The 55618-nt window shown below is 45.5% G+C and carries 63 protein-coding genes, 5 pseudogenes and 2 riboswitches (1 of these 70 cut by a window edge); of the genes and pseudogenes, 48 read left to right on the forward strand and 20 right to left on the reverse strand.

What is annotated here, in order from left to right:
* Positions 1 to 556 (forward strand): cytochrome aa3 quinol oxidase subunit III (gene qoxC / locus MMY81_RS24830; protein ID WP_252314929.1); only part of this gene is annotated, 556 nt, incomplete at its 5' end.
* Complete coding sequence (qoxD, locus tag MMY81_RS24835; protein WP_252314930.1) at positions 557 to 910, forward strand: cytochrome aa3 quinol oxidase subunit IV; 354 nt, start codon at positions 557 to 559, stop codon at positions 908 to 910. It abuts the gene before it with no gap.
* A 125-nt stretch (positions 911 to 1035) separates the two neighbouring features.
* On the opposite strand, the gene MMY81_RS24840 is transcribed toward qoxD, so the two are convergent.
* Complete coding sequence (locus tag MMY81_RS24840; protein WP_120192816.1) at positions 1036 to 1338, reverse strand: hypothetical protein; 303 nt, start codon at positions 1336 to 1338, stop codon at positions 1036 to 1038.
* 296 nt (positions 1339 to 1634) lie between these two features.
* On the opposite strand from MMY81_RS24840, the pseudogene MMY81_RS24845 reads away from it, so the two are divergent.
* The 3 genes and pseudogenes from MMY81_RS24845 to MMY81_RS24855 all read left to right on the forward strand — a co-directional run bounded on the left by MMY81_RS24845 (position 1635) and on the right by MMY81_RS24855 (position 3092).
* Positions 1635 to 2257: pseudogene (locus MMY81_RS24845) on the forward strand (flavodoxin family protein).
* 215 nt (positions 2258 to 2472) lie between these two features.
* A complete protein-coding gene (locus MMY81_RS24850) occupies positions 2473 to 2751 on the forward strand; it encodes a hypothetical protein (protein WP_252314931.1) in 279 nt (92 codons plus the stop codon).
* A gap of 35 nt (positions 2752 to 2786) precedes the next feature.
* Complete coding sequence (locus tag MMY81_RS24855; RefSeq protein ID WP_252314932.1) at positions 2787 to 3092, forward strand: protein kinase family protein; 306 nt, start codon at positions 2787 to 2789, stop codon at positions 3090 to 3092.
* Between the two features lie 40 nt (positions 3093 to 3132).
* Here MMY81_RS24855 and rpsN read toward each other — a convergent pair whose 3' ends face one another.
* The gene (gene rpsN / locus MMY81_RS24860; RefSeq protein WP_252314933.1) at positions 3133 to 3402 is read right to left on the reverse strand and encodes a 30S ribosomal protein S14; all 270 of its coding nucleotides are present in this window, start codon (positions 3400 to 3402) and stop codon (positions 3133 to 3135) included.
* A 147-nt stretch (positions 3403 to 3549) separates the two neighbouring features.
* On the opposite strand from rpsN, the gene MMY81_RS24865 reads away from it, so the two are divergent.
* Together MMY81_RS24865 and MMY81_RS24870 are read left to right on the forward strand one after the other, a co-directional pair.
* Positions 3550 to 3987, forward strand: coding sequence for a cupin domain-containing protein (locus MMY81_RS24865; RefSeq protein WP_252314934.1), 438 nt, complete (start codon positions 3550 to 3552; stop codon positions 3985 to 3987).
* Between the two features lie 51 nt (positions 3988 to 4038).
* Complete coding sequence (locus tag MMY81_RS24870) at positions 4039 to 4311, forward strand: GNAT family N-acetyltransferase (protein WP_252314935.1); 273 nt, start codon at positions 4039 to 4041, stop codon at positions 4309 to 4311.
* Positions 4312 to 4366: 55 nt separating this feature from the next.
* On the opposite strand, the pseudogene MMY81_RS24875 reads toward MMY81_RS24870, so the two are convergent.
* From MMY81_RS24875 to MMY81_RS24885, 3 genes and pseudogenes are all read right to left on the reverse strand, one after another.
* Positions 4367 to 4974 (reverse strand): annotated as a pseudogene (locus MMY81_RS24875) (alpha/beta hydrolase).
* 47 nt (positions 4975 to 5021) lie between these two features.
* Positions 5022 to 5999, reverse strand: coding sequence for a ring-cleaving dioxygenase (locus tag MMY81_RS24880; protein ID WP_252314936.1), 978 nt, complete (start codon positions 5997 to 5999; stop codon positions 5022 to 5024).
* Positions 5996 to 6459 (reverse strand): annotated as a pseudogene (locus tag MMY81_RS24885) (MarR family winged helix-turn-helix transcriptional regulator). The gene MMY81_RS24880 and the pseudogene MMY81_RS24885 overlap by 4 nt, the downstream one beginning before the upstream one ends.
* Positions 6460 to 6583: 124 nt before the next feature.
* Here MMY81_RS24885 and MMY81_RS24890 point away from each other — a divergent pair.
* The 5 genes and pseudogenes from MMY81_RS24890 (at position 6584) to nasC (ending at position 12090) form a co-directional block, all read left to right on the forward strand.
* Positions 6584 to 6838, forward strand: a complete 255-nt coding sequence (locus MMY81_RS24890; protein ID WP_252314937.1) for an EamA family transporter — start codon at positions 6584 to 6586, stop codon at positions 6836 to 6838.
* Entirely contained in the window at positions 6769 to 7029 is a 261-nt protein-coding gene (locus MMY81_RS24895; RefSeq protein ID WP_252314938.1) for an EamA family transporter, read from the forward strand. Before MMY81_RS24890 ends, MMY81_RS24895 begins: the two co-directional genes overlap by 70 nt.
* Positions 7030 to 7045: 16 nt before the next feature.
* Positions 7046 to 7414, forward strand: coding sequence for a DMT family transporter (locus MMY81_RS24900; protein ID WP_252314939.1), 369 nt, complete (start codon positions 7046 to 7048; stop codon positions 7412 to 7414).
* Positions 7415 to 7598: 184 nt separating this feature from the next.
* Positions 7599 to 9959 (forward strand): nitrite reductase large subunit NirB, encoded by a 2361-nt coding sequence (gene nirB / locus MMY81_RS24905; protein WP_252314940.1) that lies wholly within the window; start codon positions 7599 to 7601, stop codon positions 9957 to 9959.
* Positions 9947 to 12090 (forward strand): annotated as a pseudogene (nasC, locus tag MMY81_RS24910) (assimilatory nitrate reductase catalytic subunit NasC). The gene nirB and the pseudogene nasC overlap by 13 nt, the downstream one beginning before the upstream one ends.
* 39 nt (positions 12091 to 12129) lie before the next feature.
* Here the strand turns inward: nasC and MMY81_RS34505 are convergent.
* The 4 genes from MMY81_RS34505 to MMY81_RS24925 all read right to left on the reverse strand — a co-directional run bounded on the left by MMY81_RS34505 (position 12130) and on the right by MMY81_RS24925 (position 14790).
* Positions 12130 to 12570 carry an acyl-CoA dehydrogenase family protein gene (locus tag MMY81_RS34505; RefSeq protein ID WP_308215472.1) on the reverse strand — a complete coding sequence of 147 codons (441 nt, stop codon included), beginning with the start codon at positions 12568 to 12570 and terminating at the stop codon, positions 12130 to 12132.
* A gap of 15 nt (positions 12571 to 12585) precedes the next feature.
* Positions 12586 to 13281, reverse strand: a complete 696-nt coding sequence (locus MMY81_RS34510; protein WP_308215468.1) for an acyl-CoA dehydrogenase family protein — start codon at positions 13279 to 13281, stop codon at positions 12586 to 12588.
* 131 nt (positions 13282 to 13412) lie between these two features.
* Positions 13413 to 14039: a class I SAM-dependent methyltransferase gene (locus MMY81_RS24920; RefSeq protein WP_252314941.1), complete on the reverse strand. Its 627-nt coding sequence runs from the start codon at positions 14037 to 14039 to the stop codon at positions 13413 to 13415.
* Positions 14040 to 14169: 130 nt separating this feature from the next.
* Positions 14170 to 14790: a PepSY domain-containing protein gene (locus MMY81_RS24925; protein WP_252314942.1), complete on the reverse strand. Its 621-nt coding sequence runs from the start codon at positions 14788 to 14790 to the stop codon at positions 14170 to 14172.
* A 102-nt stretch (positions 14791 to 14892) separates the two neighbouring features.
* Between MMY81_RS24925 and MMY81_RS24930 the strand changes: the two genes are divergently transcribed.
* On the forward strand, positions 14893 to 15369 hold the full coding sequence (locus MMY81_RS24930; RefSeq protein ID WP_252314943.1) for a GNAT family N-acetyltransferase: 477 nt from the start codon (positions 14893 to 14895) through the stop codon (positions 15367 to 15369).
* A 52-nt stretch (positions 15370 to 15421) separates the two neighbouring features.
* On the opposite strand, the gene MMY81_RS24935 is transcribed toward MMY81_RS24930, so the two are convergent.
* Both MMY81_RS24935 and MMY81_RS24940 read right to left on the reverse strand, forming a co-directional pair.
* On the reverse strand, positions 15422 to 15619 hold the full coding sequence (locus MMY81_RS24935; RefSeq protein WP_120192796.1) for a hypothetical protein: 198 nt from the start codon (positions 15617 to 15619) through the stop codon (positions 15422 to 15424).
* 106 nt (positions 15620 to 15725) lie between these two features.
* A complete protein-coding gene (locus tag MMY81_RS24940) occupies positions 15726 to 17177 on the reverse strand; it encodes an aldehyde dehydrogenase family protein (RefSeq protein ID WP_252314944.1) in 1452 nt (483 codons plus the stop codon).
* Positions 17178 to 17372: 195 nt separating this feature from the next.
* On the opposite strand from MMY81_RS24940, the gene MMY81_RS24945 reads away from it, so the two are divergent.
* Positions 17373 to 18311: a DMT family transporter gene (locus MMY81_RS24945; RefSeq protein ID WP_252314945.1), complete on the forward strand. Its 939-nt coding sequence runs from the start codon at positions 17373 to 17375 to the stop codon at positions 18309 to 18311.
* Between the two features lie 87 nt (positions 18312 to 18398).
* Positions 18399 to 19037 carry an SDR family oxidoreductase gene (locus MMY81_RS24950; protein WP_252314946.1) on the forward strand — a complete coding sequence of 213 codons (639 nt, stop codon included), beginning with the start codon at positions 18399 to 18401 and terminating at the stop codon, positions 19035 to 19037.
* Between the two features lie 111 nt (positions 19038 to 19148).
* Here MMY81_RS24950 and MMY81_RS24955 read toward each other — a convergent pair whose 3' ends face one another.
* The gene (locus tag MMY81_RS24955) at positions 19149 to 19571 is read right to left on the reverse strand and encodes a pyridoxamine 5'-phosphate oxidase family protein (RefSeq protein ID WP_252314947.1); all 423 of its coding nucleotides are present in this window, start codon (positions 19569 to 19571) and stop codon (positions 19149 to 19151) included.
* Positions 19572 to 19782: 211 nt separating this feature from the next.
* Between MMY81_RS24955 and MMY81_RS24960 the strand changes: the two genes are divergently transcribed.
* From MMY81_RS24960 to MMY81_RS24990, 7 genes and pseudogenes are all read left to right on the forward strand, one after another.
* The gene (locus MMY81_RS24960; protein WP_120192791.1) at positions 19783 to 20688 is read left to right on the forward strand and encodes a manganese catalase family protein; all 906 of its coding nucleotides are present in this window, start codon (positions 19783 to 19785) and stop codon (positions 20686 to 20688) included.
* Between the two features lie 134 nt (positions 20689 to 20822).
* On the forward strand, positions 20823 to 22499 hold the full coding sequence (locus MMY81_RS24965) for a hypothetical protein (protein WP_252314948.1): 1677 nt from the start codon (positions 20823 to 20825) through the stop codon (positions 22497 to 22499).
* An 8-nt stretch (positions 22500 to 22507) separates the two neighbouring features.
* A complete protein-coding gene (locus MMY81_RS24970; RefSeq protein WP_252314949.1) occupies positions 22508 to 22810 on the forward strand; it encodes a hypothetical protein in 303 nt (100 codons plus the stop codon).
* Positions 22811 to 23203: 393 nt separating this feature from the next.
* Positions 23204 to 24671: pseudogene (locus tag MMY81_RS24975) on the forward strand (catalase).
* A 169-nt stretch (positions 24672 to 24840) separates the two neighbouring features.
* Complete coding sequence (locus tag MMY81_RS24980; RefSeq protein WP_147419342.1) at positions 24841 to 25044, forward strand: hypothetical protein; 204 nt, start codon at positions 24841 to 24843, stop codon at positions 25042 to 25044.
* A gap of 58 nt (positions 25045 to 25102) precedes the next feature.
* Positions 25103 to 25345, forward strand: a complete 243-nt coding sequence (locus MMY81_RS24985) for a DUF2584 family protein (RefSeq protein ID WP_120192787.1) — start codon at positions 25103 to 25105, stop codon at positions 25343 to 25345.
* Positions 25346 to 25363: 18 nt separating this feature from the next.
* Positions 25364 to 25738 carry a PH domain-containing protein gene (locus MMY81_RS24990; RefSeq protein WP_252314950.1) on the forward strand — a complete coding sequence of 125 codons (375 nt, stop codon included), beginning with the start codon at positions 25364 to 25366 and terminating at the stop codon, positions 25736 to 25738.
* A 30-nt stretch (positions 25739 to 25768) separates the two neighbouring features.
* Here MMY81_RS24990 and MMY81_RS24995 read toward each other — a convergent pair whose 3' ends face one another.
* Entirely contained in the window at positions 25769 to 26575 is an 807-nt protein-coding gene (locus MMY81_RS24995; RefSeq protein ID WP_252314951.1) for a 2OG-Fe dioxygenase family protein, read from the reverse strand.
* A gap of 251 nt (positions 26576 to 26826) precedes the next feature.
* On the opposite strand from MMY81_RS24995, the gene MMY81_RS25000 reads away from it, so the two are divergent.
* The 8 genes from MMY81_RS25000 to MMY81_RS25025 all read left to right on the forward strand — a co-directional run bounded on the left by MMY81_RS25000 (position 26827) and on the right by MMY81_RS25025 (position 31836).
* Positions 26827 to 27936 carry an NADH:flavin oxidoreductase gene (locus MMY81_RS25000; protein WP_252314952.1) on the forward strand — a complete coding sequence of 370 codons (1110 nt, stop codon included), beginning with the start codon at positions 26827 to 26829 and terminating at the stop codon, positions 27934 to 27936.
* Between the two features lie 161 nt (positions 27937 to 28097).
* Entirely contained in the window at positions 28098 to 28316 is a 219-nt protein-coding gene (locus MMY81_RS34515; RefSeq protein WP_308215469.1) for a hypothetical protein, read from the forward strand.
* A complete protein-coding gene (locus MMY81_RS34520) occupies positions 28313 to 28642 on the forward strand; it encodes a toprim domain-containing protein (protein WP_308215470.1) in 330 nt (109 codons plus the stop codon). Before MMY81_RS34515 ends, MMY81_RS34520 begins: the two co-directional genes overlap by 4 nt.
* Entirely contained in the window at positions 28626 to 30263 is a 1638-nt protein-coding gene (locus MMY81_RS25005; protein WP_308215471.1) for a type IA DNA topoisomerase, read from the forward strand. Before MMY81_RS34520 ends, MMY81_RS25005 begins: the two co-directional genes overlap by 17 nt.
* Before the next feature lie 60 nt (positions 30264 to 30323).
* Positions 30324 to 30557 (forward strand): hypothetical protein, encoded by a 234-nt coding sequence (locus tag MMY81_RS25010; protein ID WP_252314953.1) that lies wholly within the window; start codon positions 30324 to 30326, stop codon positions 30555 to 30557.
* 30 nt (positions 30558 to 30587) lie between these two features.
* Positions 30588 to 30690, forward strand: a riboswitch (guanidine-I (ykkC/yxkD leader).
* A 59-nt stretch (positions 30691 to 30749) separates the two neighbouring features.
* A complete protein-coding gene (locus MMY81_RS25015) occupies positions 30750 to 31085 on the forward strand; it encodes a DMT family transporter (protein ID WP_252314954.1) in 336 nt (111 codons plus the stop codon).
* Positions 31085 to 31402, forward strand: coding sequence for a DMT family transporter (locus tag MMY81_RS25020; RefSeq protein ID WP_253076098.1), 318 nt, complete (start codon positions 31085 to 31087; stop codon positions 31400 to 31402). Before MMY81_RS25015 ends, MMY81_RS25020 begins: the two co-directional genes overlap by 1 nt.
* 107 nt (positions 31403 to 31509) lie before the next feature.
* Positions 31510 to 31836, forward strand: a complete 327-nt coding sequence (locus tag MMY81_RS25025) for a DUF1516 family protein (RefSeq protein ID WP_252314955.1) — start codon at positions 31510 to 31512, stop codon at positions 31834 to 31836.
* Between the two features lie 250 nt (positions 31837 to 32086).
* Here MMY81_RS25025 and MMY81_RS25030 read toward each other — a convergent pair whose 3' ends face one another.
* Both MMY81_RS25030 and thiW read right to left on the reverse strand, forming a co-directional pair.
* Positions 32087 to 33400, reverse strand: a complete 1314-nt coding sequence (locus MMY81_RS25030; RefSeq protein ID WP_252314956.1) for an NCS2 family permease — start codon at positions 33398 to 33400, stop codon at positions 32087 to 32089.
* A gap of 88 nt (positions 33401 to 33488) precedes the next feature.
* Entirely contained in the window at positions 33489 to 33983 is a 495-nt protein-coding gene (gene thiW, locus MMY81_RS25035) for an energy coupling factor transporter S component ThiW (RefSeq protein WP_252314957.1), read from the reverse strand.
* Between the two features lie 150 nt (positions 33984 to 34133).
* Between thiW and MMY81_RS25040 the strand changes: the two genes are divergently transcribed.
* The 4 genes from MMY81_RS25040 (at position 34134) to MMY81_RS25055 (ending at position 37623) form a co-directional block, all read left to right on the forward strand.
* Positions 34134 to 34682: a tyrosine-type recombinase/integrase gene (locus tag MMY81_RS25040; protein ID WP_252314958.1), complete on the forward strand. Its 549-nt coding sequence runs from the start codon at positions 34134 to 34136 to the stop codon at positions 34680 to 34682.
* A 15-nt stretch (positions 34683 to 34697) separates the two neighbouring features.
* Positions 34698 to 36176, forward strand: coding sequence for a potassium/proton antiporter (locus MMY81_RS25045; protein WP_252314959.1), 1479 nt, complete (start codon positions 34698 to 34700; stop codon positions 36174 to 36176).
* Positions 36177 to 36253: 77 nt separating this feature from the next.
* Positions 36254 to 37153, forward strand: coding sequence for an AEC family transporter (locus MMY81_RS25050; protein ID WP_252314960.1), 900 nt, complete (start codon positions 36254 to 36256; stop codon positions 37151 to 37153).
* Between the two features lie 71 nt (positions 37154 to 37224).
* Complete coding sequence (locus MMY81_RS25055; protein WP_252314961.1) at positions 37225 to 37623, forward strand: FixH family protein; 399 nt, start codon at positions 37225 to 37227, stop codon at positions 37621 to 37623.
* 57 nt (positions 37624 to 37680) lie between these two features.
* On the opposite strand, the gene MMY81_RS25060 is transcribed toward MMY81_RS25055, so the two are convergent.
* Positions 37681 to 37893 carry a tautomerase family protein gene (locus tag MMY81_RS25060; RefSeq protein ID WP_120192771.1) on the reverse strand — a complete coding sequence of 71 codons (213 nt, stop codon included), beginning with the start codon at positions 37891 to 37893 and terminating at the stop codon, positions 37681 to 37683.
* A 133-nt stretch (positions 37894 to 38026) separates the two neighbouring features.
* Positions 38027 to 38134: riboswitch (TPP riboswitch) on the forward strand.
* A gap of 52 nt (positions 38135 to 38186) precedes the next feature.
* Between MMY81_RS25060 and MMY81_RS25065 the strand changes: the two genes are divergently transcribed.
* The 9 genes from MMY81_RS25065 (at position 38187) to MMY81_RS25105 (ending at position 45440) form a co-directional block, all read left to right on the forward strand.
* A complete protein-coding gene (locus MMY81_RS25065) occupies positions 38187 to 38792 on the forward strand; it encodes a thiamine phosphate synthase (RefSeq protein ID WP_252314962.1) in 606 nt (201 codons plus the stop codon).
* On the forward strand, positions 38793 to 39935 hold the full coding sequence (thiO, locus tag MMY81_RS25070) for a glycine oxidase ThiO (RefSeq protein WP_252314963.1): 1143 nt from the start codon (positions 38793 to 38795) through the stop codon (positions 39933 to 39935).
* Positions 39919 to 40122 (forward strand): sulfur carrier protein ThiS, encoded by a 204-nt coding sequence (thiS, locus tag MMY81_RS25075; protein WP_252314964.1) that lies wholly within the window; start codon positions 39919 to 39921, stop codon positions 40120 to 40122. The genes thiO and thiS overlap by 17 nt, the downstream gene beginning before the upstream one ends.
* A gap of 3 nt (positions 40123 to 40125) precedes the next feature.
* A complete protein-coding gene (locus tag MMY81_RS25080; protein ID WP_252314965.1) occupies positions 40126 to 40893 on the forward strand; it encodes a thiazole synthase in 768 nt (255 codons plus the stop codon).
* A complete protein-coding gene (locus tag MMY81_RS25085; RefSeq protein ID WP_252314966.1) occupies positions 40890 to 41906 on the forward strand; it encodes a ThiF family adenylyltransferase in 1017 nt (338 codons plus the stop codon). Before MMY81_RS25080 ends, MMY81_RS25085 begins: the two co-directional genes overlap by 4 nt.
* A gap of 59 nt (positions 41907 to 41965) precedes the next feature.
* On the forward strand, positions 41966 to 42310 hold the full coding sequence (locus tag MMY81_RS25090; protein ID WP_252314967.1) for a YflT domain-containing protein: 345 nt from the start codon (positions 41966 to 41968) through the stop codon (positions 42308 to 42310).
* Between the two features lie 322 nt (positions 42311 to 42632).
* Positions 42633 to 43781, forward strand: a complete 1149-nt coding sequence (locus MMY81_RS25095; protein ID WP_120192764.1) for an NAD-dependent epimerase/dehydratase family protein — start codon at positions 42633 to 42635, stop codon at positions 43779 to 43781.
* A gap of 21 nt (positions 43782 to 43802) precedes the next feature.
* Positions 43803 to 44948, forward strand: a complete 1146-nt coding sequence (locus MMY81_RS25100) for a glycosyltransferase family 4 protein (RefSeq protein ID WP_252314968.1) — start codon at positions 43803 to 43805, stop codon at positions 44946 to 44948.
* A gap of 39 nt (positions 44949 to 44987) precedes the next feature.
* Positions 44988 to 45440 carry a GtrA family protein gene (locus MMY81_RS25105; RefSeq protein WP_252314969.1) on the forward strand — a complete coding sequence of 151 codons (453 nt, stop codon included), beginning with the start codon at positions 44988 to 44990 and terminating at the stop codon, positions 45438 to 45440.
* 32 nt (positions 45441 to 45472) lie between these two features.
* Here MMY81_RS25105 and MMY81_RS25110 read toward each other — a convergent pair whose 3' ends face one another.
* From MMY81_RS25110 to MMY81_RS25120, 3 genes are read right to left on the reverse strand one after another with little or no spacing between them, the layout of a single operon-like run.
* Positions 45473 to 46360, reverse strand: coding sequence for a metal ABC transporter permease (locus MMY81_RS25110; protein WP_252314970.1), 888 nt, complete (start codon positions 46358 to 46360; stop codon positions 45473 to 45475).
* Between the two features lie 22 nt (positions 46361 to 46382).
* Positions 46383 to 47696, reverse strand: coding sequence for an iron chelate uptake ABC transporter family permease subunit (locus tag MMY81_RS25115; RefSeq protein ID WP_252314971.1), 1314 nt, complete (start codon positions 47694 to 47696; stop codon positions 46383 to 46385).
* Positions 47697 to 47712: 16 nt separating this feature from the next.
* Positions 47713 to 48456 carry a metal ABC transporter ATP-binding protein gene (locus MMY81_RS25120; RefSeq protein ID WP_252314972.1) on the reverse strand — a complete coding sequence of 248 codons (744 nt, stop codon included), beginning with the start codon at positions 48454 to 48456 and terminating at the stop codon, positions 47713 to 47715.
* A 199-nt stretch (positions 48457 to 48655) separates the two neighbouring features.
* Between MMY81_RS25120 and MMY81_RS25125 the strand changes: the two genes are divergently transcribed.
* Positions 48656 to 49129 (forward strand): hypothetical protein, encoded by a 474-nt coding sequence (locus MMY81_RS25125; protein ID WP_120192758.1) that lies wholly within the window; start codon positions 48656 to 48658, stop codon positions 49127 to 49129.
* A gap of 136 nt (positions 49130 to 49265) precedes the next feature.
* A complete protein-coding gene (locus MMY81_RS25130) occupies positions 49266 to 50414 on the forward strand; it encodes a glycerate kinase (RefSeq protein ID WP_252314973.1) in 1149 nt (382 codons plus the stop codon).
* Positions 50415 to 50500: 86 nt separating this feature from the next.
* Here MMY81_RS25130 and cls read toward each other — a convergent pair whose 3' ends face one another.
* A complete protein-coding gene (gene cls, locus MMY81_RS25135) occupies positions 50501 to 51964 on the reverse strand; it encodes a cardiolipin synthase (protein WP_252314974.1) in 1464 nt (487 codons plus the stop codon).
* Between the two features lie 196 nt (positions 51965 to 52160).
* Here cls and coaW point away from each other — a divergent pair, with 196 nt between their 5' ends.
* The 3 genes from coaW to MMY81_RS25150 form a co-directional block, all read left to right on the forward strand.
* On the forward strand, positions 52161 to 53006 hold the full coding sequence (gene coaW / locus MMY81_RS25140; protein ID WP_170146870.1) for a type II pantothenate kinase: 846 nt from the start codon (positions 52161 to 52163) through the stop codon (positions 53004 to 53006).
* 25 nt (positions 53007 to 53031) lie between these two features.
* A complete protein-coding gene (locus MMY81_RS25145; protein WP_120192754.1) occupies positions 53032 to 53478 on the forward strand; it encodes a MarR family winged helix-turn-helix transcriptional regulator in 447 nt (148 codons plus the stop codon).
* 378 nt (positions 53479 to 53856) lie between these two features.
* A protein-coding gene (locus MMY81_RS25150; protein ID WP_252314975.1) for an efflux RND transporter permease subunit crosses the window boundary here: on the forward strand, positions 53857 to 55618 show its 5' portion. The gene runs 1370 nt beyond the window's last position; the window shows 1762 of its 3132 coding nt (coding positions 1-1762); its start codon is at positions 53857 to 53859; the stop codon falls past the right edge of the window.

Consider the following 55618-nt stretch of genomic DNA (forward strand, 5'->3'; position numbering starts at 1 on the left):
AGGACGTATGAATATCCTTGGATTTTGGATATTTCTAGGCGCAGAGATTGCATTATTTGCTACCATTTTTGCTACCTACGCTGTTATGATTGGAAGAACAGCAGATGCACCCTCTACCCAAGAGCTGTTCTCACTGCCTATTACTTTGTTAATGACGTTTCTTCTTCTAACAAGTAGTTTTACCTGTGGAATTGCAATCAATGAAATGCGCCGGGGTTCTAAGAACGGCCTTCTTCTCTGGATGGGAATGACACTTGTATTGGGTCTTGGATTTCTTGGTTTGGAAATTTATGAGTTTGAACACCTGGTTCACGAAGGAGCATCGATCAGTTCAGCAGCTTACTGGTCCGCATTCTTCACTTTAACCGGTACGCATGGACTTCACGTAACGGTTGGTCTGGGCTGGGGCATACTCTTATTAATTCAGCTGTACCAGAGAGGCATTACGCCGCGGACAGCGAGTAAATTCTTTATATTCGGCTTGTATTGGCACTTCTTGGACGTAGTGTGGATATTCGTATATACAGTCGTGTATTTATTAGGGATGGTGGGTTAAATGAGTTCACACAGTGAATCGCGTTTCCCTATAAAACATGTTATCGGATATATTTCCTCTATCGTGCTTACTGGTGCTGCGGCCTGGATTGCCCTTGGTACGGAACTTCCAATGGGATGGATCGTTACCGGCATTATGACGTTGGCTATTATCCAGGCCGGCATTCAGCTGTTTATGTTTATGCACATTACTGAAACAGACAGCGGAGGCATTCAGCTTGGTAACATGATTTATGCTTTTGGTATTGCAGGTATTATCGTATTAGGGTCTATCTGGGTTATGTCATTTGGTTATCATGACCACGGCACAGATGGCGGCGGTTCAGAAACAGAAGAACACGGCGGCGACCACTAAATCATATGAAAAGGAAGCTTATCAAAACGATAAGCTTCCTTTTTTGTTCTATCCTTAATTTTTGTATAAACAAAGCCGGAAACACTGCCAATAAGGGCAGTTTACCGGCTTTTTCTATGTCGTGGTTATTTAGAATTATTACTGACTTCTGAGCGTAGGAAAGGAACACGGCGTGAGCGCTCCAGCTGCTTGAAGTAGCTGATCATAATATAAATAATAGCAACGTTGGTTATAAGCAGGCTGCCATAGAAAGCAATGATCGAAGTAGGCGCATTAAGCACAGTAATTGGAGTGAAGTGGCTTAGGAAATAGTCCCACATGCCTAAAGCAAGAGCCGTTTGAAGAACAACGAGAAACCATTTTCTGCGGCGGGCAAAGAAAAACGGAACAAGTGTAGCAAAAACCATAAATACGAGCAATACATCCATTTTAAGCACCTCTTTTTATAATATTCAGATTAGTAAGCGTTTTCATTTATTCTGTAAATTTAGTATACCAAATTATTCACAAAAATGACATAAAAAAATGAAATAGTTTGAACTTTTTTTGAACGAACGATTTCATATATTGACATAAATGTAAAAAAAGTATATTGGTGAAGCTTCCTACAGATTTACAGACTTTATTCTAATCTACATCCTCCGTCCAAAAATTCAAACAGTACTGCTTACACTTATTAAAATAAGGGTAAATACTAACTAATCAGATAAAAAGGCGGGATAAAATGGCAGCACTTAAAGCATTAGTATTAAATGGCTCATTGAAAAAAACCGGAGATGAAGAGTCCAATACAGAAGCATTGACCAACGAAGTGTTAAAGCTTTTGGAAAAAGAGGGGTATCTACAGAAACGGTAAGGCTTGCTGATTATCATATCCCTTATGGCATCAGCGAAGATTTAGGAGAAGGGGATGGCTGGCCGGCTATTTTTGAAAAAGTAAAAGCAGCCGATATTCTTATTATTGGGACTCCAATATGGATAGGGGAGAAGAGCAGTCTGACCACGCTTGCTATGGAAAGGCTGTACGGCGGCACCGGAGTGACAAATGAAAAAGGACAGGCCATTTACTATAATAAAGTGGGCGGAGTAGTCGTAACCGGAAATGAAGACGGGGCGAAACATGCAGCAACCTCTGTGTTATATGGCCTCTCTCATATCGGATTTACAGTCCCTCCTAACGTAGACTGCTACTGGGTGGGAGAAGCTGGTCCCGGTCCATCATTCATTGAAGCAGATGGGATGAGTAATGAATTTACGAAAGGGCACGTAACAATGCTTGCTTATAACCTGCTTCACATGGCACGCATTTTAAAAGAAAACCCGATACCGGCAGAGGGCAATGTATAATAACACTTATGCCTTTAAATAATCGAATAAACAATGACTATTCGATCCGGCAGCAGATGACTTATAAAAATCATTTCAAAGAACGTTCCCTGTAGTGCAGAGGGAGCGTTCTTTCCGTTTTATCTGATGCTGCCTTTAAAAGAAAAGCCGGAAAAAGATAGAAATAAAAAAATCGTGATATAATAAAAGGTATTACAGAAGGAGGATTGAGCATTGTGAACACGTACCTTGCTCTTGCAGAAAGCGTCCGAATGATAAATAAAGGAACGCACTCGATCCTTATTGATTATGATGACACATTGGAATTTATAGGAAAAGGAAGAAGCGCCTATGTTTTCAAAATAGAAGAAACGGAAGTTGTGCTGAAAGTGTTCTTTCCGGATTTTGCTGCTGTAGCTAAAGAAGAAGCCCTCATTTACCAGGCTCTCGGGGGCTGGAATATTACCCGAACCTATATGAAGCAGGAGAAAATTATCTGGTCATCGACCACGTAAAAGGGAGCACTCTTTTTCAATGCCTGCAAAAAGGCATGCCGATAACAGAAAGTCATTTAAAAGAAGTAGACAGGGCTCTGCAGCTGGCCAGAAACAGAGGTCTGAATCCATCGGATATCCATCTGCGTAATATTTTAATTACAGATGCAGGTAATATAAAAATTATTGATGTTGCCCGCTACCGCCAGCAGAAAGACTGCACACAGTGGGACGATTTAAAAAATGCATTTTATGTATACTATACGAGAAAACATTTCCCTAAAAAACTTCCGGTTGTGTTATTAAATACAGTCGCTGCCTTATACAAAAGAAAAATGCTCCCTCACTACGGGGGGCATTAAGAAGCACCGGATCAGCATCAGCGATCCAGTGCTTTTATTTTTACCAGCTTGATTTTTGTACGCCGGGTATCTGACCTTTATGGGCAAGATCCCGAAAAGCGATACGGGACATATTGAACTTTCTCATATATCTGCGGGGACGTCCGGTTACTCCGCAGCGGCTGTTGGACCGGGTTGGAGAAGAATCTCTTGGAAGGCGGCGGAGCGCTTCGTAATCTCCCGTTTCTTTTAATTCACGGCGGATCTCAGCATACTGCGCAATAAGGGCTTCCCGTTTTTGCTGTTTGACGACTTTTGATTTCTTAGCCATTTTTCTCTCTCCTTTATAAAACGTAATGATTACGATTTATAAAATATATCACGTCTTTTTCTGCTTTGCAAGAATGCGGCTTGATTTATTTTTCAATGAAAGCGTTATATACTGCAGGAGAAACAGAAAATCAGAGGAGGGTCCAGCATGCCTGAAAAAAAAGAAGGAACAAATTATACGGCCGCATATCCAGGAAAATGGGAAGATCTAAAAGATTATAAAATTGAAGGAAGAGTTAAAACAAGAGGAAAGCTGTTTTTAAATGAACTTCTTGGACTTACCAGTATGGAAGCATCGCTCAGCTCTTTCCCGCCGCATACATCTATTCCGTTTCACCATAAGCACGTAGAGAACGAAGAGCTTTATATTTTCGTAAAAGGAAGCGGCCAGTTTCAGGTCGATGACGAAATATTTGATATTGAAGAGGGCACTGTTGTACGAGTAGCGCCGGAAGGAGCCCGTACTCTTCGTAACAATTCCGATGAAGTGTTGTATTATATCTGCGTGCAGGCTAAAGACCATTCATTAAATCAAAAAACGAATGATGACGGAGTTCTTGTAGAAAAGCCGGTGGAGTGGGAGTAATGTTTTAATTTCTCCGAAAAAAGGAAAAAAGCTACAAAGGAGAGATAAGATATGGATATTAAAACAGGTAACAACGAATTTTACGTAGAAGATCAGCAGGGAAATAAAGCGGCCCAGATTACTTTTTTTGAAGAAAAAGATGATGAAATAGTCATTGACCATACAGAAGTGGCTGAAGATTTAAGAGGGCAGAGCATTGGCTATCAGCTCGTTGAGCATGTGGTGGAAAAGGCCAGGGCAGAGAACAAAAAAATTATTCCCCAGTGTCCTTATGCAGAAAAGCAGCTGAAGGAAAATGATGAATTTCATGATATATTAGCATAAAATACTTCTGTTAATACAGCAAACCCCCGGAGACGGTCGTCTTCGGGGGTTTATTTTACTGTATTGCTTTTTGATACCAGGCTTTGGCTGCTTCCACTTCTTCAAGTGTAAGCTGGTGGCCGGCCTGGCTCCAGTATTCTTCTACTGTTACTCCTGCCTCGGAAAGAGTACGGCTGAGTTCTTTCGTTTCTTCCGGTGTACAGATGGGATCGTTTTCTCCTGCTCCGATAAATACAGAAGTACCGCTTAAATCGGGAAGGTCTACACCACGCCTTGGTACCATCGGGTGATGCAGAGAAGCTGCTTTAAGCGAATCATTGTAATGGTACAGAAGGCTGGCAGCGATATTTGCGCCGTTGGAGTAACCGACGGCAATTACGTTGCTGCGGTCAAATTCATATTTTTCCGCGCTTTCGTTAATAAACTCATGCAGCTCTCCGGTACGGAACAGCAGGTCTTCTTCATCAAATACACCTTCTGCCAGCCGACGGAAAAGCGGGGCATGCCGTTTTCGGACACATTGCCGCGTACGCTGAGGACAGAAGCCTCTTCATCAATTAGTTTAGCCACTTCAAGCAGGTCTTCTTCTGTGCCGCCTGTTCCGTGCAGCAAAAGTAGTACTGGTGCATTCTGTTTACTGGACTGCTTAAAAATGTGTTTCATAGTATAGACCACCTTTATATTGTATTAGTTCGTTCAAGTAAATATAATCAGGCTTCCGGTTTGTAATCGAGAGGCTTTATTTTCGCCTCGATTTCGGCACGCTTGGGCTCCAGGTAAGGAGGAAGAGCGAGCGTTTCACCGAGATGTTCAATGTCTTCGTCTCCATCAAATCCAGGACCATCTGTAGCAATTTCAAACAATATGCCATTTGGTTCTCTAAAATATAGAGAGCGGAAGTAATAACGCTCGACGAAGCCGGAGTTGGGGAGTCCGGCATCGGTGATGTGCTGGATCCATTTATCGAGTTCTTCTTTGTCTTCTACCCGAAAAGCGACGTGATGCACGCCGCCGCGTCCCTGTCTTTCAAAAGGAAGGTCGGGGCGTGGTTCCAGGTGAATTTCCGTGCCGCTGCCGCCTTCACCTGTTTCATATACTTCGATATCCGGCTGTCCTGCAGCTTCAGCGGGATAGCTGCCTTTGCGGCGGAAGCCCATAATGTCTGTAAGAACACCGGCTGTAGGCGCAGGATTTTTAACCGTTAACCGAATCGGACCAAGTCCTGTTACGCCATGTTCTACCCGGTACAGGTGCGCGGTTCCAGGGACGCCGCCGGCCACACCCTCATTGTTTTCATCAGAAACAAGAAACAGGCGCTGGCCTTCAGGGTCCTGAAAAGCAAGTGTGCGGCGTCCGGCACGCTCTACGATCTCATCATGACCAACTCCCATCTCATCAAAGCGGGTTTTCCAGAAATCGAGCGCTTTGTCGTCTGCCACGCGGAGAGAAGTGCCGGAAATACTGCTCGCGCCCGGTTGATTGGGAGCCGCCATAGGGATTTCAAAAAAGGTAAGCTCCGTCCCCGGATTTCCTTTTTCATCACCGTAAAAAAGATGATAAACGGAAGTATCGTCCTGATTTACCGTTTTTTTCACGAGACGGAGACCCATTACTTTTGTATAGAAATCAAGATTGTGTTCTGCGTTTGCGGTCAGAGCAGAGAGATGATGAATGCCTTTAATATTCATTGGTTTTCCTCCTTATAGGGAATGGATTGTTTTTGGATTTTTTTTAATAGATGCAGTAACTGCTGCTGTTCTTTTTCGGAAAGAACCTGAAACTGCATGGCCTGAAAATGTTCCTGATTGGGACGCTCTGTTTATATAGAACGTTTCCCGCCTCTGTTAGAGTGATCGTTTTCGTGCGCCACTTCTGTTCACGCTGGATGTATCCCATAGCCTCCATTTTCCGAAGCATATGCGTAATATTTCCTTTGGTCACAAAAAGCTTTTCGGCCAGCTCCTGCTGGGAAAGCGGCTGATGGGCGCCTACCTGGGCAAGTACATCAAACTGGGAAGTAGTTAAGCCGTAAGTTTTTAAGTAAGCATTGGAGCGCTGCACGCTTTCATTGTAAAATCGGGAAAGGCGGAACCAGAGCAGCAGTCCTAATTGTTTTTGTTTTTTCGTCAGTTTTTTCTTTATGCTCATTTTCAGGTTCTCCTTTCTTTACCCTTATCAGTTTAATATTAAACTGATAGAAAAGCAAGTTTTTAATTTGGCAGGCACCTATCGTCTGGCGTACACTGAAAAGGCATAAAGGCGGTGGATACATATGAAGGCTTATATCTTTTTAATCATTACGGTTATTATATTTACCGGCAATATTCTGGTCGGCAAAGCACTGGAAGAAATTCCGCCGTTTACGATCGCATTTCTCCGCGTAGGTATCGCACTGGCCGTCGTTCTTCCGATCGGCTGGAAACAGGCGGTCCGCCACCGGGAAGTATTCCGGTCGGAATGGAAGCCGCTGCTCGGGCTGGCTTTAACAGGAGTGGCTTTTTTAATGCTTTTATTTATTTGTCTTTAAAATATACGAGTGCATCCAACGTAGCGATTCTGGAATCTTCTATCCCGGTTGTAACGATCGCAGCCAGTTTCTTTTTGTTTCAGGAACGGTTTAAAAGGGTACCAATGGGCAGGCGTTGTTCTTTCGGTCGGAGGGGCTGTCTGGGTTATTACAGATGGATCAATGGAAGTAATCCGAAGCCTCTCTTTTAATAGGGGGGACGTTATTATGCTTGCGGCAGTGGCCGTCTGGGTGATTTATTCGTTTCTTGTGAAAATGCATATGTTCAAGTTTCCGGCATACGGCAGTCTGCTCGTTATGCTTGCGGCAGCCACCCTGGTCCTGCTGCCTTTTGCTGCAGTCGAAACTATGCTTTACGGACTGCCTCCGATTGCCGGGTATCAGGATGCTGCAGGGATTGCTTATCTGGGTATTTTCCCTTCAGTGATTGCGCTGCTGCTCTGGAATCGCTCGATTGCAGAAATCGGCGCTTCCCAGTCTTCGGTATTTCTAAATTTACTGCCGGTATTTACCATGACCGGTGCCTATATTTTCCTGGGCGATACATCACCTGGACACAGGCAGGAGGAGCTGTAGTTGTTATATCCGGTGTCATGCTTACTACCCGGAAATCGATCGGATTTCGCAATATAAAAAAGCATAATGAATAAAAGTCTGTGATATTTTCTGCCGCCCTTCTTGAAGGGCGGCTTTTCTTTTTAGACAATAGGACCATATGTATTTCGTATAATAGCAGGGCAATACGGGCTGGAGGCGTCTTATGAATAAAGAGAAAGTACTGCTGATCGGTAATGGTATGGCGGGACTCCGTTTTGTAGAAGAGCTACTCGAAACCGCTCCGAAAACTTTCGAGATAACGATTATTGGTGAAGAGACAGGACTTTCCTATAACCGGATGAAGCTGTCTTCCTATCTTCAGGGGGAAGCAGGCGGACCGGAATTATACATACATCCGCTGCAGTGGTATGAAGACCATCATATTGAACTCATTACGGGAACAAAAGCGTTATATGTGGACCAGGAAAACCGGGTGGTCCGCACAGAGGATGGAAGGGAAGTGGCGTTTGATAAAGTTGTGATTGCTACAGGTTCTAAAGCCTATATCCCTCCAGTACAGGGAGCAGATAAAGAAAACGTATTTGTTTTCCGGACAATGAAAGACTGCGAGAAAATTCTGGAGCAGGCAGACACTTTTCAAAAAGCGGCCGTTATTGGGGGAGGACTTCTCGGACTTGAAGCGGCCCGGGGTCTTTTAAACAGAGGCCTGGACGTTACGGTGATTCATCGTGGTCCATTTTTAATGAATCGTCAGCTGGATGAAATGGCAGCGGGGCTGCTGCAGGAAGAATTGGAAAAACAGGGGATGCATTTTTTATTTTCTGCTGAAACCAAAGCAATAAAGGGCTTAAGACAGGCAGATGAGCTGTTGTTTGAAGATGGCAGCTCTCTTGCGGTAGATGCTGTCGTAATGGCAGCGGGAATAAAGCCTCAAATAGAGCTGGCGGAGGCAAGCGGTATTCCGTTGAATAAGGGTATTATAGTTAACGACTGGATGGAAACAGAGGCAGAAGGTATTTATGCCCTCGGAGAATGTGCAGAGCATCGGGGCACTACATACGGCCTGGTTGCACCGTTGTATGAACAGGCCAAAGTGCTTGCGGCTTCTGTTTCAGGAAAAAAAGAACGGGATTATTCCGGCTCTGCTGTATATACAAGGCTGAAAATTCCAGGAGTGGAAGTATTTTCTGCCGGAAGCCTCGAAGAAGAGTCGGACAGCTATGTTCTACAGCTTTTCGATGAAAAAGAAAACCAGTACCGCAAGATTATTATGAAGGAAGATATGGTACAGGGAGCTGTGCTTTATGGCAGCACGAGCATGTCCGCTTCCCTGCAGCAGTGGATTAGAACCCGGAAGCCGCTCTCAGAAAAAGAAAAACAACAGCTGCTATCCGTCAATGACTCCACGAAGAGAAGAATCAAAACGCTCTCGTCTCATGCGGCTGTCTGTCACTGCAATAATGTATCCAAAGGTACCATCATAAAAGAAGTGCAGACACGCGGGCTTTGTACAGCAGAAGAAGTGAAAGCCTGTACCGGTGCTTCTTCTTCATGCGGGGGGTGCCGTCCGGTAGTGGAAGAGCTTCTGGACTATATGCAGAGCGATGAGTTTAACGAGCAAGTAGAAAAAATACCTTTCTGCGAATGCACGAACCTGGAAGAAGAAGAGGTCGTCAGCCTTCTTCAGGATCATATGCCATCTTCTTTGAAAGAGGCTTATCAAATGCCCGGCTGGAAAACTAATAAGGGGTGCGCGACGTGCAGAGAAGCCCTTCCCTACTACCTATATATGATCTCTCCTGCTTATTTTTCAGCAGAAACAGGGAAAGCCGATACGTATGAAAATATAATAGAACGCTCGGATGGAAGTCTGGCTGTCCATATTCCCGGAAAAGGAGGAGGGTTGTCCCTGTCCGAGTGGCAGAATGCGGCAGAAACGGCGTCCGCATGCGGCGTGGATTTCCTAAAGCCGCTTCCGGATGGATCGATTGAACTCTCCCCTGTGGCACCCGGATTTTTAGAAACAGCGGCTGAAAAACTGGGCTTACAGCGGACGGGACTGCCCGGAAATCGGTTTCCGGCTGTACAGATAAGAAGCCTGGAACAAGTAGAATGTACCTGTACAAAACAGCCGGAGCAGGAAATGGCGGAATGGCTCGAAAAAAGAATGGAACTGCTCCCATTTCCGACAAAGCCGTTTATCCGCATATCTTCCTGCAGCCACAACTGTGCGGACATTCAAAGTGGGCATGCCGGTATACTGTATCAAAATGAAAAGTGGGAGCTCCGTGTGACTGTAGAAGGAAAAAATCATATTCTTTTTTCTTTTGCTGAGCAGCAGACTGTGCTTTATATGCTTGAATCGGTTCTGTTATACTACCGTATTTCAGCGGGGCACGGCGAAACACTCTCCCGCTGGGTGGAAAGAGTAACCATGGTTCATATAAGGGAAGTTCTTTTTCAAGAAGATAATGCGGCGTTGCTTTTGGAACAGAAAGACGAAGAACAGCAGCGGATCAAAGAGCTGATGTTACAACAAGGAGGACACATATGTCAGAGCTGATGCTTAAATACTTCCGGGAAAAACAGCAGAAAGTAGAAACGGAAAAAGTATACAACGCGCAGTGTCCTTTCTGCAGTATGCAGTGCAAAAAGCAGGTGATTGAGCAGACAATTGTTACGAGAAAAAGATACCGTACCACGGGGTCGATAATCCAACGACAGGAGGCCGTCTCTGTGTAAAAGGCCTCAATGCCTATCAGCATGCGTTTCACGAAGACCGCCTGCGCTATCCTATGCAGAAAATAGACGGGGCTTTTCAGCCGATCAGCTGGGAAGCAGCATTGCAGCTCATTAAAGAAAAAATTCCGTCTCTGCAGAAAGAATACGGAAAAAACACAATCGGCGTATACGGCGGCGGCTCGCTTACGAATGAAACTTCTTATGTACTCGGTAAATTTGCAAGACTGGCCCTGGGAACGAAGTACATTGATTATAACGGGAGATTCTGCATGTCGGCAGCGGCTTCAGCCGGAAACAAAGCGCTGGGGATGGACCGGGGATTAACCAACCAGCTGGATGAAATTCCGGAAACGAAATGTATAATCCTGGCAGGAACCAATATTGCTGACTGCCAGCCGACGATTATGCCGTACTTTGAGGAAGCAAAGCGCAATGGTGCTTATATTATTGTTGTAGATCCACGGGAAACAGCGACTGCGCAGATGGCTGATCTGCATTTGAAGGTAAAGCCCGGATGCGACAATGCAGCAGCCAATGCGATACTTAAATGTATATATGACGAAGGCAAGGCCGATCTCGATTTTATAGAAAAGCGGACCGAAGGCGCTGAGGAGCTATTCGCCCATCTGCAGGGCTTAACGGTGGAAGCCTGTGCTGAAGAAGCCGGTATTCCTTATCAGGAACTGGAAAAAGCAGCGAGGGCATTTGCGAACGCAGAATCAGGGATGATTTTTACGGCCCGCGGAATTGAGCAGCAGGTCGACGGCTATCTGGCCGTCCGGAATTTTATCAACATACTGCTGATGACTGGGAAAATAGGAAAAAAAGGAAGTGGATATGGAGCTATTACCGGCCAGGGCAACGGTCAGGGAGGGAGAGAGCATGGACAAAAAGCAGACCAGCTTCCGGGCTACCGGTCTATTGACAATAAAGAAGACCGGCAGTATATAGCTGATGTATGGGGCATGAAGGAAAAAGACATGCCCGGAAAAGGTGTCTCCGCTTATGAAATGATGGAGCTGATCGGCAGAGGGGACATTAAAAGTTTATTTCTTGTCGGCTCTAATCCCATCGTCTCCAACCCTCATGCAACGATGGTAAAAGAAGCCATCCAGTCACTGGATTTTTTCGTAGCGGTGGATATGTTTATTTCGGAAACAGCAGAGTATGCCGACCTGGTTCTGCCGGCGGCTTCTTACATGGAAAATGCAGGAACGCTTACGAATCTGGAAGGTCGGGTTACCCTTCGGGAAGCAGATAAAAAAGCACCCGGTGAAAGCAGAAATGACTGGGAGATATTATCAATGATCGCTGGAATTCTGGGATACGGCACTAAATTTTCCTATCAATCGGCAGAAGAGATTTTTAACGAGCTGCGTTTGGCCTCAAAAGGAGGCATTGCCGATTATTTTGGAATAACGTATGAACGGATCCGTCAGGAAGAAGGGGTCTTCTGGCCATGCCGCAGTGAATCGGATCCGGGGACGAAGCGACTTTTTGAAGACCATTTCGCAAGAGACGGAGGCCGGGCCGAGCTGCTGGCGGTTCCTTTAAAAAATGAGGATCCTAAAGAAGAAGTCAGTCAGGAGTTTCCGCTGTATTTAACGACAGGCAGGGTGATGGCCCACTATTTAACCGGAGTTCAGACCCGGAAAAGCAGCAATTTAAATGCCCGTCTGTTTGAATCGTTCATTGAAATTCATCCTATAACCGCAGACCAATATGCTATTTCAGAAAACACGCTCGTTACTATTGAATCACCGCTCGGGAAAATCACCGTCAGAAGCAGGCTTTCTGAAAGTATCAGGGAAGATACGGTGTTTGTACCTTTTCACTGGGCAGAAAGCCAGAACGTCAACATGCTTGTAGAAGGTCGGCTTGATCCGGTCTGCCGGATGCCTGGTTTTAAGCGATCAGCGGTCCGGGTATCGCCTTATCAAGAGCAGCAGTAAAAAGCCGGACCCTAAGAGAGGGCCCGGCTTTTTACTTTATTAATGACGCTTAAGTGCTTCTTTCGCAAGCATAGTAATAGTCATATCGTCCATCGGGGGATTGTGAAGACCGGCCCGGACGTCGCGGTAATAGCGCTGAAGCGGGTTGGAAGCCGATAAGCTTCTTGCGCCTTCAATCCGCATGGCCAGGTCAACAATAGCAATGGCTTCATTGACGACGCTCCGCTTAACCGTTCCAAGCTCTGGCTTCATGGCATCCCGCTGTGCTGCAGACGACTCGTCCCACTGCCGGGCCACGCTGTGGAGAAAATGCCTGCTTTGTATAAGTTTGGCTTCCATCTCGCCGATTTTCTCCTGAACAGCTGGTATATCAGAGATGGTTCCTTCCATTGTGTTCGGCGAATATTCTTTAGCAAAAGCTGTGGCATGATTCGCAGCAGCCTGGGCAATGCCTAAATAACAGGCTGGAATATGAAGCAGCCACCCGGCTGCTTTTTAGTTTCCAGGGTTCAAAAAGGTGACGAGATGGTCCTCCGGCACTTTGGCCTGATCAAGTACAAGATCGTGGCTGCCTGTTCCCCGCATAGCGACAGAGTCCCAGGTTTCGTCAATGGAAACCCCGGGAGTGCCGCGTGGCACAAGAAAGTTAGCCGTGCGGTTATCTTCAGCCAGGCCGGCACTGACTACAAAATAATCCAGGGCAGGTGCAAGTGTCGTAAATGTTTTGCGGCCGGTCAGCACCCAGTCATTTCCGGAGCGGGAAGCTTCGGTCATAGGTTTTCCGCCCCTCGTCGGACTTCCGGTCGCAGCCTCCGTCGCCGTATTGTTCAGTAGAGCCTGATCGGAGGTGATGGCTTCACAAACGCGTTTAAATACAGATTCCGGCCACGGACGTGTTTCGGTCAGATCTTTTAAGATTCCGACGTGCCATCCGATGGCCAGGGCAGTGGAACCATCGGCTTCTGCAATGATTTCCTGTGACTCAATGAACTCCAGCAGGGAGATCTCCATCCCGCCGTATTCTATAGGGGCTGTTAGAGAAGGATATTTGATTTTTTTTAAATCTACTATATTTTGATGGGGAAAAACAGCTTCTTCGTTATGGCTCCATGCTCTTTCTGAAAAGGGAGCCGTCGTTTCTTTTAACAGTTGAAGCCGGCTGTCTTTTGTTGTTTCCTGAAGCACGTTCATTTTTCTTCACTCCTTTTTCATACTATTCATTTTAACGCAGCCGGAGACCGGCGCCCAGAAATGTGCTTTTACAGGACATCTTATGTAAAGAACCTCTGCCTGAAAAGACAGAGATCCCTGGATGAAGCTGTTTATTTTCTGCATACGGCAATTCCTAATGGATAGTGAACTTCTTCCCGGCGCGGTCGTTCAATTGCAACACCAAGCTGATAGAATAACTGGGCCTTCTGCCATTTCCATTTAGTGTCTGTAATCAGGCGGGCCCATTCGTTTTCGGTTAATTGATGAAAATGAAAAGGTTCATTGGAAGGGAAGCCTCTGCCCCGGCCGAAAGGGGTGGATATCACAAGAGTGCCGCCTGGTTTTAAAAGGCGGTGCAGTTGTTTTAGACATAAATAGTCGTCAGCTACATGTTCAATTGTTTCAAATGAAATGATGGTATCAAAGGTGCCAATTCTCCCGGGGAGTTCCGGATCAAGAAGATCTCCCTGCTCAAAGGAAAGCAGGGGATGATAATACTGCCTTTGGGCATATTCCACCGTTTTTGGATCTACATCTATTCCCAGAGAGGAATTAATGAAGTTTTTGCGTGTTTTCGTAATCATATGGGCGCCGTAGCCTGTTCCACAGGCAATATCAAGCACCTTCCCTGAAGCATAGGGACAGGCAAACGAATAACGTGCCATATGTTCGAGCAGCATTCGATTGGAAGCCTGCATCTGCTTTGGGATGATTCGTTCTCCCGTATCATCTAACATATTCACTCACCGCTGTCTGTTTGTTTCTATTAAGCATAGCGAAAACAGCGTTTATTGAAAAGCCTGATAATTATCAAATTACCATCTGATTTTTTGGGATAAATAGAAAATTCTGCAGAAACAGAGCATATTAGTCATAGGATATAACGATAATTTCTCCGGTGCGTGCATCTACATCTACATCTACTTCTCCCTGCGAAGATACGATTTCGAGTTCGTACAGCACTCTGCCGTCGTCGTCATCAAGTTCAATATCAGTAACAGAACCGCCTCCGACTTCTTCAAGCGCAACGGATTTAGCATCATCCATACTTATCGGAAGTTGATTTGACGAAGATCCTGTCTCGCGGGAAGGCTCTTCTTCAGCAGGAGGGGCTTCCTCAGAGCTGCTCTCTTCAGCAGCCGGTTCAGGCTCTGAGCCTGTATCTGCAGCGCTTTCCTCACTTGCCGCTGCTTCTTGAGAATCGGCGTTCGTTATTTCAGAAAGCTCAACGACGTCTCCGGAATCTGCGTTAAGTTTGAGACGGTAATCGTTATCATCTCCGTCAATTTCCATTGTATATATCTGCTCTCCGCTTTCATTGTTTAGTTCAATTACAGTAACTTCTCCGGGATAGCGGCTTGCAGCCAGCTCTTTTGCTTCCTCTGAATTGAGGGAAGGATCATCGGCAGAGGCTGAAAACATCTGCACCCCGACAGCGACAGCGCCAATAGCAATAATACAGAGGGTAATGATGATTAATTTTTTCATCTTTGCCCGCTCCTTTTCTTTTCTTATATACTATAGTATAGAATACATAAATGAAGAGATCATGATAAAAAAATGAGAATTTAATGAGAGGAAGAAAAATAGATGGTTGAAATAAAAAAAGCAGGAGTAGAGCAGGCAGGAATTATCAAAAAAGTAATGCATGAGTCATTTGAAGAGTACAATCATTTTGATCCGCCTTCCGGGGCAATGAAAGAAACAGAAGAATCTATTGCTCTTGCATTGAAAGCCGGGGAAGAGTGGGCGGCCGTGCTCTATGAAAACGGCATCCCTCTCGGAATGGTACGGGTAAAAGAGGAGGACACCCGGTTTTATTTTATGAGGCTTTCCGTTCTGCCGGAAGCAAGAGGGCGCGGGTATGCCAGAGCGTTAATCAGCTGGGTGGAGGCGGAAGCAGAAAAGGCCGGAAAAGCAGAAGTTTACTGCAAAGTCCGGTGTACTACAGAAGATAATATCAGGCGTTATGAAAAGCTGGGCTACCGGGTTTATCGTACAATAACGGTGACAAAACTCGGTACGCCTTTTGATATCGTGGCGATGTCCAAGCCGCTTTCCACATAAAAAAAGAAAGGCCCCCTTCGCAAAGAGAGCCTTTCTTTTTTATTTTATCGAATTAAGCGGAACGCTGTACTTCGTTCTTAAGCAGGATCACGCGGGGATGCGGGAACTCTTCCTCTTCGCCTGCAAAAGGATAACCGGAAAATTCTACACATACCGTACGGTCGTATTCAGCAATGACACGGCATTCTTTTCCTTGGTAGTACAAGACCTCGCCTTTTTCAAATAGCGGCTCTTCTTTTTCTTTTTCCATGTCGTTCGCCTCCTTTGTCTACTGTAAATGTAACGAAAAAACGGCTTGGAAGCAAGCCGTTTTCCCTGGAAGGTATGCAATCGGTCAAAATAATCGTGCTGTTATTTTAAAATGGAAACTTACGGTAACCGGATTGAACCCCGATGGTTTTAACTGTTGTAAATTTATCGATTACCCATTCACCGCCGAAACGGCCAAGTCCGGAATCTTTTTCGCCGCCAAATGCTACGTGGGCTTCATCGTTTACAGATTGATCATTAATGTGAACCATTCCTGTTTCGATCTGTTTTGCTACCTGAATGCCGCGGAAGCGGTCTTTAGTAAATACAGATCCGCTGAGGCCGTAAGGAGAAGCATTGGCAATATCAATAGCTTCCTGCTCTGAACTTACTTTAATAATAGGGGCAACCGGGCCGAATATTTCGTTTTCAGCAATAGGCATATCGTTTGTTACGCCGGTGAGCACGACAGGCTCGAGAAGATTGCCGTTTGTTTTACCGTCAAGCGCGATATGAGCGCCCTGCTTAACACTTTCATCAAGATCTTTTTGAATGCGGTCCAGCTGATCTTTATTAATAAGCGGACCAATTATGGTTTTCTGATCTGATGGATCACCAGCCTGCAGTGATTTTGTTTTGGCAATGAATTTCTCTGCAAATTCATCGTGAATGCTTTCGTGAACAACGATGCGGTTAAGCGCCATGCATATTTGTCCCTGGTGCAGGAATTTACCAAATGCTGCAGCTTCTACAGCCTGATCAACGTCTGCATCCTCAAGCACGAGCATAACGTTGTTTCCGCCTAGTTCCAATGCCGTTTCTTTTAAGTGCTTTCCGGCAAGTTCTGCGATGTGGCTTCCGACTTCAGTTGAGCCGGTAAAGGAAATCACTTTTGGCACGGGGTGCGTCACAAAGCTGTCCCCAATTTCCGAGCCGCGTCCAACTAACACATTAACCGTGCCTTTAGGAAATCCTGCTTTTTCAAAAACGTGGGCAAGCATTAAGCCTGAAGTAACCGGTGTGTCGGAAGCCGGCTTTATTACTACAGTATTGCCTGTAGCAAGGGCCGGGGCAATGGATCTCATAGATAAATGAAACGGGAAGTTCCATGGTCCGATAACGCCGACCACGCCTTTAGGCATACGGTACACATAATTTTCTTTACCAGGATTGTTGGAAGGAAGAATTTTTCCATCCATTCTTGTTGGGAAAGAAGCGGATTCACGAACGATACCGAGTGCTGCCTGAAATTCGGCTTCTGCTTTAGCGGCAGTGCTTCCAGCTTCTTTTACAAGCCATTCTTTAATAAATTCTTTTTCTTCCTGCATTGTATCTGCAAGCTGATATAAATGAGCCTGCCGTTCGGCGGGAACGAGCGCAGCCCATTCTTTCTGCGCGGTGGCGGCTGCGTTATAGGCTGCATCCAGATCCTGTTCGTTTGCGGACGTAATCGTGCCCAGAGCCTCCTGGGTAAATGGATTTGCATTTTCTATTGTTTTGGCACTGGAGCCTTCTGTCCAGCTTCCATTGATATACTGCTTCGTAAATGATTGTGTCACTTTCTATTCCTCCTGTAAGTTATTAATTGTAACTAATTAGTATTATACCCAACCTGCTGAGTATGATAAACCTAAAAGTTTTAAAGGTCAAATTTAGTCAAAACTATTCTGCTAAAATAATGAAATAGTATAGGCAAAAGGGGGAAGGGGTGAGAAGATAGGTGCAGTTCGAAACAGCAAAGGCAGGGATAGTGTATGGAAAAGGGCAGAGCTTATGCGATGACAATTGCCGGTGCTTCTTTTTGGGGTATGACCGGCTTATTCGTACAGAAACTATACACATTTGGCTTTACTCCGCTTGAAGTGGTTACGGTCCGTATGACGTTATCTGCTTTTCTTTTGTTCGCGGTGCTCCTGGCCATCCGTTCCTACCAGCTTCACATTTATTTTCGTGATATTCCTCACTTTATAGGTCTCGGTGTAGTCAGTATCGCCCTGTTTAACTGGTGTTATTTCACCGTTATGGATGAGGCATCTCTTTCCATTGCTGTCGTCCTTCTATATACTAGCCCCGTATTTGTGGCACTCATGTCACGGTTTATTTTTAAAGAACCGCTGACAAAAAACAAGCTGATTGCTATCAGCTTAACGCTCGCAGGATGTGCATTTGTAGCAGGACTCCTGCCGGGAGGAGCTGCTGCTGTAGAGCCGGGAATTCTAATGCTGGGTCTTGCCTCTGGTTTTTTCTGCGGTATTTACAGCGTGATCGGCAAATTTGTCAGCCGGAAATACAGCTCGATTACCATTACGGCATATTCCATGCTCTGCGGCAGTCTCGTTCTTCTTCCTATGAGCGGCCTGCATACGAGGCTGTATCTGTTTCAGGAATGGGAAGTATGGATCTGGGCGCTCGGCAGCGTTCTTGTTTCCACGATTCTGGCATATATTTTATATACTGCCGGCTTGAAACACATCGAGGCCGGGAAAGCTGCTATTCTTTCCACAGTAGAGCCGATCGTCGCCATTCTCGTAGGGGTCCTTATCTTCCGGGACGTATTAACCGGATGGCAGCTGCTTGGAATTATTTTGGTGCTTTCTTCCGTTCTGCTTGCTATTTTTTCAAAAAGAAGAAAATTCTCAAGAACTCCAAAAGCCGTCCCTGCAGAATTTACGCCAGTCTCTTATAAAAAGTAAGTGACAGACGTTTAAGGTTCTGCAGAAAGGGAACAGCATATACTGTATCCAACAGCTGGAAGAAAAAATCAAGGAGGCACCAATACAATGAATATTTTAGTAGCAGGCGCAAACGGCCATACAGGAAGACTATTAGTAGAAAAGCTTGGAAAATCAAACGAACATGACGTATTTGCTATGATTAGAAAGCCGGAACAGGCTGACGAGCTTAAAAATCTTGGAGCAAAAGACGCCGTCATTTCCGATTTGGAAGGCGACGTATCAGATGCACCGAAAGGCATGGATGTTGTGATCTTCGCAGCGGGATCCGGTTCAAAAACCGGTCCGGAAAAAACAGTGTCTGTAGACGAAGAAGGCAATAACAAGCTTGTGGATGCTTCCAAAGCTCATGGCGTAAAGCACTATATTATTCTAAGCGCGATTGGCGTGGAAAACCCAGGCGGCAAAATCAAGCATTATGCCGAAGCAAAGAAAAATGCAGATGAGCATTTGAAAGCAAGCGGTCTGACGTATACCGTTGTAAGACCAGGCGGATTGACGTTTGATAAAGGAACCGGCAAAGTGGAAGCAAAAGAAAAGCTCGAAGATCCGGGCAGCCGTGATATTCCAAGAGAAGACGTAGCGGACGTAATGATAGCTTCCATCACAGAAGAAAATGCTAAAAATAAAACATTTGAACTTCTCTCCGGTAACGATACAATTGAAGATGCATTAAAAGCACTGTAAAATATAACAGCAAAGCCGGTCTCCGCAAGGAGCCGGCTTTTTTTGTACAGTAAAATAAACTGCTGCAGAGACACAAAAAAAGCGAACCCGGACGGGTACGCTTTTTTTATATTAAAGATCCAAATCTAATGGAGGGTTACCTTCGCTGTTCATCAAACGGATGTGATCCGGCTTGATTTCAAGCACCACATACTCTGGATCCTTTGGTCCGTCCAGCCATTTGCCCATACGCTCATTCCAAAGCTCTTCTTTAAGATTTTGGTCATCACGAATGGTAACTTTTCCGGAGATTTCAACGAATTCATCGTTTAATCCTTCACCCTGGTAGCCGAGGAGGATGTGCACATTTGGATTTTCCTCTACTTCTTCGGCTTTATGCGTTTCTTTATTTGTTGGAGTGTAGAGAGTTAAATTATCATTAAAGAACGTCATGTAGCGGGAATGAGGCTTATTACCTTTAACAGTAGCAAGAATTCCTACCTTATTTTCATCAATAACCTGAACGATTTTTTCTTTAAGCTGCTGTTGATTCATAATATATACGCTCCTTTATTTATCTATTGTTACACATTGATGTCTATTCCTGATTTTCCCTGTGTCTAAACAATCAATTCAAAAGTAAATTGTTTGTTACAGAAAGATTAAATTATTTACAAATTGGGAATTTTCTGTTTTCGGCACGAGGATTCGGGGTAAGTGAATAGAGTCCGGAAATATAAATTTCAGGAAACGAAGGAGGAGTAATATGTTTAAAAGAGTAGATAGGCTCCAAATTGAACTCCCTCGCCCCACTAACCCAGACCCGGAAGCAGCGACGACCGTACAGGAACTTATGGGTGGACGTTTCGGTGAAATGTCGACACTAAACAATTATATGTATCAATCGTTTAATTTCCGAAGCAAGAAAAAGCTTAGACCCTTCTATGAACTTGTAGCAAGTATCACAGCCGAAGAATTTGGACACGTGGAACTTGTCGCCAATACAATCAATCTATGTATCGACGGTTCTGTCGGAAACGGCAGCACAAATCCGGACGATACACCGCTCGAGCCGGTACTGCCGCTTGGTAACAAAGCAAACTTTATCATGGGCGGACAAAATGCCCTGCCGATGGATTCAGGCGGAAAGCCGTGGTCCGGCGATAACGTTTTTTCCAGCGGTACACTCGTAACGGATCTTCTTCATAACTTTTATCTAGAATGCGGGGCACGTACCCATAAGATGCGAGTATATGAAATGACGGATAATGAAACAGCAAGAGAACTCTGCGGTTATCTGCTGGTACGAGGAGGAGTGCACGTTGTAGCATATGCCAAAGCGCTTGAAAAAGCGACAGGCGTTGATATGACGAAAATGCTTCCAGTACCAAATCTCGATAACTCCAAGTTCGACCATGCGAAGAAATTTGAAGATCAGGGACTCCACAGAAAGCTTTACCGCTTCAGTGATGATGATTATAAACTTCTTGACCGTATCTGGGAAGGGCCTACTCCAGTCGGACCTCCGGGTGAATTGGAAGTAGTCGATGGTATTCCGGAAGGTGCGGAAATACCGGATCTGGAAAACATTCCAGAGGAATTCGCCCCGGGCTTTGACGAGCAGAGCTTCAGAGAGCTGTCTGAGCGTTTAAAGTACGATGCTGGATTGTAATAAAATAGTGAAGTACAGGCTTCCCTTTATGGGAGGCCTGTTTTTTTTATTATTAGACCAAATGTATGATTTTTAATTCCAATTTAAGGAGAATAATAGTACTATAGGTGCAGGTGAAGAGGGGGAGAATAAAAATGAAAAAACCTTGGATATGGATGATTCTGGGGGGATTGGCGCTGGCAGCAGGAGTTTATTTTTTGGTTTTTAATACATATCAGCCGGCTGTGCTGGAAGAAGACGGAATAGAATACCATTCCCGGATTGCCGGAGAAAATTTTGAAGTGTGGGACGGCGAATCCTGGCAGGAAAAGAAAATTCACGGCGTCAACCTTGGAATGGGAAAGCCCGGCGCTTTTCCGGGAGAAGCGGCGATAACAAAAGAAGAGTACAAAGACTGGCTGGAAGACATAGCAGACATGAACGGGAATACTATAAGAATTTATACGATTCATCCGCCGGCCTTTTATGAGGCGCTGAAAGAACATAACGAAAAAACAGAAGATCCAATCTACTTATTTCACGGCGCCTGGGTGAATGAAGAACCTTTGGAAGAAACCCTTGATGCGTTTGATGAAGGAAATACGGAAGACTTTCAACAGGAAATGAGAAGTATTGTCGATGTCGTGCACGGCAGTGCTTCTATTGAAGAGGAGCGCGGGCATGCTTACGGAGAATATACAGCAGACATTTCCCCTTATGTTTTAGGGTGGATTGTCGGTATTGAATGGTATCCATTTATGGTAGATGAAACGAATAAAAAACATGAAAATACCGGAGAGTACGAAGGAGAGCTTATTTATACAGAAAACGCAGAGCCGTTTGAACACTGGCTTGCAGAACAGATGGATACAATGGCGGTATATGAGAAAGAGGAATACAGCTGGACGAGACCAATGAGCTTCACAAACTGGGTGAGCACCGATCATCTCGATCATCCGGCAGAACCGCTGGAGCAGGAAGATATGGCTTCTGTTAATCCAAATCACATAAAACTAAAAGGATCATCTGAAATAACCGGACAATTTGCCTCATATCATGTGTATCCTTATTATCCTGACTTTTTGAATGTAGAAGAAGACTACACGGAATTTATAGACCACCGCGGAGAAAAAAATAACTATGCGGGCTATTTAAAGGATTTACATGAAGCCAATGACCTGCCGGTGTTAATTGCGGAGTTTGGCATTCCTGCCTCACGGGGAAAAACGCATGAAAATCCTTTCGGCTATAATCAAGGATTTATATCTGAACAGCAGCAGGGGGAAATGCTGTCGAGCCTGTATGAAGATATTGAGGAAGAAGGCATGCTCGGCGGGCTTGTGTTTACATGGCAGGATGAGTGGTTTAAGCGAACGTGGAATACGATGGAGTATGATAATCCTGATAGACGTCCTTACTGGTCAAACGCACAGACAAATGAACAACAGTTTGGGCTGTTGAGCTTTGACCGGGATAAAATAAAAGTAGACGGATCTTTTGATGACTGGAAAGACGTTGATCCTCTCTATGAAACAGAAACAGAAGCTTTATGGATGGATCACGATGAAAAATTCGTCTATTTCCGTATAGACCGTCAAAAAGATGAGACGCCTGTCCTGGCGCTGGATGTGAATCCAGACCAGGGGAACAAAGAAGCTGAGCACATAGAAGGCGTCAGCTTTGAAGAAGGCATCGACTTTATGATTGAGCTGCCTGATAAAGAAAATGCCCGTATTACGGTAGATGCCTATTACGATGTCTTTCATCTGGATTACCGGAGGACCTGGAAGAGGAGGAAGCGGGCGCAGATAGTGGGGTTTTTCATCCGATGAGGCTTGCTTTGAACCGGGAACTGGAAAGGCCGGACACTGGAGAAATACTGCCGTTCAGCTATTATGAAACGGGGAAGCTTCGCCATGGAAATGCTGATCCGGAAAGCGATTCATATGACTCGCTTGCAGACTATATGATAGATGACGAAACAGGAGCAATCGAAATGCGTATCCCATGGCAGCTTTTGAATATTACAGCTCCAGGTACAAAAGAGATCATGGGGGATATCCAGCAGGAAGAGGGTTTAACTGCCCGTGAAGAAACGGAAGGGATCAAAGCATCTCTTCTGTTAGAGAGAAAAACAGGATGATGTGTATGAGATTAACAAGACACTTCCGGCCCAGGAGGATGGTACAGTGCCGGCAGGTAAATGAAGCAGTATACGTGGGAAGAATGGGACCTTCCGGAATATGAGCCGCGCAAAAAGAGTCCTACTATATTCTGCAGGAAACATTTGCTGATTGAAAACATAAACTGTAGAAGAGCTGCTGGAAGTAAATATAATAAAGAAGCATAGAAAATAACTAAAAAGGGTATATTATATATCTGGACATTTCTAGTAATAGTAATAACAAAAAGATAATCATTATCAGATTAAAATTAATACAAAGTATTGGAATTTTCTACACAGAATAAGGTAAAATACGAATCAGGTTATTTTTTAACCAGGAATTTAATTAAAGAATGGGAGGATTTTTTTTTTATGGCTGATCACAACAAATTAACGACGAACCAGGGAGTCCCTATTGGCGACAACCAGAACTCCCGTACCGCCGGACGCCGCGGTCCTGCACTACTCGAAGACTACCAGCTGGTAGAAAAACTAGCCCATTTTGACAGAGAAAGAATCCCTGAGCGTGTTGTTCATGCCAGAGGAGCAGGTGCTCATGGCGTGTTTAAAGTAAAAAACAGCATGAAGCGCTATACGAAAGCAGATTTTCTTCAGGAAGGTAAAGAAACGCCGGTATTTGCCCGTCTTTCTACGGTTATTCATGGCGGTCACTCTCCGGAGACACTCCGCGACCCGCGCGGCTTTTCTGTGAAATTCTATACCGAAGAAGGAAACTATGATTTTGTAGGAAACAACCTTCCGGTATTCTTTATCCGTGATGCCATTAAATTCCCGGACGTTATTCATTCGCTTAAGCCGGACCCGAAAACAAATAAACAGGACCCGGATCGTTACTGGGATTTCATGTCCTTAACACCGGAATCCACAAACATGATGATTCATTTGTTCACAGACGAGGGAATCCCGGCGAGCTTCCGCAATATCCGCGGTTCGAGTGTGCACGCATTCAAATGGATTAATGAATATGGCAATACCGTTTACGTGAAAAAGCGCTGGGTGCCGAAAGAAGGCATTAAAAACCTTTCCGCTGATCAGGCTACAGAAATCCAGGCTACAGAATTTCAGCATGCAACCGATGACTTGTACAATGCGATTGAAGAAGGAAACTTCCCGGAGTGGGATCTGTATGTACAGATTCTTGATCCAGCGGACATCGACAATTTTGATTTTGATCCGCTTGATGCCACGAAAGACTGGCTTGAGGAAGACATCCCTTATATCCACGTAGGAACGATGACGTTAAATAAAAACGTGGATAACTATTTTGCAGAAACAGAGCAGGTCAGCTTTAATCCTGGTGTTCTGGTACCTGGAATTCAGGCTTCTGAAGACAAAATGCTGCAGGGACGTATTTTCTCCTACTCTGATACGCAGCGTTACCGCGTAGGGGCGAACTATCTTTGATCTTCCAATCAACTGTCCGTTTGCCCAGAAAAATAACAACACTCGTGATGGTGCAATGCCGTTTGCGCAGCAGACGAGCCGTATCAACTACGAGCCGAACCGTTACGAAGAGGAGCCGGCAGAAGATCCAGCTTATATTGATTCTGAACAGCCTCTTCCTGGCGACAGCGCAGGCCGCAAGAAAATCGAAAAAGCGGACGACTTTGGACAGGCCGGCCGTATTTACAGAAGCTACGATCAGGAAACCAAAGATGCTCTATTGAGAAATTTAACAGATGATCTTGGTGACGTAGCGGAGGAAACTGTTCTTCGTATGGTATGCAACTTCTACCGTGCGGACGCAGATCTCGGACAGAAACTTGCCGATAAGTTAAATGTCGATATTTCTCCCTATGTCGGCCACTTGAATAAATAAGCGTAAGAAGCACCGCATTTGTCTGCGGTGCTTTTTTATTTGTGCCAAAAGAAAGGGATTGTGTTATTTAGCTGTTCTATGTGAAGATAATAAGGACAACTAGTAACGAAAAGGGGGAAAGGCGGCCCGGGATGCATCTGCTGATGCACAAGAGACGCCGCTGTTTATCATGAAGCAAATACTATCAATGTTTAATGCATGGGACTGGCTGTTTTTTGTCGTGGCTGCTTATATCCTAATTACGATGGATTACGGCAATCTGACATCGTTTAATATTATGATGCTGACGCTGATTGCTATTTCACTTACGCTCACGATCTCCACCAAATGGGCGCTCTGGAAAAATGGAGAAAAAGAAAATTCTTCTAAATAAGCGATTTGTTAAAAAATAAAATGATGCAAAAGAGCCGGATCAAAGGAGAAGAATAGATATGGGATTTAAAATGGAAATGAACTGGGAAATAATTACCCATAAGCAGGCCGAACGTTTGGATGAACGCAAGTTTGAGCTGATCAAAGACGGGTATCAAATGTACCCTATGGATACTGCGCTGCCGATTCATACGTACGAAGATAAAGAAGCTTTCGGGAAAGCGGTCATTGTAAAAGTGGAGTGGGGAAGCGGACGGACAACGATGTACTATGAACTGGTGTCGCTGACTTCCGTGAATTAAAGAAAAAGGAGGGTTATCATGGGATTATTTGACTCTTTAATGGGAAATGCGTCAGAAACCGATGTGCTGAAAGTAGAGCGTGAGCTGAGCGATTGGCTGATTAAAGGAGAACAGGTGGAGTATGCCTTCAAGCTCTACCGCGATATGATTATTTTCACAAACCGCCGTTTGATTCTGCTCGATAAGCAGGGGGTGACGGGGAAAAAAACGGAATATCATACGGTTCCCTATAAAAGCGTTTCGCACTACAGTGTAGAAACCGCCGGTACATTCGAGTTCGACAGTGAGCTGAAAATATGGATCAAAGGGCGCACAGAGCCTATTGAAAAGAGTTTCCGGAAAGATGACAATATATTTAAAGTACAGCTTGTACTGAGCTATTACGTGTTATAAAAAAACTGCCTCCAGGGGCAGTTTTTTTGTTTATACAAATATCATCTGATCAGTCAGGCCTTTCATGCTGCTTGTCTGCTCCGAATCTGAGACAACCGTTGGCTGAAAGTCTATAAGAATAGCAGAACGTTCTCCAGGCATATTCCGGTCCCCTTTTTCTACGGTTCCTACATAATGCGTCACAAGCGGATCATAGATACCGTAGGATTCAAGCGGATTCTCCAGATAAAAGGAAGTTGTTAATTCCCCGGGAGCGAGATTATCAGGCATTTGGCCGCGGTTGGCCGGAGTGGAAATAGCATTCATTGCTCCTTTCACATTGCGGCGGCGTATTAAATGGGCAAACGTGAACGGCTCACCATCCTGATGAAGGTTGTTGGGCGAAGATACGGCTGTTTCTCCTGCTTCATTGACGCATAGTTTCACAAAATGAATGCCGGCATGAACGGGCATTAATGCGTCTTCTTTCATCCAGAAGGTCTGCTTGAAATCAAAACGAATAATGTCTTCGAGCAGTGCATTGTACATCATTTCTTCAGGTAGAGCGGGAAAACGCCTGTATTCATCTGTATATTCCGGGTTAAAGCTTCCTTGAAAGTACTCGTAGTAGGAGTTGTCGTCAATTATTGTTTTTGGCAGCCATTCCAGCCGATGGGAGCCCGGCATAATAATAGCGCGGGCATACCGGCGGTACCGGTTAAGATGCGGGGCGTATTCATCCCGGGGAAGCTCATCGAAAACGGAAGTGATGGCTTCCAGATCCTGTTTATAATATGTTTTTGCTTTAAGTTCATCTAATGTATAGTATTCAAAGCCATTGTCTTTTAAGCGGCTCATAGTAGTTCATCCTCCATACCTCGGTTTAGCGATACAATCACGTTTTTTAGTCTACCATGTTTAAGCTTTTACGATAAGCAGGAGACATCATTTTCAGGAAGAAACCAAAACTGCTTCTCGGTCTGAAGCAGTGCATGCAAAACAGTGTACTTCCGAAAAACAGAAGCGTACAATACAATCTGTGCAATGACAGGCTTATTTACTTTATCCTGTAGGAATTTTTTTAATCAGAAAGGAATGTGGCATCACATATGAGCAGTCAAATGACAGAATCTAAATCAATAAACGCTTTATTCCAGCCATGGAGTATAAAAGATCTTCACATGAAAAACCGGACCGTGATGGCTCCGATGACGAGAAACTTTTCTCCGGAAGGTGTTCCAGACGAAAATGTTGTGTCCTATTACCGCCGCCGCGCAGAGAGTGAAGTAGGACTGATCGTAACGGAGGGAACCGGGATCAGTCATCCGGCCAGCCTCGATAACGAGAATATTCCCCGTTTTTACGGAGAAGATGCGCTGAACGGATGGAAAAAAGTCGTAGAAGCCGTACATGAAGCAGGCGGTAAAATCGTGCCGCAGCTATGGCATGTAGGAATGACGAGACCGTTGGATGACAGCAGCAAATCTGTGCCGCCGGTAGGACCTTCCGGCTTGAATCTTCACGGGGAAAGTGTCGTAGATCCGCTCTCTGACGATGAAATCGAATTAATTATCCAGGCTTATGCAGAAGCTGCTAAAGCGGCTAAAGATATTGGCTTTGATGGTATTGAAATCCACGGGGCCCACGGCTACCTGATTGATCAATTTTTCTGGGATGTAACGAACAAAAGAACAGATCAGTACGGAGGTAATGCTGTAGAGCGTACCCGTTTTGCTGCAGAAGTCATCAAAGCCTGCCGCAAAGCAGTAGGCGAGGACTTTCCTATTATCTTCCGCTTTTCCCAGTGGAAAATGACAGATTTTGAAGCAAAGCTGGCACAGACGCCGGATGAGCTTCGTGAATTTCTTGCACCGCTTACGGAAGCAGGCGTAGATGTATACCATTGTTCAACAAGAAGGTTCTGGGAGCCGGAATTTGAAGGTTCTTCATTAAATCTCGCCGGCTGGACGAAAGAACTGACAGGTCTTCCGGTCATAACCGTTGGTTCCATTGGCCTGAATGATGCCTTTACGGAAAGAACACATGCGGAAATGACAAGTATTGACCAGCTCGTAGAACGGCTCGAAGAGAACGAATTCGACCTGGTAGCGATTGGACGGCCGCTCTTGTCAGATCCAGCCTGGGTTCAAAAAGTAAAAGAAAATAATGCAGAAGCGATTGTTCCTTTTTCCAAAGAAGCGCTTAAAGAACTGTATTAATAAAAATAAAAGCCCGCTTGCTCCAGTAAGGAGACAGCGGGCTTTACTTATGGGGAAAATTAATAGCTGCTTTGCAGTCCGTGTCCGGTCGTCGTATAATGGAAAGAACATTTGTTCCGCAGCCAGTAAAGAAATTCTAACATAAAGGGGTAGACAGACTCATGCCAGTCATATTAGCAGAAAAACCGAGTCAGGCCAAAGCCTATGCCGAAGCTTTTCCAAAGGGTGGCAAAGGAGAAGGGTATATAAATATAGGAGCATGTGAGCAGTTTCCTAAAGGAGCCGTGCTTACCTGGGGCGTAGGGCATCTCGTTGAGCTCAAATCCCGGCAGAGTATGAACCGGCATGGAAACGCTGGAGCCTCGTGCAGCTTCCAATGATTCCAGAGAGGTTTGAATGGAAAACAGCTGCGAAAACGAGAAAACAGTTTCAAATCGTGCGTAAATTTCTGCAGACAGCTGATGAAATAATCATTGCTACCGACTGTGACCGCGAAGGAGAAAATATCGCACGCAGTATTATTGAAAAAGCAGGGGCGGCCCACAAACCTGCCAAACGACTTTGGATTAACAGCCTGGAAAAAAATGAAGTCATTAAGGGATTTCAGCAGCTCCGGGCAGGGGACGCTTATACGGCTCTTTATCAGGAAGCGCAGGCACGCCAGGTATCGGATTGGATGGTCGGCATGAATGCAAGCCGTCTGTAATACGCTGCTGCTTCAGCGGAAAGGCATTAAGTCCGTATTCAGCGTCGGTCGTGTGCAGACGCCCACATTAAAGCTGATCTATGACAGGCATATGGAAATTAAACGCTTTAAGCCGGAACCTTATTTTGATGTGGAGGGCACATTCAAAGCATCAACCGGAACGTACAAAGGAAAAGCGAAAGTCCGTCACAAAAAGGCGGCGGAAGCAGAAGCGCTTTTAAAAAAGCATGGAATTGGAAAAGAAGAAATAGGTGAAGTGACAGAAGTAAAAGTAAGCCGTAAAAAAATTAAGCCGCCGCTTCTCCATTCTTTATCAAGCCTGCAGACGACTATGAATAAAAAATATAAGCTCAGTCCGTCCCGTACGCTCGAAATTGCCCAGTCTCTCTACGATCAGCCGTTAAAGCTGATTACTTATCCGCGGACGGATTCCCATCATATTACAAACAATGAGTTTGCCTACATTAAAAGCAATTTAACCAAATACCAGGCGACCGCCGGGAAAGTATTTGAACCGGCGACTGATTATCCGGGCCGCCGGTTTGTGGACGGCAGTAAAGTAAAAGAACACTATGCGATTATTCCGACTAAAAAAATCCCGACTGAAGCGGCGCTGCAGAAGCTGACGGCGGATCAGCGCAAGGTGTACATGGAAATTGTCCAAAGCGCGATCGCCATGTTCCATCATGACTACGAATATGATGAAACAACGGTAACAACAAATGTAAAAGATCTTCTGTTTACGAGCAAAGGCAAAGTGGAGCGGGTGAAAGGCTGGAAGGAATGCTTTTCAGCAAAAGCTGCTCCTGCTAAAAAAGATCCGAACGCTCCTCCTGTCCTCCCTCCTTTAGAGAAGGGAATGGCGGTTGATGCAGCTGTTTCTGTTGAAGAAGGTACCACCAAGCCGCCTTCGCCGTACACGGAAGGTCAGCTGATCAACATGATGAAGACGTGCGGAAAGTGGATCGAAGAGGATGAAGAAGCTAAAACGGCGCTTCAGGAAGTGGAAGGGCTCGGCACAGAGGCAACCCGTAGCGGTATTATCAAAACATTGATCCGCCAGGAGTACATCAGCGTGCAGAAAAATATTGTGCACGTTACCCGCAAAGGCGAACTGCTTTGTGAGGCGGTGGAAGGCACGCTTCTGTCCAAGCCGGAGATGACGGCTAAATGGGAATTATTTTTGAAAAAAATTGGGGAAGGGGAGGCGCAGAAAGAGGCGTTTATCGAACAGACATCGGCATTTACGAGAGACCTCGTGGAAAAAGTGCCTCAGGCTGTAGATGCGCTTGCCGTGTCGGAAGCCGATAAAGAAGAGGGAAAAGGAAAAAAAGCGGCCAAATCCGAACCTATTGTGCTCTGTCCAACCTGTAAAGAAGGCTATATTATGAACCGGCGCAATTTTTATGGATGCACCAATTATTCTAATGGCTGCAAGCAGACGTTTCCAAAAACACTGCTCCGCAAAACGATTTCTCCGGCCCAGATTAAAAAACTATGCCAGTCCGGGGAGACGAACCTGATCAAAGGTTTTAAAGGGAAAACGCCGTTTGACGCGAAGCTGAAGCTCAACGAAGGCAAGGTAGAATTTGTATTTCCCGCAAAAGCAGATAAATCGTGAAACAAGGATTTCTCTCTTCGTATAGTAAGATAAGCAGTATGAGGAAGAGGAGGGATGAAAATGGGATTTGTTATCGCATCTATTCTGGTGGGAGCATTTATTTACGGCCTGTTTTATACGATCCGAAAGGGAAGCCTGCCTTCCTCTTCTAACGACTTTACTCCGTATGACGACATAACGATGGGCAGGAAACGTTCAGTGAATGACCATATTCAGGTGACGGAAGAAGATACGCGGCACCGTCCGGCCTACATGGAAAGCCTGCCGGATGACAGAAAAAGAGAAGACACTTGATTTTGAAGAATTTGTAAGCTATACTGGCATCAAATTGTTTTCTAGGGTTCCGCGGCACCGTGCCGGCCTGGTCCAAGAGAAAACACAGTATGTATATAGCATGCTGACACGGAGGGAAAAAAGCCCGGGAGATCTTCTAAACAGAAGATTAGCGCCCTGGGCTTTTTGTATGCGCGGAAAAGGAGGTTTCTTATGAATAAAGACTGGATCAAAATTGTGACGGCCGCCTTGTTTGAAATAGGGTGGGTCATTGGATTAAAGCATGCCTCCGGGTTCGTGGAGTGGGGTGCTACGATTCTGGCAATTGCAGCAAGCTTTTATCTGCTCGTGACAGGAAGCCGTTATCTACCCGTCGGCACGGCGTATGCTGTGTTTGTCGGGCTTGGAACGACTGGGACGGTTATTGCCGAAATTGTATTATTCGGGGAGCCGTTTTTATGGAGTAAAATTATCTTCATTCTGCTTCTGCTATCTGGTGTGGTTGGTTTGAAGCTGGTGACAGATGAGAAAAAGGAGGCGGAAGCATAATGGCCTGGGTGGCTCTTATTTTTGCCGGTCTTTTTGAAATGCTTGGAGTAACAATGATTAATAAGCTGCATCATGACCGGTCGGTGCCGGCCTTTCTCGGTATTGTCGGAGGGTTTGGCGTTAGTTTTATTTTATTGAGCGTGGCGATGCAGACTCTTCCGATGGGGACGGCCTATGCTGTCTGGACAGGAATCGGTGCTGCCGGAGGAGCTGTGATGGGGATGCTGTTTTATAAAGAATCGGCGGACTGGAAACGAATCATCTGTATCGGCGTTATTATTGCCTCTGCTGTTGGATTAAAGCTCGTGCAGGGATAAAGTTATAGAATTTCCGGACCGGATGTTGCACTGGCGCCGCCGCTTCTTTATATTGAAAGGAGTGCGGTATGTGCAAACCGCGAATCTGCACGTAAGGAGTGAGAGATATGTTATATATTCTTTATCAGGCACACGCAGGAGCATGGGCATTCTTGTTCATATTCTTCCTGTTAAGCTACTTTCTGCCAAAGCTGAAGGCTATGATGATGATCGAGCGGCTTTTCGTTGTCATTATGCTGGTTTCCGGTATAGGAATGGTCATCGGCTATGGTTTCCCGCTGCTCTACATTTTCAAAGGTGTTCTTGCGATTGCCTTGATTGCCGTAATGGAGATTCTTATAGGGCGCAGAAAGCGCGGACAGTCGCAGGGTGTGTTTTGGATCGCCTGTATTCTGTTATCAGCAGCTGTTCTTATTATGGGATTTGTGTATTAATCAAAAAGAAAGCAGCCCGGATAATGTTCCGGTCTGCTTTTTTTATAGTTGAAAAAGATTATTATTTCAGCGGAAGCGGGCTTCCTTGCAGCCTTTCCAGAATACAACACAGGTGGCAGGAGACCTCGCTTTTCTTTGTCCAGGTTGAGCCGCCTATTCCTCGAGCGTTCTTTCCTTTCGTCAGCGGAAGCGGGCTTCCTTGCAGCCTTTCCAGAATATAACGCAGGTGGCAGGAGACCTCGCTTTTCTTTTAATGCGGGAGGTAGATCAGCTGGAAAATAAATAGAACAGCAAAGATATACACGAGTGGGTGTACCGTTTTTCCTTTTCCGCGTACTACTTTCAGCAGCGGGTGGGAAATAAAGCCAAACGCTATGCCTGTGGCGATACTTGAAGTAAGCGGCATACTTAATATAACAAGAAAAGCTGGAAACGCTTCGTCAAACTCATCCCACTTAATATGAGCGACGCTTCCAAGCATCAGGCTCCCTACAATAATAAGGACAGGCGAAGTGATGGCTGGAATGCCGGATACGGCATTCACAACAGGAGCCAGAAACATCGTCAGGATAAACAAAAGAGCTACTGCAACCGTTGTAAGGCCGGTCCTTCCGCCGGCCGCTACCCCGGAGGACGATTCAATATAGGCGCTGGTCGGGCTTGTACCGAAAATGGACCCGACTGTTTTGGCAACGGCATCTGACAGCAGTGCCTGGCGAACGCGGGGCATTTTATTATTTTTAATCAGGCCAGCCTGTTCCGCTACGCCGATCATTGTACCGGTCGTATCGAAAATGGTGACTAACAGAAAAGAAAACACTACGGCATAGAGGCCGTAGCTGATTACATCAGCAAAAGCATCCAAAGGGGAGCCGAAAATAAACCATTCCGGACTTGGCGGAGCAGCAGCCACGCCTCCTTCAAAAGATAACGCTCCCGTGAAGTAGGCAATGATGCCGGTAACAACCATTCCGATAAACAAGGCGCTGTTTATTCTAAGCGCCATCAGCGTAATCATAACAGCGAGCCCGGTCAGGGTCAGCAGTACAGGCGCCGACTGAAGATCTCCCAGGGCGACGAGGTTTTCCGGGTGAGCAACGATAATGCCGCTCATGCGAAAACCGATAAAGGCGATGAACAGGCCGATACCAGCTGTAATTCCATATTTTAAGTTAGAAGGAATCGCTTCAATTAATTTTTCCCGAAAAGGCGTGAGCGATAGAATAATGAAAATAATCCCCGAAACAAACACCGCACCGAACGCTACTTCATAGCCTATCTGATCATTACCTCCCACTACGGAATAGGCAAAATACGCATTGAGTCCCATTCCCGGGGCTACCGCGATCGGGTAGTTGGCAAAAACAGCCATCCAGAGCGTGCCGACTACTGTAGCAATAATAGTAGCCATAAACACAGCTTCAAACGGAACGCCGGCATCTGCCAGAATGACGGGATTTACAACCACAATATAGGCCATAGTCAAAAAAGTCGTGATGCCTGCCAGCAGTTCGGTTCTTATATTGGTATTGTGCTCACTGAGCTTAAACCATCGATTAAGCATGAAAAAACCACCTTATATACGAAATATGTAACATTCCCTGTTATATATTATTCGTATATGAGGTGATTTGCAACTATAGAATCTATTCTTATTTCTGAAACCGTTCAAGCACTTTCCGGCGCTCAAAAGCCCGCAGAAGCAGATAAGCCAGCGCCCCTCCAACCAGGGCACTGAGGATAAACGAAGGAACAAAAGCAAATAAGGCAGTTGCTTCGCCAAACACCAGCCGAGCAAGCGGATATGTGAGCAGGGCGCCGATTAGACCGGTGCCGATTACTTCTGCCCCGGCAGTGAATGAAAGTTTTTTCGTGCGCTGATAGACGATACCGGCAAGAAAAGCTCCGATCATGCTGCCGGGAAAGGCAAAAACGGAGCCGGTCCCGAAAATATTCCGCAGAAAAGAAGTACCAAATGCCTGGGCCAGAGCATACCAGGGTCCAAGCAGTACAGCGCTTATCACATTAATAAAATGCTGCACCGGAAAAATTCGTGCAAATCCAATCGGGATCGAAACAAAAGGGCTGGTTACCGTGCCGACAGCAATTAACACAGCGGTATATGTAAGTTTCTTTGTTTTATTCATCCAGGTACCTCCTTTCTTTTTATTTTACATCGTTTAGCGGAAAAAGTAGAAGCCAAGGCTGATTTTTTTTATTTTACATACATTATGATAAGGTGTAAGTAACATAATAATAATCTTGATGGTGGTTATGACACATAAAAGAGGTGAATCGTGGAATTTGTTAAGCCTATTGTCAGCATTGAAACCATAGAGGCCTTGAAAGCTGCCTTAAAAAAACATTCGGCCCGTGACTATCTGCTTTTTGTATTTGCTATTAATACAGGACTCCGGATAAGCGAAATGCTGAAAATTGAAGTAAGCGATATAGTGGAAAATGGGAACACACCAATACGTTTTCTGTCTATCGGCAAAGAAGAAATATTCATAAATGACAGCATCCACCATGCGCTTCATTATTATTTTTCCACATCCGGTACAACCGGAAATCAGACGTATTTGTTTCAATCCTCCCGTCTGGAAAAACCAATCACAAGACAGCAGACGTACCGTATTCTGACACAGGCGGCAAAAGAAGCCGGGGTGGAGGGGACAATTGGTCCGCATACCCTGCGGAAAACATTCGGCTATCACGCTTATCATAAAGGAATTGCGGTTTCTCTTATTCAAAAACGATTCCACCATGCAAGTCCGGCTGAAACAAGAAAATATATAGGTATTGAAAAAAATGAAGTAATTCCTAAAGTGGATGTCAATTTATAAAAAAGGAGACCATCTATGATTTCAGCAAGCTTTAGCACAGACAGTTTTATACTGCTGGGGGCGCTGCTTCTTATTATTGGGGTGGTAGTTACCAAATTCTCATCTAAATTGGGTATGCCTTCCCTGATTTTATTTATTCTAGTCGGTATGGTTATGGGAAGTGACGGTCTCGGCATTATTTTCTTCGACAATGTGGAATACGCGCAGCTGATCGGTATCATTGCACTTGTTATTATTCTGTTTGAGGGCGGATCGCAGACGGAGTGGCCTACTATAAAGAAAGTTCTCGGGCCCTCGTTGTCGCTCGCTACTGCAGGTGTGATCCTGACCTCGGCTATCGTCGGCGTAGCTGCCAAGCTGATAGTCGATCTTTCCTGGACAGAGGCATTTCTGCTTGGTTCCATTGTTGGATCTACCGATGCGGCTGCTGTTTTTGCTGCATTAAAAGAACGCAACATCAAAACCAAAATAGGAGCGACGCTTGAAGCGGAATCGGGAACGAACGATCCGATGGCTGTTTTTTTAACCGTAGCCTTTATTGAATTGGTCGTCCTCGAAGAGCCAAGCTATCTGCTTTTGATAGGATCATTTTTCTGGCAGATGGGCCTGGGCCTTGTTATTGGATTAGTACTAGGAAAAATAGCGTCGCTTTCGATTAACCGTATTAACCTGGATTCGAGTGGACTTTATCCGATTTTTGCTATTTCTTTTGCCCTGCTTACATACGGTCTGGCCGCATTTGCAGGAGCCAGCGGCCTTCTTGCGGTTTACGTGGCTGCCTTAATCGTGGGTAATTCCGAACTGACCTACCGTCATTCTATTTTCCGGTTTAATGAAGGAATGGCCTGGATGGCGCAGATTACGATGTTTATTATCCTGGGACTGCTTGCCTTTCCGGAACAGCTTTTAAGTCCTCCTATTGTTATTGCCGGCCTGCTTCTTTCCGCCACGCTTATGCTGGTGGCAAGACCTGCAGCGACCTTTATTTCGACTATCGGCACGTCGTATAGTTTTAAAGAAAAGATATTTATCTCCTGGGCGGGGCTGCGCGGGGCGGTTCCAATCGTACTTGCTACGTTTCCGATCGTGGCCGGTGTGGAATCCGGCGGCCTGCTGTTTAATATTGTTTTCTTTATTGTGCTTACGTCCGCCTTGATTCAAGGATCGAGTATTTCGTATTTAGCCAAAAAGCTGAACCTTTCCGGTCCTAAAAAAGAAGTGCCGTCCCATTCGATTGAGCTGATATCGATTGGCAAGGCCAACGCGGAAATTATTGAGTTCCAGACGGATCAGAATACCCCTATTTTAGGGAAAACCCTGCAGGAAATTACCTTTCCGGACAGCGTTTTGATCAGTGCGATCGTACGCAATGAAGATCTGGTTACGCCTTATGGGGAAACGGTGATCCAGGAAGAGGATTTTCTTTATATTCTTGTCTCCCGTTCTGAGAAAAAGCAGCTTAAGCAGATGTTAAAAGGAAAGCCGAATCGATAAGAATAAAATATGATAAACTAATAAAGCGGGGCCTGCACAGGTCCCGCTTTACTTGTTATTTTAGAAAGGATGAGTATATGGGCGTTTTAATCAGTACGCTTATTCCTATAGGATTAATTTTTCTTTCAGGATTTCTGCTGCAGAAAAAACAGCTGCTCGATGTCCGTTCTGTATCAGGTGTGGCTTTATACATATTGACGCCTGCTCTGGTATTCCGGACATTTTATACGACAGAGCCTGACTATGATGTATTTCTGATTGTGTTGTTTGCTGTGATTTTTTTAATTGTAATGCTTTTATTAAATAAGCTGCTGACCTGGGTATTGCGCTGGGATGCTCCCACAGAAAGCGGAATGACCCTGTCCACCTCGTTTATGAATGCCGGAAACTATGGAGCGCCGCTTATATTGTTTGCTTTTGGAGAGCAGGCATTTGCCTACGCTGTTATCTTTATGGTGATTCAGTCCTTTTTTATGAGCACGATAGGAGTGTATATTGCAAACCGGAGCAATATGACAGGAGCGGACGCTCTTCGCGTCGTATTAAAAATGCCTGCTTTTTTTGCCCTGCTTTTAGGTATTTTGTTTCAATGGCTTCAGGTAACGATCCCTCCGACTTATTTTGACAGCATCAGCATGCTTGGAGAAGCCTCGATTCCCGTTGTTATGGTGGTACTTGGGATGCAACTGGCTAAAATTTCACTGGCTTCGCTCGAATGGAAGCTTATCAGCATTGGCACCGCCGTAAGGCTTGTAGTTTCACCGGTCATTGCCTGGGGACTAACCGAACTGCTGCAGACAAATGATCTTTTAAGTACCGTACTGATAGTGGCAGTGGCAATGCCGACCGCGGCCACAATTGCGATGATTTCGGTAGAGTTTCATTCGAGCCCCGATCTGGTTTCGAGTATTACGCTGCTCACTACGATTCTAAGCGTTCCTTCCCTCTGGATACTGTTATTAATAATTGGTACTTGAGGGGGTAACAAAGAAAGCGCACTCACGATATAATGAAAGATGCAGAGCGAAAAAGAGAAGGGAGCTTTTTTATGAAAAAATGGGCAGCAGGAAGCACAGCTTTTATGCTTCTTTTGTTAAGTGCATGCGGCGGTTCCGGGGAATCAGAAGCCGAAAGCGAACCTCCAAGCACCGAACCTATTGAAGTAGCCATACATACGGATGAAACAGTGGAGGCTGGAGAAACGGTTCAGGTTGAAGCTCAGGTAGAGCAGGAAGGAGAAGCGGTAGAGGATGCGAACGAGGTTTTATTTGAAATATGGAGAGAAGGGGAGCAGGAAACGGGAGAGCAGATAGAAGGAGAGCACAAAAGCAGCGGAGAATACACGCAGGAGTATACGTTCGAAGAAAGCGGCACTTATTTTATTACAGCACACGTGACAGCCCGTAATATGCACAGCATGCCGACAGAGGAACTCGAAGTAGAGTAAAGAAATGGGAGGGCAGCAGACGCCCTCCCTGTTTTTAAATTAGTTATGCTGTTTGAATTAGAGCGTGTCTTTCTTGCGGATTTCCGAAACGGATTTAGCTCCAATGCCCCAGTTATCGGTTTCCACTTCATCAATCACAACGACGGTCGTCTGCGGATTTTTTCCGAGAACATCCTGAAGCAGTTTTGTCGCGCCTTCAATAAGCTGCTGCTTTTGTTCCGGCGTAGCGGGCTTTTGTTCCTTCGTAATTTTAATATTTACAAATGGCATGATGTATCTCTCCTTTTAATTAACGTATGCATTTAGTATAAAGCTTTCTTCGAGTTTAAACAGTAGTTACTTTATGTTGATTGACAATTCAAACAATGATAGCTTACGATAAACACTAGAACCAATTTAATAGTGTTACCACTAGGGGTGCCTTTTAAAAGGGCTGAGATTGAAGTGATACTTCGGGACTCTTTGAACCTGATCTGGATATACCAGCGGAGGGAAGTGGCTTGTCCTGCTTCTCTCAGCAGAAACCAACAGCCGTCTTCCCTCAGGGGAAGGCGGCTTTTTTAATGAATATACAACGAAACGAACTGCATGCGGTGTCGACAGGCCGGCAGACATTGGAAGAGTGGATGCACATTTCTAAAAAAATCAAAAAATACACGGATTGTTTTCACGTTCGGGAGCCCCTCTGGTCTCTTGAAGAGTTACGAACCGCCATTGAATTTCTGCAGAAAGAAGGGGTGCCGCCGGAGCAGATCCGCTTGAATATACCCGAAGAAAAAAGAAGCTGTTTCAGCGGAACCGGTTTTCATTTGAAAGAAGCTGCTGCACAAAAGCCGGAACAAAGCCTCATGACCGGCTGGTCTGTTCACAGCATAGAAGCTGCCCGTGAAAAAGAAAAGGCCGGCGCGGACTATTTGTTTTTTGGGCATGTATTTTCAACAGGTAGTAAACAAGGCCTTCAACCGCGGGGGCTTCAGCAGCTTTCGATTATCGCCCGAGAGTCACAGCTGCCGGTAATAGCCATCGGCGGAATTACGCCTGAACAGGTGAAAGACTGCATTCGCTCCGGTGCTGCAGGGGTTGCAATGCTGTCGGGTCTTTATGAAGCAGCAGATCCGGAGCGGCAGGCCTGCGCCTATTTTACGAAACTCAACAAGGAGGGAAAATAAATGATTTCCTATCATACCGTAGTGATCGGCGGCGGTATTAATGGCTGTTCAACTGCCTTTCATCTCGCAGAAAAAGGAAAACGGGTGCTTCTTTTGGAACGAAACACGATCGGCAGCGAGGCCTCCAGCGCCGCTGCCGGTATGCTCGGTGCCCAGGTGGAGATTAATAGTAAAGGTGCTTTTTTTGATTTTGCAAGAGCGAGCCGTGCGATGTACGACGAGCTGGTACCTAAACTGGAATCCTATTCGAATGTACAGGTGGACTATATCAAAAACGGAATGCTTAAAACGGCTCATACGGATGAAGAAACAACCCACCTGCTTGAGGTGCTCTCGTTTCAGCAGAAAGCAGGCGAAAAAGTCAGCTGGCTGACCCGGGAGGACCTGCAGAAAAAAGAACCAGACCTTAAAGATGAGACCTTTCAAGGTGCTCTTTATATGCCGGAGGACGGCCAGGTGATGGCTCCATATCTAACGCACGCCTATGCCCAAAGTGCTGTTCATTTAGGTGCAGAAATAATGGAGCATACCTCCGTTTCTTCTATTAAGAAGAAATCAGGGGGATATAAAGTGACTTCAGAACAGATAACAGTTGAAGCGGAGCATGTAGTGATGGCAGGAGGAGCCTGGACAGACCTGCTGGAAGGTGATATTGCCGTCATGCCGGAAATGATTCCCGTTAAAGGAGATATTTTATCGATCCGCCCAAAAAAACAGCTCTTTACGTCAACGATCCACGCTCCAGACGTGTATCTTGTGCCGAAGAAAAACGGCACGGTTACTATCGGGGCAACCGAGCATCCGGGAAGTATGGAAAAGCAGGTATACGCCGGTTCCATTCATGACCTGTTGAAAAGCGCATTCGTGCTGGTACCGGGTCTTGCCGGGGCGGAATTCAATCAGGCATGGAGCGGTATCAGGCCGCAGTCTGCAGATGGACTACCTTATCTTGGTTCGATAGACAATCAAGGTCTCTGGATGGCAGCCGGGCATTACCGGAACGGTATCCTGCTTTCAGCGGGTACAGGAGTCTGGCTTGCCCGAACCATTTGTGGAGAGACAATAAATCAGGAATGGGAGAGGGCGTTTTCTCCCCATCGAAAACAAACAAAGGAAGGTGTTTCCAGTGAAGCTTATCATTAATGGAGAAGAACAGCAGATACCGGAGATGGTGGAATCTGTCGAGCAGCTGCTTGCTCATTTTAACGTTGGACACAAAAAATCTGTTGTAGAAAAAAACGGGGAAATTTTGACTAAACCTGAACAGAAAGAATCGCTGCTGAACGAAAACGACAGGTTGGAAATTGTTCATTTTGTAGGAGGAGGATGAGAGATGCTGAATATTGGAGGATTTTCTTTAGCATCACGATTATTTCTAGGCACGGGGAAATACAAAACAGCTGAGGTGCAGAAACAGGCGGTGGAAGCGTCAGAGACGGAAGTGCTGACATTTGCCGTCAGGCGGATGAATATCTTCGACAGCTCGCAGCCGGATCCTTTCGAAGATATGGACCTTAAAGGGTACAGGCTGCTTCCCAATACGGCCGGCGCAAAGACGGCTGAAGAAGCCGTGAGAATAGCAAGAATGGCAGATGCAGCCGGCATGTGCGATATGATTAAAGTGGAAGTGATCGGATGTGATAAAACCCTGCTGCCGGATCCTGTAGAAACGCTGAAGGCCTCCGAACAGCTTTTGAAGGAAGGCTTTACTGTACTCACATATACTTCAGATGACGTGGTACTCGCAAGAAAGCTTCAGGAGCTGGGCATTCACGCGATCATGCCGGGCGCATCGCCTATCGGTACCGGACTGGGGATCGTCAATCCTTACAATCTAGCCCATATTATAGAACAGGCGGTTGTCCCTGTTATCGTAGACGCGGGCATCGGCAGTCCTAAAGATGCGTCCTATGCAATGGAGCTCGGAGCAGACGGTGTGCTGTTGAATACAGCTGTGGCAGGAGCTGATCAGCCGGTGAAAATGGCAGAAGCGATGAAACTGGCCGTTCAGGCAGGAAAGCTTGGACATGAAGCCGGGCGTACAGAAAAGAAATTCTATGCACAGGCAAGCAGTCCCACGGAAGGAATGAGCCAGCTGTGAACGACGGTCGTTATTCCCGTCAGGAGCTGTTCGCGCCCATTGAAAAAAAGGGTCAGCAGTCCATTGAACAAAAACATGCCATTATTATCGGTGCGGGCGCTTTAGGAAGCAGTATGGCTGAAACGCTTGTCAGGGCAGGGATCGGAGCGGTTTCTATTGTAGACCGGGATTATGTGGAGCACAGCAATTTAAACCGTCAGCAGCTGTATACCGAATTGGATGCAGACAACTCTATCCCAAAAGCCGCTGCGGCAGAAGCACGACTCCGCGATATTAATCGGTATGCCGATATAAAAGCTGTTGTAGGCGAAGTGGATCCATCCCTTTTGGAATCCTTTCTGCCTGCAGATATTATTATTGATGCACTTGATAACTTTGAAACCCGTATGCTGGTAAACGATTTTGCCTGTCGTCATCAGATTCCTTTTATATATGGTGCCTGTGTAGGAAGCTATGGACTCACCTATACCATTCTTCCCGGGGACACCCCCTGCCTGCACTGTCTGGTGGAGGATATTCCAATGGACGGGGAGACGTGTGATACGGCCGGCATTATTGCGCCGGCTGTGCAGATGGTCAGTGCCCACCAGGCTGCAGAGGCTTTAAAATTATTAAGCGGAAACGAGAAAGATCTGCGGCGGACGCTGCTTTCTTTTGATGTCTGGAAAAATGAACACCGTACGATGAATCTGGACAAATTAAAAAAACAGGACTGTACTTCCTGCGGAACGAAAGCTGATTACCCTTATCTGCAGTGGGAATCCGGGTCTTCGCTGGAAACGCTGTGCGGTCGGGATGCCGTACAAATCCGGCCGGCAAAAACGGCAGAAGCCTCGTTGGGTCGTCTTAAAGAACAGCACGAACATTTAGTACGAAAATCCAATTCCCATCTGCTTGTACTGGAATGGGAAGAAAAAAGAATCGTTTTGTTTGCAGACGGCCGTGCCATTATTCACGGAGAAACGGATAAGGCGAATGCACGGAAAATTTATCATCAGATTGTGGGCGGATAAAAGAAAGTTTTAAATTTTTCGTTTCGGGGAACACTCATCTGAGAAGGGAGAGATAAACAATGGAACCATTTTATAAAGAATATTTAAACGACGATGAGGCTGTAACAGCTGTAGACAGATTAAAAACACAGGGCATCAGTGAGGATAACATTTTCGTCGTGACTCACGACAAAGAAAGAACAAATCGTGTAGCAGATGAAGCAGATGCCAACCCGGCAGGTGCCAAGGAGCAGGGAATCGGCGCGAGCATCAAAAACGTATTCCGCAAACAGGGAGACGAGCTTCGTGCAAAATTCCAGGAGCTTGGCTATACAGAAGCGAAAGCAGAAGAGCTGGAAGAAAAGCTCGACGACGGAAAAATTATTCTTGTCGTAAAAGATGCTCCAGCTGATTTAAGTCTATAATCAAAAAGAATGGGGTGCCTTCTTTGGAAGGCACCTCTTTTTTCTGTAAAATATAGAAAAGCATCAGTATGTAAAAGCATGGTATAACCCCGCAGAAAACTAAAAGTTACATAAATAATCAGCAAATAAAATAGCGGCTTTAAAACAAATGTTGTATAGTATACTATGGACAGGGTGTGTACCTTTTATACATATATTTTCGTATTATTACGTGTATAATTAGGTATGCTATGCGGTTTTTTTACAAGCAGCACTAATTTAAACAAAAAGAGACTATTCCAGCCGGATAGGATGGAATATATGACCTGGAGGTAGAAACACAATGAAAATCATTATTGCAGGCGGAGACGGATTCTGCGGCTGGCCGACAGCCCTTTATCTTTCCAAAAAAGGACATGACGTATCGATCGTAGATAATCTTATCAGAAGAAAATGGGACGAGGAACTTCATTCCAACTCTATTACCCCTCTTGCTACACTAGAAGAAAGAGTAGCGAAATGGAAAGAGCTCACTGGAAAAGAAATTCGTACATACGAAGGAGATTTAAATCATTATGATTTTCTTCGTGAGGTGTTAAAGCAGGAGCAGCCGGACGCATTTGTCCACTTTGCTGAACAGCGTTCCGCACCTTATTCCATGATTGACCGCGAGCATGCTGTTTTCACCCAGACAAACAACGTCGTAGGAACACTGAACGTACTATACGGCATTAAAGAAATTGTACCGGAGTGCCACTTAATTAAGCTTGGAACAATGGGAGAATACGGAACCCCTAACATCGAAATCGAAGAAGGCTATATCGAAATTGAGCATAAAGGCAGAAAAGATGTGCTTCCTTTTCCAAAGCAGCCAAACTCGTTTTACCATTTATCAAAAGTTCATGACAGCCACAATATTATGTTTGCCTGCAAGACGTGGGGTATTCGTGCCACCGATTTAAACCAGGGCATCGTATACGGCCTGGACACAGAAGAAACGGCTATGGATCCGGTTCTTGTAAACCGCCTCGATTATGACGGCGTGTTCGGAACGGCATTAAACCGCTTTATTATTCAGTCTGCTATCGGACATGACCTGACTGTTTACGGAAAAGGCCAGCAGATTAGAGGCTTCCTGAATATCCGCGACACCGTACGTTGTATTGAAATTGCTGCTGAAAATCCTGCAGACAATGGTGAGTTCCGCGTATTTAACCAGTTTACAGAAGAATTTTCTATTACGGACTTAGCGGAAATGGTGCAGCGTGTAGCAAAAGAAGAAGGCATTGAAGTGGAAGTCGGCAAGTATGACAATCCCCGCATCGAGGCAGAAGAGCATTTTTACCGTGCGGTAAATACAAATCTTCTAGACCTTGGACTTGAGCCGTTTATGCTGACAGATGATGTAATCAAAGAGATCCTTCACGCAGCACTGACTCATAAAGACCGCGTTGTAAAAGAAAATGTTCTTCCGAACGTAACCTGGAAATAATAAAAACGGAGTGTGTTCCTGTTGAAAATAGCCATAATAACTGAAACCTTTCTGCCTTCCACAGATGGTATCGTAACCCGGCTTACAGCCTGCATCAGCTGGCTGCTTGACCAGGGGCACGAGGTGCGGATTTACGCACCTGACCTTGGAGTTTATGAATATAAAGGAGCAAAAGTAATCGGCCTTTCCCACATTACGTTTCCTTTTTATCGCAAGCAGTTTGCGGTCCCGCATCCGGTCGTAAAAAAACATCTGAAGGAATATAAACCGGATGTAGTCCATGTAGTAAACCCGGCCGTGGTAGGATATGCAGGCATTAAATATGCAAGGCAGCTTAATCTGCCGCTTGTCGCCTCTTATCATACGAACCTGGCCCAGTATATGGATTATTATAAACTTGGCAGCTTGAAATGGCTGATGTGGTGGCATTTTCGCAGAATGCATAATCAGGCGGATATTAATTTATGTACGTCGCAGACGGTCAAAGATGAGCTGGTGAGCCGTAATTTTGAGCGTATGCATTTATGGAAGCGCGGGGTAAATACTGAGCAGTTTTCCCCGGACAAATACAGCGAATCGATGCGACGCCGGCTGACAGGCGGCCAGCCCGAAAAAACCCTGCTGCTATATGTAGGGAGACTGGCTGCGGAAAAAGAAATTGAGAAAGTCCGGCATGTTCTGGAAGAGTCGGATACGTTTGTTCTTGCTATTGTAGGAGACGGTCCGCACCGCCAGGCTCTTGAAGAACACTTCAAAGGTACGAATACGATTTTTACCGGATTTATGCATGGGGAAGAGCTGGCAGAAACATTTGCTACATCAGATGTGTTTGTGTTTCCTTCTACTACGGAAACGCTGGGACTCGTTATCATGGAAGCAATGGCATCCGGACTGCCTCTGGTGGCTGCACAGAGTGGACCTACCAGAGAACAGATCGAAGACGGAAAAACAGGGCTTTTATATGAACCTGACGTAGAAGGGGACTTTACGAAAACAGTTCTTCGCTTTGAAGACGAGCTTCTGCGTAAAAAAATGGCGGATCAGGCCCATCAGGATGTCCAGAGCTTCAGCTGGAACCAGGTGGCTGAACAGATTGAAGCTATCTATGAACAGGCTGTTTCCGGGGAAAAGCCCGCTGAAAGCAAAGAAGAGCTTTCCGGTTCCTGACAGGTATGAGCTGCATCCAGATTGAACTGAGGGATACCTATGGAAAAAAAGAAAAAAAGAAAAGGACTATTTCAGTACGCACAGTTTAGTGCTATTGGCATATCCAATGCCGCTGTAGATATTGGCACACTTAACCTGCTTCTTTACTTTTTTCCAACGGATGAACGGGTTATGCTGACTACCTATAACACGATATCCTACTGCCTGGCTGTAGCGAACAGCTATATCTGGAACGTTTTGATTACCTTCAGGGATTCTGCGAAAGGCAGCGGTAAACAAAGGATCGCTTTTGTGCTTCAGGGACTCGTAAGCCTTGGAGTAAATAACCTTGTGTTCATCGGCGGCAATACTTTGTTTCAGGCTGTCGGTGTACCCGGCTGGCTCCGCTATAATTTAGCAAAGGGAGTAGCAATGTTTCTTTCCTTTACGGCAAGCTTCTTTATGATAAAATATTTCGTTTTTAAAGATTCACATTTGAATAAAGAAAAATAAGCTGCGGCCATTGGCTGCAGCTTATTTTGTATTTAGGAAGAGGCGGGGGCAGCTGCTTTTTTTCTCTGCCTGCCTCGTAAAAGAATACCCTGGGAAGGGGAAAATAGAAAGGCGATAAGAAACAGAACGCCTGCAGCACTGGCAATACAGCCTGCGATCGATACATTTAAGTATTTAGCCGTATAATAGCCGGTAATCGCCGCAACAACTCCAGTCAAAGCGCTCACTATAATCATCCGGCTCAGCTTTTCCGTGAGCAGGTAAGCGGTAGCCGGCGGAACAATCAAAAGAGCGACCACCAGAATAGCGCCTACGGCATCAAAGGAAGCGACGGCTGTAATAGAAACCATTGTCATCAGAAGATAATGGAGCAATGTTACCGGAATACCAAGAGCCGCAGCAAGTGCCGGATCAAAGGAAGTGATTTTGAACTCTTTATACAGCAGAAGGATTAAAGCAAGATCAATAATAAAGACGGCCAGAATCACCCAGAACGCCTGTGGTCCCATTGGAATGCCGTTCCATTCTATCGTATGGAATGGGGCAAAGCTGATGTCTCCCATCAACACGTGATCCACGTCTAAATGAACATCTCTTGCATATAAAGAAACAAGAATAACGCCGACAGAGAATAAAGAAGTAAATACCACGCCAATAGCCGCATCAGAAGGCACGCCGGCGTTATCAAGCACCTGAATAAAATAAGTGGTCGCCAGTCCTACTACAGCGGCTCCGATAAGCATAAGCGGGCCTTCAAGCGTCTGGGAGACAAGAAACGCCCCGACAATGCCCAGCAGGACAGTGTGGCTGATGGCATCCGCCACCATTGCTATGCGGCGCAGTACAAGAAATGTACCAACAATGCCGCATGTAGCAGCGACAAGCGAACTGATCGCTAAAATCCATAGTTCGTAAAGCAAAGCGTGTTCCTCCTTTTATATACTAGGCCTGATCGGCGTATTCAATAGACGTCTGTTTAATAGCAAGAGAAATCGGCAGTTTTTGTTCAGCGGTGAGAAGGGAATGGATGCGCTCGTTCATTAGATAGTCCCGGGGCTTCCGAAGATCACCGTTTGCCGAAGCTTCTTTCCATGAACCAAGTTCAGCTTCATGCGTAAGATGAATGTCCTGAAGCCGGCGGAGCAGAGAAGAGTCATAGGCGTAGGCAAGTCCTTTCCCGGTCAGCACATATTTTCCGTCTTTCCGTGTAAGAAGGCCTTGTTTCTGCAGGGACTGAATGGTTTTTTCAAGACCGTTTCGGGGAAGACGCGTCTGCTCCTCGAGTTCCCTGTGGGAAAAAAGAGCGCTGTACTGGCCGGAAGCATAACGTTTTTCCAGCTTTTCATACATAGTGTCCAAAAGAAAATCATTCAGTACAAGCTGCGTGTTTTTTCTAGTTTCCATCATTCGAAACAAAATGCCCCGCTGCGGAGCGAACAGAAATGAAATCAAAAAGAAGGCCGTGGCGGTTACGACAATTACCGGTCCGGTGGGAAGCCCGCTTATCGTTGAGCTCAGCAAAGCACCAACAGCACCGGACAGACCTCCAATCAGTCCGGAAAGAACAGCCATTACACCAAGACGATCGGTCCAGTACCGGGCGGTGACAGCCGGTGTGATCAGCAGAGCCGCCATTAAAATGACTCCTACGGTCTGAATCCCTGTAATGACAACAAGAACTACCATAGAGCTGAGAAGCGCATTCAGAAAGCGTATTGGTAGTCCAATGCCTCCGGCAAACAAAGGATCAAAAATCAGAAGCTTTAACTCTTTAAAAAAGAGAAAAGAGAGAATAAGAAGAATAAGCGCACTTGCAATCAAAATCTGGACATCCGCTCCAACCAGAGAAGCCGCCTGACCGAAAATAAATTCGTCGAGTCCGCTGCTTTGGCTGTAGCTTCCATTCGTGATCATTGTTAACAGAACAATACCGAATCCAAAAAAGACAGAGAGCACGATACCTATTGCAGCATCCTGCTTTATTTTACTTTGTGAGTGCACGGCACGTATGGCATAGACAGCGAGGAGTCCGGTGAGGGCGGCACCTCCCATTAAAGCAAGCGTTTCCCGTCCAAACACCAAGAATCCAAGACAGATGCCGGGAAGCGCAGCGTGAGCCATTGCGTCGCCTACCAGGCTTTCTTTACGGAGAAGCACGAAACTTCCCACTACTCCGCTTGCCAGGCCAAGAAGCGCAGCCCCGGCCATTACCCACTGAAGATTCGGGCTGGATAAAAATTGCAGCCATTCCTGCATGAGGCGGTCTCCTTTCTTATATCTTAAGGTTTTCCTGTTGAATAAAAGACAAGCGGCCTCCGTACGTTTTCTGCAGCAGTTCAGAAGTGAAGGTCTGTTCTACAGGTCCGCATGCGATTAAACGCTGATTTAATAAGAGAACCCAGTCAAAGTATTCGGTTACGGTCTGCAGGTCGTGATGAACAACAATAACGGTTTTTCCTTTTTCTTTTAATTCTTTTAACAGATCTATAATAGCCCGCTCCGTAGTAGCGTCCACTCCGGCAAAAGGTTCATCCATGAAGTACACCTGGGCATCCTGGATAAGCGCTCTTGCTAGAAAAACACGCTGCTGCTGGCCTCCAGAGAGCTGGCTGATCTGCCGGTCCGCATATTCTTTCATCCCTACACGCTCCAGGGCCTCTACTGCTAAAGCTTTATCTTTTCTGGAAGGGCGTTTCAGCCAGCCTATCTGTGCATAACGGCCCATCATTACCACATCAAGAGCGTTGGTTGGGAAATCCCAGTCCACGTTGCCGCGCTGGGGAACGTAACCAATATTTTTCTTTTGGGAGCGTACGCTGCTTCCCAGTATTTCAACATTGCCGCTTGATTTGGGAATTAGTTCAAGAACCGCTTTTAAAAGCGTGGATTTACCTGCTCCATTCGGCCCTACGATTCCAATTAACCGGCCCTGCGGAAGCGCAAAGCTTACATTTCGAAGCACTGGTTCTTTACGGTAAGCCGCAGTGATATTTTCTACGCGGACAGCCTCTGACATGACAGTCCCTCCTTATATAGTGAATAGTCCAATATTTAGTCTTGAGACATAAAGTTGCCTTAGGGAAAGAATAGACTAAAAACATCTGCCCGTCAAATGAAAGAAGTCCGTAGTGGCGAAGCGGCTGATAATGTGAGAAAATAAAAATGTGCACACGCATCCTATCCAGAAAAATAGGAATTTCTAAAGGAGGAAGGGTATGAGTCAAAAAAAGCCAATTCATCTATACTTGTCCCGGTATAAGGAACATTTAGCGTATTTACGGGAAACTGGTCAGGAAACGTCCAGCTGGAAGGAGTTAAGAGATGAAGATTTACCTGCTTTTTTAACGATTACCGACTCCGATATAGAATGGCAGACGGATATGCTTGTGAGAGACTACGCCGAAGACGGCAATTGGAAAAGCGGCGATATGCTTCACATGAATATTACGCTGCAGGACGGAACGAAATATTCCATTCATGGATATTATATAGAAGAAAAGCAGGACTGGTTTCCCAATGAAAATCCGGTTATACACAAGAGCAATACTTGTGGGTTCTGCCAGTCGATTCTCGGTTTTGGAAAAGACAGAGGGCTCAAGCAGGAATTTTGTATGCTGCCTCTCCCGGAAAAGAAATATTTATTTGAAGAAGTGCTCAAGCGTCATGAATCAGAATTATACAAAGTATAAAAGCAGCCAATCATGTGAACCGGTGCATGATTGGTTTTTTTGTATACAAAGCTAATGACGGTTTAATTGTTACCGGTTACAATAATAGAGAAACCCGCGCAGGTCCAAAAAGCGGCAGACACAGGAGGCTCCAAATATGAAAATAGTCATTGCACCCGATTCATTTAAAGAAAGCATGACAGCACTGGAAGCAGCAGAAAGTATGAAAAAAGGCTGGAAAGACATATTTGGAGAAGAGGCTTCTGTTGATGTGATACCTATGGCAGATGGCGGAGAAGGCACAACCACGTCTCTTGCTGAAGCACTGGAAGCCTCTATGCATCAAATAGAAGTAACGTCACCAAACGGAGAAAAAGTTACTGCTGAATATGCGGTCTCAAAAGATGGCAGGACTGCTGTTCTGGAAATGGCGGAAGCATCGGGCATCGGCCTGGTTGATGAGAAGGAGAGAAACCCGCTGACAGCCACCTCTTACGGAACCGGAGAGCTGATTCAGGATGCTCTTGGAAAAGGCGTGGAAAAAATCATTATTGGTATTGGCGGAAGCGCCACAAATGATGGAGGGGCCGGGATGATACAAGCGCTGGGCGGCCGGCTGTTGGATAATGAAGGTCAGGAAGTTGCAGCGGGAGGCGCAGCGCTTGCCGGCCTGCACTCCATTCATTTATCCGGATTGGATGACAGGCTGAAGCAGGTAAGTATATCGGTCGCCTGCGATGTGAAAAATCCATTAACAGGGAAAAATGGAGCCAGCGCAGTATATGGCCCTCAAAAAGGTGCGACCCCGGATATGGTAAAAACGCTGGATGAGGCTCTGGGCGTTTTTGCTGACGTCATGAAGCGGGATCTTAATGCAGATATTGCACACATAGAAGGAGCAGGAGCCGCAGGCGGCATGGGCGCCGGACTAATAGGGTGCCTTGACGCATCGCTTGAATCCGGAATCGATATTGTGCTGAAAGAAACAAATTTCTATGAACGGGTAAAAGGGGCGGACCTTGTCGTTACCGGGGAAGGAAAAATGGACAGCCAGACCGTTTACGGAAAAACACCTGTAGGCGTGGCAAAAGCAGCACATTCCGTTAACAAAAATGCCGTTGTTCTCGCTGTCTGCGGCCAGCTTGGCGAAGGGTACGAAGCAGTCTATGAGCATGGCATTACCGCAGCATTCAGCATGGTGCCTGGTCCGAATGACCTTCAAACAGCACTGAAGAACGGGCCGGAGTATGCAGAAAAGATTTCAAGAAGCCTTGCTCTTATGTGGAAAGCATCCAGCGGAAAATAAAAGCATCCGCAAAGCAGACGCTGGAAACATATGTAACAAAAAGCCGCTCCTGAAAAAGGGGCGGCTTTTTATGATAGATTTTTCTCTTATAAAATAGGCGAAAGAAGATGGGCAATGGCTTCTTTAAAGCGGATCCACAACGAACGTTTTTTGTAATTATTAAGGGTGAAACGAGTGGACTGCTTCATATCTTCTTCAAAAATAAGAGCCATCCGCTGGCTGAATGGATGATGATAAATAAATGCATTTACTTCAAAATTCAGGGCAAAGCTGCGGTTATCAATATTCGCCGTGCCGACCGAGCTGACTTTTCCATCTACGACAATCGTTTTGGCATGAATAAATCCATTATCATAAATATAGACTTCGGCTCCTGCTTCGAGGATAGTTCCAATATGAGAATAGGTTGCCCAGTATACAAACGGATGATCCGGCTTGTTGGGAATCATAATACGTACGTCCACGCCTGATAAAGCGGCAATCCGCAGGGCGTCCATCAGGCTTTGGTCCGGAATGAAATATGGCGTTTGAATATAGACCGATTCTTTAGCCATTAAAATCATTTTAATATACCCGTTTTTAATTTGTTCCCATTGGGAATCCGGCCCGCTCGAAACGATCTGTACGGCCGTGTTGCCGGCATGCGGATCGACTGCAGGAAACAGCCCTTCCTGATAATGAATATCCCGTTTATCGGGACTTGCTTGATTCCAGTCCAAAATAAAACGCGTCTGCAGGGCTTTTACTGCGTCACCGAGCATCCGCAGATGGGTATCTCGCCAGTATCCGAACTTGGGATCAAGTCCCAAATATTCATCACCGACATTAAAGCCCCCGGTATAGCCGATTTTACCATCAATAATGACAATTTTCCGGTGATTCCGGTAGTTAAGCCGCAGGTTAATGAAGGGGATGCGCCTCGGGAAAAAGATGCTTGTTTCTCCACCTGCGGCGTGAAAGGCACGGAATGACTTTTTGGAAATAGACCGCGAACCCATTTCATCATACAAAATCCGGACTTTTACACCCTCTTCAGCTTTTTTGGTTAAAGCTTTAATAATTCTTGTACCGAGCTTATCGTCGCGAAGAATATAATATTGAAAATGAATATGATCTTCTGCCGCTTCGATATCTTTCATCAGCGCTTCGAATTTCTTTCCGCCGTCAATGAATATATCTACTTCATTTTCCTGGGTAAGTACGGAATCGTTATTGACGAGCTGCATAAAAATAAGATCACGGTGCTCGCGGACCGATGGATCAATAAAGTGGAACCGTTCTTCCCGAAGTGCGGCAATTTGTGCTCGGATTAAATCTTCAATGCCGATTTTCTTAATGTCTTCCCAGTCAAATAACCGGCGCCTTGTCAGGTTCTGTCCGAAAATGAGGTAAAGGATAAATCCAAGAAATGGAATAAAAAACAGCACCATAACCCAGGCCCAGGTTGACGTGGCGTCCCTGCGTTCCAAAAATATGATAATTCCGGCAAATACGATGTTTAATACAAATAAAATACTTAATATAATAGAAAACACTTCGCCTATCGTCATGCAGTTGTGTCACCTCCGTAGATCTCCTTCCACATTTTAGCATAATTTAGAGAAAGACAGAGAAAGATAATATCTGTAAATAAAGAATAATCCAATGCAAAAACAGGATATACCACTTATAATGAGTTATACGATAAAAAGATACAGAGCAGTTGTGTTAACGACCGCCGTTGCAGGGAGAGGAGAAGCTGAATACATGAGTGATCAATATATAGGAATCGATGGAGGGGGCACTCTTTCCAAAATTGTGTATGCGAAAGGGAATGACTGGGGATACAAAAAAATCGCCACATCGAAATTCCACGAACTGCACGACTGGTTTAAAGAAACCTTTGATGATCCGTACGTACAGGTAACGGGGGGAAAGGCGGGGGCGCTGATGAAAGAACTGCCTTTTGCCGCAAAGAAAATTAATGAATTTGAAGCCACCTGTGAAGGAGTCAAATGGCAGCTGGAAAGAAGCGGTTTGATTAATAAAACAGGAGATCGTTTTATCGTAGCTAATGTCGGGACCGGAACATCTATTCATATGGTTGACCAGGACTCCTATGAGCGGATCGGGGGAAGCGGAATGGGTGGAGGCACGCTGCTCGGCTTATCTTATTTGTTAACGGGGGAAGATGAATTCGACAGGATTTTGACTCTCGGAGAGCAGGGAGACGGCAGAAAGTTAAACGTCACGGTCGGGGATATTTATTCTCATGAACCCCCGCCCATTTCCGGGGACTTGACGGCAAGCAACTTTGGAGATCTTGCTCAAATGAAACAGGGTACCCATAATAAAGAAGACTACATCGCGACCGTTGTACGGATGATCGGTGAAACCATTACGACGATGAGCGTACAGGCAGCTGACCGGATAGGGACGGACGCTGTTATTTATATAGGAACTACCTTTTCCAATCACAATACACTGCAGTCCATTATGACCCAGTACACGGAGCTTCGTGGGAAGAAGGCTTATTTTCTGGAAAATGGAGAATTCAGCGGGGCAATTGGAGCTCTGCTGAACAAAGGATTGAAAAAAGCGGTACTGCGGTAACGCAGCAGCCAGGGGTGAGAAGCAAATGGCATATGAAGAATATAAAGAAATACTGCACAGTACGATAAAGTCACTAGAAAGCATTTCAAGAAACCTGCAGCCGAAGCTTCCACTGCTTCAAAAACTTCAGCTGACCACAAGGCAGGAAGCAATGATGATGAGGCTTGTCCAGGATGAGAACGTCTCTATTTCAAACCTGGCCTATTATTTAAACATTTCGAAGAGCGCAGTCAGCCAGGCATTAAACCGTCTTGAAAAAGAAGAGCTTCTGATCCGGCTCATTAATGAGGAAAACCGCCGGGAAATGATTATCAAGCTTGGTCCCCAGGGAGAACGGCTCCAGGAGGAATTCCGGCTTTTTGAAGAATCGATTATCCAGGATTATATCAGCCAATTGAAAAAAGAAGAAATTGAACAAATCGACCAGACATTAAAAAAACTGGATAAGCTGATAAAAGAAACTGAAGAGTAAGAAATGTTCCTGCGCAAAGAGTTCTTTTTTGCAGGCTTTTGTATAAAAATATGTATTTTTGATTTTTTTCAACAGACTGAGCAGCATTTGCTGCTCTTTTTGCATGAAAATATTAATTAGATGAATTCTTTGTGAAATGGAGATAGATTAATTGACTCTCTGCTGTGGTTGCTTTAGTTTATTAAATAGTTAAGCTGCTTAACTATTTATATTCTTACATACAACAACTATTCCATTCTTTAACCGGCAGAATAATAATACACATATAAAAACTGGAACACATGGTATAAAATGCTTCTGCCCGGCAGTCTGAGGCACTGGAGAGTGTCAAAGTGAAGCGCTGAGAAGGGTGCAGGCGTAAGAGGAGGAACGGTGTACGTGAAAATTACTGATTTATCCATTCGCAGGCCGAAACTGACTATTGTAGGAATGATTCTTTTTATTTTACTGGGAGCGGTATCATTAACCAATCTGCCTCTCCAGCTTTTTCCGGAAATTGACCCTCCAGTTGCAGCTGTTGTAACAAGCTACCCGGGTGCGAGTCCGGAAGAAGTGGAGGAAAGTGTGACGATTCCGCTTGAGGAGCAGCTATCCACGCTTCCCGGCCTGAATAATATTACCTCGACCTCTGAAGAAGGCTCTGCTTTAATCCTTCTGGAATTCTCCTGGGAGACGGCTATTGATGATGTAGAGCAGGATGTTATCAGCTCGATGGGGGATGCCCCGCTTCCAGATGATGCGACGGATCCTTCTTTTCTGAAATTTGATCCTTCCATGTTTGGCATGGCGCAGATCGCTGTCACTTCTGATGATATGGAGGTAATAGACTTTCAGGATGACCTGGCTTCTATCCGCACAGAACTGGAACGTGTGGAAGGGGTGGCCAACGTTGATGAATCGGGCCGGGTGACGGAACGGTATGAAATTAACCTGGATCAGGCGCAGCTTGAAGAATATCAGATTACCCAGGAAGACATCGTTAATGTGATACAGTCCAACAATGTGTCGCTTCCGGGAGGAACGGTGGAGTCAGGAGAAAGAACCCTCACGACAAGAGTATTAAAGGAAATAGAAGCTCAGGAAGACTTAGAAGAGCTGTTTGTGACCATTGATCCTCAAACAGGAGATGAGCTGTTTTTGTCGGACGTGGCGGAAGTAGCCCTTGCTCCTGAAGAAAGAAATGCTATAACAAGAACAAATCAAGAGCCGGCTATGCAGCTTAACTTAATGAAGGAAACGGATGCAAATGCGGCAACGGTATCAGAAGCATTCAACAGTGAACTCGATACACTGCTCGAAGAAGATCAGTACAGCAGCCTGAATTTTACGACATTCTACGATGAAGGGGATTACATCCAGCAGTCGATCAACAGCGTGACTACAGCTCTTATTACGGGCGGTGTGTTTGCGATGCTTGTGCTGTTTTTCTTTCTTCGTAACTTAAAGACTCCGCTGATTATTGGAGTGGCGATACCATTTTCCGTTATCGTGACGTTTGGGTTTTTATATTTTACGGATGTCGGACTGAACTTGATGACTCTCGGCGGACTTGCGCTTGGCATTGGAATGCTCGTCGACAACGCCATTGTTGTAATTGAGAATATTTACCGGCATTTGTCGATGGGAAAAACGCCGAGGAAGGCGGCCTCCGAAGGAACAAAAGAAGTTGGGGGTGCGATTACGGCATCGACGCTGACGACCGTTTCCGTCTTTCTGCCGATTATCTTTGTATCCGGTATTGTCGGAAATATTTTCACCGAGTTTGCACTGGCGGTGTCCTTCAGCTTAATTGCTTCCTTGTTTGTGGCTGTTACCGTTGTACCGATGATGGCCAGCCGCATCCTGAAAGCCCCTAAAGAAGATATAGAAGAAAAAAGACAGAACTCCCGTTATATGAAGCGTCTGGAAAGAGCGAGCAAATGGTCGCTGAAGCATCGTTTTCTTACGCTGTTTATCACCTTATTATTTCTTATTGCGGGCGGTGCCGGTCTTGCTACGACAGGCGTTAACTTTCTTCCTGCAAGCGATCAGGGCTTTTTCTCGATCGATGTGGAAACAGAATACGGCACCAATCTGGAAACAACGACCGCTATTACTGAAGACATTGAAGCTATTTTAAATGAAGAGGGTGCTGTAGACA

It is taken from the genome of Sinobaca sp. H24 (genome assembly GCF_023845525.1).

Bases quoted from the DNA above. Each gene is read 5' to 3' on its own strand.
- qoxD (WP_252314930.1), top strand. From the start codon at position 557: ATGAGTTCACACAGTGAATCGCGTTTCCCTATAAAACATGTTATCGGA.
- MMY81_RS24840 (WP_120192816.1), bottom strand. From the start codon at position 1,338: ATGGATGTATTGCTCGTATTTATGGTTTTTGCTACACTTGTTCCGTTT.
- MMY81_RS24855 (WP_252314932.1), top strand. From the start codon at position 2,787: ATGCCGATAACAGAAAGTCATTTAAAAGAAGTAGACAGGGCTCTGCAG.
- rpsN (WP_252314933.1), bottom strand. From the start codon at position 3,402: ATGGCTAAGAAATCAAAAGTCGTCAAACAGCAAAAACGGGAAGCCCTT.
- MMY81_RS24865 (WP_252314934.1), top strand. From the start codon at position 3,550: ATGCCTGAAAAAAAAGAAGGAACAAATTATACGGCCGCATATCCAGGA.
- MMY81_RS24870 (WP_252314935.1), top strand. From the start codon at position 4,039: ATGGATATTAAAACAGGTAACAACGAATTTTACGTAGAAGATCAGCAG.
- MMY81_RS24880 (WP_252314936.1), bottom strand. From the start codon at position 5,999: ATGAATATTAAAGGCATTCATCATCTCTCTGCTCTGACCGCAAACGCA.
- MMY81_RS24890 (WP_252314937.1), top strand. From the start codon at position 6,584: ATGAAGGCTTATATCTTTTTAATCATTACGGTTATTATATTTACCGGC.
- MMY81_RS24895 (WP_252314938.1), top strand. From the start codon at position 6,769: ATGGAAGCCGCTGCTCGGGCTGGCTTTAACAGGAGTGGCTTTTTTAAT.
- MMY81_RS24900 (WP_252314939.1), top strand. From the start codon at position 7,046: ATGCTTGCGGCAGTGGCCGTCTGGGTGATTTATTCGTTTCTTGTGAAA.
- nirB (WP_252314940.1), top strand. From the start codon at position 7,599: ATGAATAAAGAGAAAGTACTGCTGATCGGTAATGGTATGGCGGGACTC.
- MMY81_RS34510 (WP_308215468.1), bottom strand. From the start codon at position 13,281: ATGAACGTGCTTCAGGAAACAACAAAAGACAGCCGGCTTCAACTGTTA.
- MMY81_RS24920 (WP_252314941.1), bottom strand. From the start codon at position 14,039: ATGTTAGATGATACGGGAGAACGAATCATCCCAAAGCAGATGCAGGCT.
- MMY81_RS24925 (WP_252314942.1), bottom strand. From the start codon at position 14,790: ATGAAAAAATTAATCATCATTACCCTCTGTATTATTGCTATTGGCGCT.
- MMY81_RS24930 (WP_252314943.1), top strand. From the start codon at position 14,893: ATGGTTGAAATAAAAAAAGCAGGAGTAGAGCAGGCAGGAATTATCAAA.
- MMY81_RS24935 (WP_120192796.1), bottom strand. From the start codon at position 15,619: ATGGAAAAAGAAAAAGAAGAGCCGCTATTTGAAAAAGGCGAGGTCTTG.
- MMY81_RS24945 (WP_252314945.1), top strand. From the start codon at position 17,373: ATGGAAAAGGGCAGAGCTTATGCGATGACAATTGCCGGTGCTTCTTTT.
- MMY81_RS24950 (WP_252314946.1), top strand. From the start codon at position 18,399: ATGAATATTTTAGTAGCAGGCGCAAACGGCCATACAGGAAGACTATTA.
- MMY81_RS24955 (WP_252314947.1), bottom strand. From the start codon at position 19,571: ATGAATCAACAGCAGCTTAAAGAAAAAATCGTTCAGGTTATTGATGAA.
- MMY81_RS24960 (WP_120192791.1), top strand. From the start codon at position 19,783: ATGTTTAAAAGAGTAGATAGGCTCCAAATTGAACTCCCTCGCCCCACT.
- MMY81_RS24965 (WP_252314948.1), top strand. From the start codon at position 20,823: ATGAAAAAACCTTGGATATGGATGATTCTGGGGGGATTGGCGCTGGCA.
- MMY81_RS24980 (WP_147419342.1), top strand. From the start codon at position 24,841: ATGAAGCAAATACTATCAATGTTTAATGCATGGGACTGGCTGTTTTTT.
- MMY81_RS24985 (WP_120192787.1), top strand. From the start codon at position 25,103: ATGGGATTTAAAATGGAAATGAACTGGGAAATAATTACCCATAAGCAG.
- MMY81_RS24990 (WP_252314950.1), top strand. From the start codon at position 25,364: ATGGGATTATTTGACTCTTTAATGGGAAATGCGTCAGAAACCGATGTG.
- MMY81_RS24995 (WP_252314951.1), bottom strand. From the start codon at position 26,575: ATGAGCCGCTTAAAAGACAATGGCTTTGAATACTATACATTAGATGAA.
- MMY81_RS25000 (WP_252314952.1), top strand. From the start codon at position 26,827: ATGAGCAGTCAAATGACAGAATCTAAATCAATAAACGCTTTATTCCAG.
- MMY81_RS34515 (WP_308215469.1), top strand. From the start codon at position 28,098: ATGCCAGTCATATTAGCAGAAAAACCGAGTCAGGCCAAAGCCTATGCC.
- MMY81_RS34520 (WP_308215470.1), top strand. From the start codon at position 28,313: ATGATTCCAGAGAGGTTTGAATGGAAAACAGCTGCGAAAACGAGAAAA.
- MMY81_RS25005 (WP_308215471.1), top strand. From the start codon at position 28,626: ATGCAAGCCGTCTGTAATACGCTGCTGCTTCAGCGGAAAGGCATTAAG.
- MMY81_RS25010 (WP_252314953.1), top strand. From the start codon at position 30,324: ATGGGATTTGTTATCGCATCTATTCTGGTGGGAGCATTTATTTACGGC.
- MMY81_RS25015 (WP_252314954.1), top strand. From the start codon at position 30,750: ATGAATAAAGACTGGATCAAAATTGTGACGGCCGCCTTGTTTGAAATA.
- MMY81_RS25020 (WP_253076098.1), top strand. From the start codon at position 31,085: ATGGCCTGGGTGGCTCTTATTTTTGCCGGTCTTTTTGAAATGCTTGGA.
- MMY81_RS25025 (WP_252314955.1), top strand. From the start codon at position 31,510: ATGTTATATATTCTTTATCAGGCACACGCAGGAGCATGGGCATTCTTG.
- MMY81_RS25030 (WP_252314956.1), bottom strand. From the start codon at position 33,400: ATGCTTAATCGATGGTTTAAGCTCAGTGAGCACAATACCAATATAAGA.
- thiW (WP_252314957.1), bottom strand. From the start codon at position 33,983: ATGAATAAAACAAAGAAACTTACATATACCGCTGTGTTAATTGCTGTC.
- MMY81_RS25045 (WP_252314959.1), top strand. From the start codon at position 34,698: ATGATTTCAGCAAGCTTTAGCACAGACAGTTTTATACTGCTGGGGGCG.
- MMY81_RS25050 (WP_252314960.1), top strand. From the start codon at position 36,254: ATGGGCGTTTTAATCAGTACGCTTATTCCTATAGGATTAATTTTTCTT.
- MMY81_RS25055 (WP_252314961.1), top strand. From the start codon at position 37,225: ATGAAAAAATGGGCAGCAGGAAGCACAGCTTTTATGCTTCTTTTGTTA.
- MMY81_RS25060 (WP_120192771.1), bottom strand. From the start codon at position 37,893: ATGCCATTTGTAAATATTAAAATTACGAAGGAACAAAAGCCCGCTACG.
- MMY81_RS25065 (WP_252314962.1), top strand. From the start codon at position 38,187: ATGAATATACAACGAAACGAACTGCATGCGGTGTCGACAGGCCGGCAG.
- thiO (WP_252314963.1), top strand. From the start codon at position 38,793: ATGATTTCCTATCATACCGTAGTGATCGGCGGCGGTATTAATGGCTGT.
- MMY81_RS25080 (WP_252314965.1), top strand. From the start codon at position 40,126: ATGCTGAATATTGGAGGATTTTCTTTAGCATCACGATTATTTCTAGGC.
- MMY81_RS25090 (WP_252314967.1), top strand. From the start codon at position 41,966: ATGGAACCATTTTATAAAGAATATTTAAACGACGATGAGGCTGTAACA.
- MMY81_RS25095 (WP_120192764.1), top strand. From the start codon at position 42,633: ATGAAAATCATTATTGCAGGCGGAGACGGATTCTGCGGCTGGCCGACA.
- MMY81_RS25105 (WP_252314969.1), top strand. From the start codon at position 44,988: ATGGAAAAAAAGAAAAAAAGAAAAGGACTATTTCAGTACGCACAGTTT.
- MMY81_RS25115 (WP_252314971.1), bottom strand. From the start codon at position 47,696: ATGCAGGAATGGCTGCAATTTTTATCCAGCCCGAATCTTCAGTGGGTA.
- MMY81_RS25120 (WP_252314972.1), bottom strand. From the start codon at position 48,456: ATGTCAGAGGCTGTCCGCGTAGAAAATATCACTGCGGCTTACCGTAAA.
- MMY81_RS25125 (WP_120192758.1), top strand. From the start codon at position 48,656: ATGAGTCAAAAAAAGCCAATTCATCTATACTTGTCCCGGTATAAGGAA.
- MMY81_RS25130 (WP_252314973.1), top strand. From the start codon at position 49,266: ATGAAAATAGTCATTGCACCCGATTCATTTAAAGAAAGCATGACAGCA.
- cls (WP_252314974.1), bottom strand. From the start codon at position 51,964: ATGACGATAGGCGAAGTGTTTTCTATTATATTAAGTATTTTATTTGTA.
- coaW (WP_170146870.1), top strand. From the start codon at position 52,161: ATGAGTGATCAATATATAGGAATCGATGGAGGGGGCACTCTTTCCAAA.
- MMY81_RS25145 (WP_120192754.1), top strand. From the start codon at position 53,032: ATGGCATATGAAGAATATAAAGAAATACTGCACAGTACGATAAAGTCA.